The organism is Rhizobium croatiense (assembly GCF_019793465.1).
In the GTDB taxonomy this organism is placed as follows: domain Bacteria; phylum Pseudomonadota; class Alphaproteobacteria; order Rhizobiales; family Rhizobiaceae; genus Rhizobium; species Rhizobium croatiense.
This window is the reverse complement of sequence record NZ_JAILYJ010000013.1, coordinates 170590-213053: the sequence shown is the minus strand read 5'-3', so window position 1 is coordinate 213053 and position 42464 is coordinate 170590. Positions and strand designations below refer to the sequence as shown.

Annotated in this window: 37 protein-coding genes and 1 riboswitch (1 of these 38 running past the window's edge); of the genes, 26 read left to right on the top strand and 11 right to left on the bottom strand. The window is 61.6% G+C overall.

Going from position 1 to position 42464, the window contains the following annotated elements:
* Window positions 1-224 precede the first annotated feature (224 nt).
* Window positions 225-1988, bottom strand: a complete 1764-nt coding sequence (locus K6M89_RS21380) for a glucan ABC transporter ATP-binding protein/ permease (RefSeq protein WP_064683884.1) — start codon at window positions 1986-1988, stop codon at window positions 225-227.
* Window positions 1989-2372: 384 nt separating this feature from the next.
* Here K6M89_RS21380 and K6M89_RS21375 point away from each other — a divergent pair, with 384 nt between their 5' ends.
* The 3 genes from K6M89_RS21375 to K6M89_RS21365 all read left to right on the top strand — a co-directional run bounded on the left by K6M89_RS21375 (window position 2373) and on the right by K6M89_RS21365 (window position 7519).
* Window positions 2373-3122 (top strand): LuxR family transcriptional regulator, encoded by a 750-nt coding sequence (locus K6M89_RS21375; protein ID WP_222140871.1) that lies wholly within the window; start codon window positions 2373-2375, stop codon window positions 3120-3122.
* 173 nt (window positions 3123-3295) lie between these two features.
* Entirely contained in the window at window positions 3296-6760 is a 3465-nt protein-coding gene (pyc, locus tag K6M89_RS21370) for a pyruvate carboxylase (protein WP_222140870.1), read from the top strand.
* A gap of 186 nt (window positions 6761-6946) precedes the next feature.
* Window positions 6947-7519: an NADPH-dependent FMN reductase gene (locus K6M89_RS21365; RefSeq protein WP_097583231.1), complete on the top strand. Its 573-nt coding sequence runs from the start codon at window positions 6947-6949 to the stop codon at window positions 7517-7519.
* Window positions 7520-7560: 41 nt separating this feature from the next.
* On the opposite strand, the gene K6M89_RS21360 is transcribed toward K6M89_RS21365, so the two are convergent.
* From K6M89_RS21360 to K6M89_RS21350, 3 genes are all read right to left on the bottom strand, one after another.
* A complete protein-coding gene (locus K6M89_RS21360; protein WP_096762083.1) occupies window positions 7561-8322 on the bottom strand; it encodes an amino acid ABC transporter ATP-binding protein in 762 nt (253 codons plus the stop codon).
* The gene (locus K6M89_RS21355; protein WP_097583229.1) at window positions 8319-8999 is read right to left on the bottom strand and encodes an amino acid ABC transporter permease; all 681 of its coding nucleotides are present in this window, start codon (window positions 8997-8999) and stop codon (window positions 8319-8321) included. Before K6M89_RS21355 ends, K6M89_RS21360 begins: the two co-directional genes overlap by 4 nt.
* A gap of 212 nt (window positions 9000-9211) precedes the next feature.
* Entirely contained in the window at window positions 9212-9985 is a 774-nt protein-coding gene (locus K6M89_RS21350) for an amino acid ABC transporter substrate-binding protein (RefSeq protein ID WP_038691934.1), read from the bottom strand.
* A 279-nt stretch (window positions 9986-10264) separates the two neighbouring features.
* On the opposite strand from K6M89_RS21350, the gene K6M89_RS21345 reads away from it, so the two are divergent.
* From K6M89_RS21345 to hisC, 4 genes are all read left to right on the top strand, one after another.
* Entirely contained in the window at window positions 10265-11041 is a 777-nt protein-coding gene (locus tag K6M89_RS21345; RefSeq protein ID WP_222140869.1) for a DeoR/GlpR family DNA-binding transcription regulator, read from the top strand.
* 64 nt (window positions 11042-11105) lie between these two features.
* Complete coding sequence (locus K6M89_RS21340) at window positions 11106-12299, top strand: MFS transporter (protein ID WP_222140868.1); 1194 nt, start codon at window positions 11106-11108, stop codon at window positions 12297-12299.
* A 196-nt stretch (window positions 12300-12495) separates the two neighbouring features.
* Entirely contained in the window at window positions 12496-13746 is a 1251-nt protein-coding gene (ispG, locus tag K6M89_RS21335) for a flavodoxin-dependent (E)-4-hydroxy-3-methylbut-2-enyl-diphosphate synthase (RefSeq protein ID WP_222140867.1), read from the top strand.
* A gap of 16 nt (window positions 13747-13762) precedes the next feature.
* Window positions 13763-14824, top strand: coding sequence for a histidinol-phosphate transaminase (gene hisC, locus K6M89_RS21330; RefSeq protein ID WP_222140866.1), 1062 nt, complete (start codon window positions 13763-13765; stop codon window positions 14822-14824).
* Window position 14825: 1 nt separating this feature from the next.
* Here the strand turns inward: hisC and K6M89_RS21325 are convergent, their stop codons facing one another.
* Window positions 14826-15740 carry a polyprenyl synthetase family protein gene (locus K6M89_RS21325; RefSeq protein ID WP_222140865.1) on the bottom strand — a complete coding sequence of 305 codons (915 nt, stop codon included), beginning with the start codon at window positions 15738-15740 and terminating at the stop codon, window positions 14826-14828.
* Window positions 15741-15875: 135 nt separating this feature from the next.
* On the opposite strand from K6M89_RS21325, the gene mtgA reads away from it, so the two are divergent.
* From mtgA to K6M89_RS21300, 5 genes are all read left to right on the top strand, one after another.
* Window positions 15876-16613: a monofunctional biosynthetic peptidoglycan transglycosylase gene (gene mtgA, locus K6M89_RS21320; protein ID WP_097583217.1), complete on the top strand. Its 738-nt coding sequence runs from the start codon at window positions 15876-15878 to the stop codon at window positions 16611-16613.
* Between the two features lie 218 nt (window positions 16614-16831).
* Window positions 16832-17554: a DUF1868 domain-containing protein gene (locus tag K6M89_RS21315; protein ID WP_222140864.1), complete on the top strand. Its 723-nt coding sequence runs from the start codon at window positions 16832-16834 to the stop codon at window positions 17552-17554.
* A 13-nt stretch (window positions 17555-17567) separates the two neighbouring features.
* On the top strand, window positions 17568-18215 hold the full coding sequence (locus K6M89_RS21310) for a glutathione S-transferase family protein (protein WP_097583216.1): 648 nt from the start codon (window positions 17568-17570) through the stop codon (window positions 18213-18215).
* Between the two features lie 155 nt (window positions 18216-18370).
* A complete protein-coding gene (gene rpmF / locus K6M89_RS21305) occupies window positions 18371-18556 on the top strand; it encodes a 50S ribosomal protein L32 (RefSeq protein WP_003543812.1) in 186 nt (61 codons plus the stop codon).
* Window positions 18557-18703: 147 nt separating this feature from the next.
* The gene (locus K6M89_RS21300) at window positions 18704-19111 is read left to right on the top strand and encodes a hypothetical protein (protein ID WP_183840209.1); all 408 of its coding nucleotides are present in this window, start codon (window positions 18704-18706) and stop codon (window positions 19109-19111) included.
* Here K6M89_RS21300 and phaR read toward each other — a convergent pair.
* A complete protein-coding gene (gene phaR, locus K6M89_RS21295) occupies window positions 19106-19681 on the bottom strand; it encodes a polyhydroxyalkanoate synthesis repressor PhaR (protein WP_097583212.1) in 576 nt (191 codons plus the stop codon). The two genes, K6M89_RS21300 and phaR, sit on opposite strands and share 6 nt — an antisense overlap.
* 237 nt (window positions 19682-19918) lie before the next feature.
* Here phaR and K6M89_RS21290 point away from each other — a divergent pair, with 237 nt between their 5' ends.
* The gene (locus tag K6M89_RS21290) at window positions 19919-21100 is read left to right on the top strand and encodes an acetyl-CoA C-acetyltransferase (protein ID WP_222140863.1); all 1182 of its coding nucleotides are present in this window, start codon (window positions 19919-19921) and stop codon (window positions 21098-21100) included.
* Window positions 21101-21172: 72 nt separating this feature from the next.
* The gene (locus tag K6M89_RS21285) at window positions 21173-21898 is read left to right on the top strand and encodes a beta-ketoacyl-ACP reductase (RefSeq protein ID WP_038691952.1); all 726 of its coding nucleotides are present in this window, start codon (window positions 21173-21175) and stop codon (window positions 21896-21898) included.
* A gap of 167 nt (window positions 21899-22065) precedes the next feature.
* Here K6M89_RS21285 and K6M89_RS21280 read toward each other — a convergent pair whose 3' ends face one another.
* Window positions 22066-22326, bottom strand: coding sequence for a YMGG-like glycine zipper-containing protein (locus K6M89_RS21280; protein ID WP_010029962.1), 261 nt, complete (start codon window positions 22324-22326; stop codon window positions 22066-22068).
* A 26-nt stretch (window positions 22327-22352) separates the two neighbouring features.
* The gene (locus K6M89_RS21275) at window positions 22353-22508 is read right to left on the bottom strand and encodes a DUF3309 family protein (RefSeq protein ID WP_003543790.1); all 156 of its coding nucleotides are present in this window, start codon (window positions 22506-22508) and stop codon (window positions 22353-22355) included.
* Window positions 22509-23315: 807 nt separating this feature from the next.
* Here K6M89_RS21275 and K6M89_RS21270 point away from each other — a divergent pair.
* The 5 genes from K6M89_RS21270 to K6M89_RS21250 all read left to right on the top strand — a co-directional run bounded on the left by K6M89_RS21270 (window position 23316) and on the right by K6M89_RS21250 (window position 29668).
* Window positions 23316-26522: a helicase-related protein gene (locus K6M89_RS21270; RefSeq protein ID WP_222140862.1), complete on the top strand. Its 3207-nt coding sequence runs from the start codon at window positions 23316-23318 to the stop codon at window positions 26520-26522.
* Window positions 26523-26524: 2 nt separating this feature from the next.
* Window positions 26525-26929, top strand: a complete 405-nt coding sequence (locus K6M89_RS21265) for an Hsp15 family ribosome-associated heat shock protein (protein WP_222140861.1) — start codon at window positions 26525-26527, stop codon at window positions 26927-26929.
* A gap of 194 nt (window positions 26930-27123) precedes the next feature.
* The gene (gene fdxA / locus K6M89_RS21260) at window positions 27124-27462 is read left to right on the top strand and encodes a ferredoxin FdxA (protein WP_222140860.1); all 339 of its coding nucleotides are present in this window, start codon (window positions 27124-27126) and stop codon (window positions 27460-27462) included.
* A 392-nt stretch (window positions 27463-27854) separates the two neighbouring features.
* Entirely contained in the window at window positions 27855-28427 is a 573-nt protein-coding gene (locus tag K6M89_RS21255) for a CarD family transcriptional regulator (protein ID WP_011427211.1), read from the top strand.
* Between the two features lie 377 nt (window positions 28428-28804).
* Entirely contained in the window at window positions 28805-29668 is an 864-nt protein-coding gene (locus K6M89_RS21250) for an RNA polymerase factor sigma-32 (RefSeq protein WP_018244054.1), read from the top strand.
* Between the two features lie 104 nt (window positions 29669-29772).
* On the opposite strand, the gene K6M89_RS21245 is transcribed toward K6M89_RS21250, so the two are convergent.
* Entirely contained in the window at window positions 29773-31317 is a 1545-nt protein-coding gene (locus K6M89_RS21245) for a M48 family metalloprotease (protein WP_222140859.1), read from the bottom strand.
* Between the two features lie 389 nt (window positions 31318-31706).
* On the bottom strand, window positions 31707-33245 hold the full coding sequence (locus K6M89_RS21240; protein WP_222140858.1) for an MDR family MFS transporter: 1539 nt from the start codon (window positions 33243-33245) through the stop codon (window positions 31707-31709).
* 114 nt (window positions 33246-33359) lie between these two features.
* On the opposite strand from K6M89_RS21240, the gene K6M89_RS21235 reads away from it, so the two are divergent.
* From K6M89_RS21235 to K6M89_RS21225, 3 genes are read left to right on the top strand one after another with little or no spacing between them, the layout of a single operon-like run.
* On the top strand, window positions 33360-33887 hold the full coding sequence (locus tag K6M89_RS21235; RefSeq protein WP_222140857.1) for a MarR family winged helix-turn-helix transcriptional regulator: 528 nt from the start codon (window positions 33360-33362) through the stop codon (window positions 33885-33887).
* 56 nt (window positions 33888-33943) lie between these two features.
* Window positions 33944-34600, top strand: coding sequence for a thiamine diphosphokinase (locus tag K6M89_RS21230; RefSeq protein WP_222140856.1), 657 nt, complete (start codon window positions 33944-33946; stop codon window positions 34598-34600).
* A gap of 3 nt (window positions 34601-34603) precedes the next feature.
* Window positions 34604-36424, top strand: a complete 1821-nt coding sequence (locus K6M89_RS21225; protein ID WP_222140855.1) for an ABC-F family ATP-binding cassette domain-containing protein — start codon at window positions 34604-34606, stop codon at window positions 36422-36424.
* Window positions 36425-36484: 60 nt separating this feature from the next.
* Here the strand turns inward: K6M89_RS21225 and K6M89_RS21220 are convergent, their stop codons facing one another.
* Window positions 36485-38341, bottom strand: coding sequence for an ABC transporter ATP-binding protein/permease (locus K6M89_RS21220; RefSeq protein WP_222140854.1), 1857 nt, complete (start codon window positions 38339-38341; stop codon window positions 36485-36487).
* A gap of 155 nt (window positions 38342-38496) precedes the next feature.
* Window positions 38497-38574, top strand: a riboswitch (SAM riboswitch).
* A 49-nt stretch (window positions 38575-38623) separates the two neighbouring features.
* On the opposite strand from K6M89_RS21220, the gene metA reads away from it, so the two are divergent.
* From metA to K6M89_RS21200, 4 genes are all read left to right on the top strand, one after another.
* Complete coding sequence (metA, locus tag K6M89_RS21215; RefSeq protein ID WP_064683908.1) at window positions 38624-39547, top strand: homoserine O-acetyltransferase MetA; 924 nt, start codon at window positions 38624-38626, stop codon at window positions 39545-39547.
* A gap of 113 nt (window positions 39548-39660) precedes the next feature.
* On the top strand, window positions 39661-40683 hold the full coding sequence (locus K6M89_RS21210; RefSeq protein ID WP_222140853.1) for an aldose epimerase family protein: 1023 nt from the start codon (window positions 39661-39663) through the stop codon (window positions 40681-40683).
* A 133-nt stretch (window positions 40684-40816) separates the two neighbouring features.
* A complete protein-coding gene (locus K6M89_RS21205; protein ID WP_222140852.1) occupies window positions 40817-41590 on the top strand; it encodes a GntR family transcriptional regulator in 774 nt (257 codons plus the stop codon).
* A protein-coding gene (locus K6M89_RS21200; protein ID WP_222140851.1) for an SIS domain-containing protein crosses the window boundary here: on the top strand, window positions 41587-42464 show its 5' portion. The gene runs 154 nt beyond the window's last position; only the first 878 of its 1032 coding nucleotides appear in the window; the start codon lies at window positions 41587-41589; its stop codon lies beyond the right edge, outside the window. The genes K6M89_RS21205 and K6M89_RS21200 overlap by 4 nt, the downstream gene beginning before the upstream one ends.

Below are 42464 nucleotides of genomic sequence, written 5' to 3'. Positions count from 1 at the left end.
TCGATGGAACGACGGAGCCATCCCTTGCTCTGCCACGGGCTTTCAAACCCGAGGGGGTTGCGGGCTCAGCTCCGTCACCGCAAGCGCTAGCTAGGCTGCCGGCGGACGGCGTCAAGTTACAAGGGGGTGGCTCATGGTACACGGTTATTGTGTGTCGTAGGTCCCGCCAAACAAAAAGGCCGGAAGGCGTTACCCTTCCGGCCTTTGTTTTGAAACCCGACCGATCAGGCGGCTTCGGTGGCGTGGGCCTTGCGGACTTCGTCGTCCGTCAGGATACCGCTGGCGCGCAGCAGGGCGGCGAAGCGGCCGTTACTGTGGCTGAGCTCGTCGAAGCTGCCCTGCTCGGCGACGCGGCCGTTGTCCAGGAAGAGCACCATATCGGCTTCGCGGACCGTCGACAGACGGTGGGCGATGATGAAGGTGGTGCGGTTCTCACGCAGGTTGTCGATCGCGGCCTTGACGCGGGCTTCGGTCTCGACATCGAGCGCCGAGGTCGCCTCGTCGAGCACCAGGATCGGCGCGTCCTTGAGGATGGCGCGGGCGATCGCGATGCGCTGGCGCTCGCCGCCGGAGAGCTTGTTGCCGCGTTCGCCGACATGCGTATCGTAACGGTCCTTGCGGGTTTCGATGAAGTCGGCGGCGGCAGCGGCTTCGGCCGCACGGCGCATTTCCTCTTCGCTGGCACCCTCGCGGCCGAGGCGGATATTGTCGCTGATCGAACGGTTCAGCAGGCCGGCATCCTGGAAGACGGTGGCGATATGGCGACGCAGCGACTTGCGGGTTACCTTGGTGATATCGGTGCCGTCGACGAGGATCTGGCCACCCTGCGGGTCGTAAACGCGCTGCAGCAGGTTGACCAACGTCGTCTTGCCGGCGCCGGTCGGGCCGACGATGGCAACCGTCTGGCCGGCCTTCACCGAGAAGGAGACATTGTGCAGACCCTGCGAGCTGTTGCCGAAGCCGAAGGAGACGTCGCGGAATTCGACCGCACCCTTGACGCTCTTGATCTCGCCGTTGCCGGCCGGCTCTTCGCGTTCACGCACCGAATCTTCGAGCGTGTAGAAGTCCTGCAGCTTGGAACGGGCTTCGAAGATCTGCGTGGCGAATTGACGCATCAGGTCGAGGCGGGCAATCAGCAGGTTGGCAAAGCCGATGAAGGCAATGACGTCACCGACGCGCAGCTGGCCGGACTGAACGAGCATCGTGCCGATGATCAGAACAACCATCATCGCGATGGTCGAGGCCATGCGGTTCAGCGCACTGGCGATCGCCCACCAGTCGAGCACCGGATACTGGGCTTCGAGTAGCCGGTCGGCGAAGGATTTCAACGCCTTGGTTTCGGCCTCGATGCGGTTGTAGCTATGCAGAACGGACACGTTGCTGATCGAGTCGCTGACATGCGAGAAGACGGTATGGTAGTGGTTCTCGACCGAAGCCTGGCCATCCTTGGTGCGGCTCATGACCACACGACCGATCAGCCAGTAGGCAATGCCGAGCACGATGAGGACGGCCGACAGCCGCAGGTCCATCGATATTGCAGTCGGCACCAGCAGGGCAAGCGCGATGACCGTCGACAGATGGTTGCGCATGAATTCCAGCCAGAGGCCGAACAGCGTCTCGCAGGCGCGCAGCAGCGTATGCAGCGCGTTGGAGGTGCCGCGCTGGTGGTGCCAGGCGAGCGGCATGGATATGATCCGGCCGAAAGCCTCTGTCAGCAACGTGGCCCGCCGCCCATGGGCAAGCCGGTCGGCTTCGCGCGACACCAGGACAAAGGCGATGGTGTTGAACACGGCGAAGCCCGCCCACATGAACAGGATGGGCTTGACTTCGCCCTTGCCCGAGATCGCATCGATGATGCGACCGAACAGGATTGGTTCCGCAATGGTGATGGTCGCCAGAACAATATTGGCGATAACGACCAGGGATACGCGGAGCTTGTAGGCGCCAAGATAGCGCAGAGCTCTTGCATAGACCTTGAATAGCGACACGTCTAACCTCTTGTGCATCTGCGAAAAACGGGAATGGCGCGATGCTACGAAAGGCTACCTGAACCGGCGATTAACGGAGTATTCAGAGTTCATCCGAGGGTTAATCAACCTGGGCCGACGCGGCTTGCGGCTAATCCGAAGCGGCATCAACAGCATAGAGCAGTGGATCGGGTGACGAGCACTCACATTTTTCGTTGTCAGGGTCTGGCGCGGGAATTGCGGGCACCTTATATGCCGTAACAATTTGCGCTTGCATTTTAATAAATGTTTAGCACAGCATTAAATAGAGACTGCATTTTTTGAAGAAGACCGTTCCGCGACCAAGGTGAGAATGCCGCCAACGGCCTCGATGCGGACTTGGGGGTCCGGACAAAGGGCGTTTTTGTGAATATTAATTCGTTAGTTCAATTGCTTGTCATTTTGGAAGAATGCTCCGATCCGGATGCCGTCGTCGCCGAGCTCGAGCAGGTCCTCCACCTTTCCGGCTTCGAGTATTACGGTCTGCTGCGCCATTTGCAGCAAAGTCCGGCGCAGCAGGAACTGCGGGCCGCGCCGCTCGCCGGCCGCTGGCCGGAACAATGGCTGCAGATATATGCCGCGAAAAAATATGTCCGGATCGATCCGATGGTGCGCTATCTCACCCATGCACAACGGCCGTTCCGCTGGCGGGAGAGTATGGCGGCGTTCAACGGCGACGCGCATCGGCGCCGCATGGAGCAGATGATGGTCGATGCCTTCGGCCACGGATTGGAGGACGGCTATCTCTTTCCGATCCACGGGCGCAACGGCATTCTGGGCAGCCTCAGTCTCGGCGGCAGACCGATCGAATTGTCGCCGGTAGAGATCGCCTTGCTCGAGGCCGTGGCGCGCAAGACTTTCTGGCGTTTGCTCGAGCTGACAGGCGAGGCCGAGGCGCTGGAGACGGTGCTGCCGGCCGAGACGCCGCTGACGCGGCGCGAGATGGAAATCCTGCACTATCTCGCCGACGGCATGACGTCGATGGAGATCAGCAAGATGCTGAAGATCTCGAACCACACCGTCGATTGGTATATGAACGGCCTGCAGAACAAGCTGAAGGCGAAGAACAGGCAGCAGGCGGTGGCGCTTGCCTTCCGCCATGGCCTGATAAGCTGAGCTTTTCCTTATCCATTTCGTCCAAATCGCTGCAAACTGCCAGTCGACTGTCTTCGCATGGCGAGAAATTGCATTTCGCAGTCGCAAGAGAAATTGAACTTCTTCTGACAAGAAGTTAAGAATTTTCTTCGCGGGTGCAGCATGCCCGCGTCTGAACGACGGAGGAGACCGTTTTGCCCATTTCCAAGATACTCGTTGCCAATCGCTCTGAAATAGCCATCCGCGTGTTCCGCGCGGCCAACGAGCTTGGAATAAAAACCGTGGCGATCTGGGCAGAAGAGGACAAGCTGGCGCTGCATCGCTTTAAGGCGGATGAGAGCTATCAAGTCGGGCGCGGTCCGCATCTTCCCCGCGATCTCGGGCCGATCGAAAGCTATCTGTCGATCGACGAGGTGATCCGGGTCGCCAAGCTTTCAGGCGCCGACGCCATTCACCCCGGTTACGGTCTCTTGTCGGAAAGCCCGGAATTCGTCGATGCCTGCAACAAGGCCGGCATCATCTTCATCGGCCCGAAGGCCGATACGATGCGCCAGCTCGGCAACAAGGTTGCGGCGCGCAATCTGGCGATCTCGGTCGGCGTGCCCGTCGTGCCGGCAACCGAACCGTTGCCGGACGATATGGCCGAAGTGGCGAGGATGGCCGAAGAGATCGGTTATCCCGTCATGCTGAAGGCTTCCTGGGGCGGCGGCGGGCGCGGCATGCGCGCGATCCGCGATCCGAAGGATCTCGCCCGCGAAGTGACGGAGGCCAAGCGCGAGGCGATGGCGGCCTTCGGCAAGGACGAGGTCTATCTGGAAAAGCTGGTCGAGCGCGCCCGCCATGTCGAGAGCCAGGTCCTCGGCGATACGCATGGCAATGTCGTGCATCTCTTCGAGCGCGACTGCTCGATCCAGCGCCGCAACCAGAAGGTCGTCGAGCGTGCACCGGCACCCTATCTTTCCGAGGCGCAGCGCCAGGAGCTCGCCGCCTATTCGTTGAAGATCGCAGCGGCGACCAATTATATCGGCGCCGGCACCGTCGAATATCTGATGGATGCCGATACTGGCAAATTCTATTTCATCGAGGTCAATCCGCGTATCCAGGTCGAGCATACGGTGACCGAAGTGGTCACCGGCATCGATATCGTCAAGGCGCAGATCCATATCCTTGACGGGGCTGCGATCGGCACCCCGGAATCGGGCGTTCCCGCCCAGGCCGACATCCGTCTCAACGGCCACGCGCTGCAGTGCCGCATCACCACCGAAGATCCGGAGCACAACTTCATTCCGGATTATGGCCGCATCACCGCCTATCGCTCCGCTTCCGGCTTCGGCATCCGCCTTGACGGCGGCACCTCCTATTCCGGCGCCATCATCACCCGCTATTACGATCCGCTGCTCGTCAAGGTGACGGCCTGGGCGCCGAACCCTTCCGAAGCGATCAGCCGCATGGACCGGGCGCTGCGCGAATTCCGCATCCGCGGTGTCGCCACCAACCTGACCTTCCTCGAAGCGATCATCGGCCACCCGAAGTTCCGCGACAACAGCTATACCACCCGCTTCATCGACACGACGCCGGAGCTCTTCCAGCAGGTCAAGCGCCAGGATCGCGCGACGAAGCTCTTGACCTATCTCGCCGACGTCACCGTCAACGGCCATCCCGAGGCCAAGGACCGGCCGAAGCCGCTTGTGAACGCCGCCAAGCCGGTGGTGCCCTATGCCAACGGCAACGGTGTCAAGGACGGCACCAAGCAGCTGCTCGACACGCTCGGCCCGAAGAAGTTCGGCGAATGGATGCGCAACGAGAAGCGCGTGCTTCTGACCGATACGACGATGCGCGACGGCCACCAGTCGCTGCTCGCCACCCGCATGCGCACCTATGACATCGCCCGCATCGCCGGCACCTATGCGCATGCGCTGCCGAACCTCTTGTCGCTCGAATGCTGGGGCGGCGCGACCTTCGACGTCTCGATGCGCTTCCTCACTGAAGATCCGTGGGAGCGGCTGGCGCTGATCCGCGAGGGCGCGCCGAACCTGCTCCTGCAGATGCTGCTGCGCGGCGCCAATGGCGTCGGCTACACCAACTATCCCGACAATGTCGTCAAATATTTCGTCCGCCAGGCGGCCCGGGGCGGCATCGACCTCTTCCGCGTCTTCGACTGCCTGAACTGGGTCGAGAATATGCGGGTATCGATGGATGCGATCGCCGAGGAGAACAAACTCTGCGAGGCGGCGATCTGCTACACCGGCGATATCCTGAATTCCGCCCGCCCGAAATACGACCTGAAATACTATACCGACCTTGCCGTCGAACTCGAAAAGGCCGGCGCCCATATCATCGCAGTCAAGGATATGGCGGGTCTCTTGAAGCCGGCCGCGGCGAAGGTGCTGTTTAAGGCGCTGCGCGAGGCGACCGGCCTGCCCATCCACTTCCACACGCACGACACGTCGGGCATTGCGGCCGCGACTGTTCTTGCCGCCGTCGAAGCCGGTGTCGATGCCGTTGATGCGGCGATGGATGCGCTCTCCGGCAACACCTCGCAGCCCTGTCTCGGCTCGATCGTCGAGGCGCTTTCCGGCTCCGAGCGCGATCCCGGCCTCGATCCGGAATGGATCCGCCGCATCTCCTTCTATTGGGAAGCGGTGCGCAACCAGTATGCCGCCTTCGAAAGCGACCTCAAGGGGCCGGCTTCGGAAGTCTATCTGCATGAAATGCCGGGCGGCCAGTTTACCAACCTCAAGGAGCAGGCCCGCTCGCTGGGGCTGGAAACCCGCTGGCACCAGGTGGCGCAGGCCTATGCCGACGCCAACCAGATGTTCGGCGATATCGTCAAGGTGACGCCCTCCTCCAAGGTCGTGGGCGACATGGCGCTGATGATGGTCAGCCAGGACCTGACGGTCGCCGACGTCGTCAGCCCCGAGCGCGAAGTCTCCTTCCCGGAATCGGTGGTCTCGATGCTGAAGGGCGATCTCGGCCAGCCGCCGTCGGGATGGCCGGCAGCGCTGCAGAAGAAGGCGCTGAAGGGCGAAAAGCCCTATACGGTGCGTCCTGGCTCGCTGCTGAAGGAAGCCGATCTCGATGCCGAGCGCAAGGTCATCGAGACCAAGCTGGAGCGCCAGGTCAGCGATTTCGAGTTCGCCTCCTACCTGATGTATCCGAAGGTGTTTATCGACTTTGCGCTCGCCTCCGATACCTATGGCCCGGTCTCGGTGCTGCCCACGCCGTCTTATTTCTACGGGCTGGCCGATGGCGACGAGCTGTTTGCCGATATCGAAAAGGGCAAGACGCTCGTCATCGTCAATCAGGCGATGAGCGCCACCGACAGCCAGGGCATGGTCACGGTCTTCTTCGAGCTCAACGGTCAGCCGCGCCGCATCAAGGTGCCGGACCGGGCGCATGGGGCGACGGGTGCGGCCGTGCGCCGCAAGGCCGAACCCGGCAATGGCGCCCATGTCGGTGCCCCGATGCCCGGCGTCATCAGCCGCGTCTTCGCCTCATCCGGCCAGGCCGTCAGCGCCGGTGACGTGCTCGTCTCCATCGAGGCGATGAAGATGGAAACGGCGATCCATGCGGAAAAGGATGGAACCATTGCAGAAATCCTCGTCAAGGCCGGCGACCAGATCGATGCCAAGGACCTGCTTGTCGTCTATGCCGGTTAAGCCTTGCCGAGAGGCTTGTTCAGTTTGCCGGCCGCTTCGGCCAATCACCCGATTGTGTGTGATCGGGCTGTCGGAAAGCTGATTTTTCGAAGCGTTTACGGCCTCCTCGCCTTGCCCGGCGAGGAGGCTTTCTCATAGACTTGAGGTCGTATTATCCGCCCCAAGACCAACCAGGAAATCCTCTCCATGAACAAGTTGAAGATTGCCGTCATCGTCGGCAGCACGCGTATTGGCCGTTTCGCCGAACATCCGGCCAAGTGGATCGCCGGGCTCGTCGGCCAGCGCTCCGATCTCGAATGTGAAGTTCTCGATCTCCTCGATTATCCCATGCATTTCTTCGGCGAAGAGCGCGCAACGACGGCGGAAAGCGAAGCCGCCGAGCGCTGGAAGAAGAAGCTGCGCGAATTCGACGGCTTCATTTTCACCGTCGCCGAGTACAATCATGCGCCGACGGCGGTTCTGAAAAATGCCATCGATCTCGGCGAGTTCATCCAGAAGCCGGTCGGCTTCGTCGGCTATGGCGGCGTTGGCGGGGCGCGGGCCGTCGAGCAGCTTCGCCTGATCTTCGTCGAAATGAGCGCAGCTTCGGTCAAGACCGGTGTTCACATTGCCTTCAGCGAATATCTTGCCGTTCTCAAGGAGGGCAAGCAGCTTGGGGACTACGCCCATCTCAACGAAGCCGCCAAGAACATGCTCGACCAGCTGACCTGGTGGGGCAACGCCTTGAAGGCCGCGCGCGCCGTCGTCACGGCTGCTTGATCGAAATGCCGGCGGTGCCGGGGCGATAAGCCCGGCACCGTTTAAATATCGTAGGTATGCGCCGCGTTGATCGTCGAGATGAATCGCTTGGTGCGTTCGCGCTCCGGCGCGGTGAAGATCGCTCTGGCGCTGCCCGTTTCCACCACACTGCCGGCTTCCAGGAAGACGACGTCATTGGCGATCTTGGAGGCGAGGCGCAGATCATGGGTCGCCATCACCATGGTCGTGCCTTCCCGGGCCAGCTGGCCCAGCACATCGACCACTTCCGCCGAGAGTTCCGGATCGAGCGCCGAGGTCGGCTCGTCACAAAGAAGCACGCGCGGCGACGGCGCCAGCGCCCGGGCGATCGCCACGCGCTGTTGCTGGCCGCCCGATAATGTCGAGGGCCAGGCATCGGCCTTGTGCGCCATTCCCACCTTGGTCAAGAGTTCCGTGGCGCGTTCGCGGGCTTTCTCCTTCGGCCATTTCAGCACCGTGACCAAACCTTCCATGACATTTTCAATAGCGGTTTGATGCGGGAAGAGCTGGAAGTTCTGGAAGACCATGCCGGTCTGGCGGCGGATTTTCTGAATCGCCTGCCAGCCGACGCGTTTGCCGGGCGCGAAGGAAAGCTCTGCCTCGCCGAGGCGGATTGCACCTGATGTTGGGATTTCGAGCAGGTTGATACAGCGCAGCAGCGTGCTTTTGCCGCCGCCTGAGGGTCCGACCAGCGCGGTGACGCTGCCCTCGGGGATGCGAATGCTGATATCCTTCAGGATGATGGCGTCGCCGAAGCGCTTTTCGATGTTGGAAAGCTCGATCATGCATTTGCCTCCAGCATACCGCCATAACGCGCGAAGCGGCGTTCCAGCCGCACCTGCAGCTGCGAGAGGATGGAGCTCAGGACAAGATAGATCAGCGCCGCCTCGATATAGAGAATCAGCGGCTCATAGGTGGTGGCGACGATGCGCTGCGCGGCCTGGAAGAGCTCCGGCACGGTGATGGCGGCGGCAAGCGACGTGTCCTTCACCAGCGAGATGAAGGTATTCGACAGTGGTGGCACGGCGACGCGGCCGGCCTGCGGCAGGATGGTGCGGCTCATCGCCTGACGCCAGCTCATGCCGATCGAATAGGCCGCTTCCCACTGGCCCTTGGGCACGGAGGAGATGACGGCGCGGATGATCTCGGAGCTGTAAGCGCCGATATTCAGGGTAAAGCCGATGAGGGCGGCGGGAAAGGCATCGAGCAGGATGCCGATGCTCGGCAGGCCGTAGAAGATAACGAAGAGCTGCACGAGCAGCGGTGTGCCGCGGATGACCCAGACATAGAAACGGGCGACGATCGCGACCGGTGCGGGACCGAAGAGACGGGCGATCGCGGTGATCAGGCCGAGGATCAGGCCGAAGCTGAAGGACAGCAGCGTGAGGGGGATGGTGAAGATCAGCCCCGCCCAGAGGAGCGAGGGGAGCGATTCCGCCATCAATTGGAGCCAGTGCTGCAAGGAAGGTTCCCTCTCGTCGGTTGGATGGTGATATCTCGAATACCCCTCCCCAACCCCTCCCCACAAGGGGGAGGGGCTTGGATGCCGCTCCCGACGCTTTCCACTTCATCGTTTCATCCGCAGGAAGGCTGCAGTTTTCTGCAAGCGGATGCTGCGAGTTTGCCCCTCCCCCTTGTGGAGAGGGGTTGGGGAGGGGACTTTTTCCCCCGAGCTTACTTCGATACGTCCTGGCCGAAATATTTGTCGGCGATCTTCTTGTACGTACCGTCCGCCTTGATGTCGGCGAGCGCCTTGTTGATTTCGGCGAGCAGTTCCGGCTCGCCCTTGCGGATGATGATGCCGGAGTAATCGGCATTTTCCTGCTCTGCGGCAATCTTCACAGGCGCGTCCGGCTTATGCTTCTTGAAATCGAGGAAGGAGAGGCTGTCGTTGATCGTCGCATCGGCGCGCTTGGTCAGCACGAGCTGGATCGATTGGTCGAAACCGTCGGTGCCGACGAGTTCTGCGCCGGCTTCGGTCGCGAGCTTGCCGAAATTGCTGGTCAGCGACTGGGCGGATTTCTTCCCCTTCAGGTCCGCGAAGGTCTTGATGCTGTCGTCGCCGTCGCGGACGATCAACACCGCCTTGGAAGCGATATAGGGTTCGGAGAAATCATACTTCTGCTTGCGGGCTTCGGTGATACCGACCTGGTTGATGACGGTGTCGTACCGCTTGGCGTCGAGGCCGGCGATCAGGCCATCCCACTTGCCTTCGACGAATTCGGCCTTGACGCCGAGCTTTGCGGCGATCGCTTCGCCGATCTCGACGTCGAAGCCGACGAGCTTGCCGCTTTCGTCATGATAGGTGAAGGGCGCATAGGTGCCCTCGGTGCCGATCTTGAAGACGCCGGCCGATTTGATGGCGGCAAGGTTTTCGCCGGCATGGGCGGGCAGGAGGGCAGCAGCCTGAATGAGGGCAGCGGCGGCGACGGTTTTCAACCAGTTCATTGTTTTATCCATCCTTGGGAGGTTGTGATCGGATGCGGCATAGTTCGCAGAAAACTAGGGCGTCGGAAGCGAAGAAAACTGCGAATAAAGGCAGCAAGTGCAAATATTTTTCTCAAGCGGCCGACCGGGCCTCGAATTGCCTGGAACCAGGCCATTTTGTCCTTCATTGGTAGGGCTTTATTTCAACAGGTCAGAAAACGTGTGACCGTGCATGTTGCATGCACGGTCGTAAGCGTTTATGCACGTTTCACACCATTCAACTTTCGATCTGGTAGAATCATGCAGGATTTTCTGTTGCGAGAGCGCCAAGGTGTGATTTCCGAGAGGCTGCGGCTGAACGGCCGCGTGCTGGCGGCGGAACTTGCGCTCGAATTCGGCGTCTCCGAAGATACGGTGCGGCGCGACCTTCGCGAGATGGCGGCGGCGGGGCTCTGCGAGCGGGTCTATGGCGGCGCCTTGCCGGTCGCGCCGGCCTATGGAAGCCTGACGCAGCGCATCGGCCTTGCCGCCGACCGGAAGCAGGCACTGGCGCGGGCCGCGGCAAAGCAGATCGCGGCCGGTTTGACGGTGTTCTTCGATGCCGGCAGCACCAATCTGGCGATTGCCAACGCCTTGCCGGCCGAACTCGAACTGACGGCTGCGACCAATGCGCCGGCGATCGCCGCGGTGCTGATCGACAAGCCCGCCGTCAACGTCATCCTGATCGGCGGCATGGTGGATCGGCAGACCGGCGGGGCGCTCGGCGCCAAGGCGCTGCGGGATATGGAACAAATATCGCCGGATCTCTGCATTCTCGGCGCCTGCGGCGTCGATCTCGAGGCCGGCATCACCGCGTTCGGCTTCGAGGATGCGGAGTTCAAACGGTTTGCCACGTCGAAAAGCAGAAAAGTTCTGGTGGCCGTGACCTCGGAGAAATTCGGCACCGCCGCGCCCCACAGCATCCTGCCGATGGCGCATTGCGAATGCCTGGTTGTCGAGCACGATGCTAACCCAGCCGTCCTTGCCGGCTACCACGCGCGCGGCTGCAGGACCGTCATCGCCGAGCAAACGAACTGAGACCGCTGTCATTGAGTTTAGGGAAACCGGGCGCGCAAACCCGGCAACGAGGAAAGACCGAGAGATGGACAGTCATGTGAGTGCACCGCGGGGAGCCAGGAGCAGCTTCATTACCAGAAACAGGGCAGCGGTTTCCCTGCTCTTTCTCATGAATGGCTTCGTCGTCGGCTGCTGGGCGCCGAAGATCCCGGATTTTGCCGAGCGTCTTGGGCTGAGCAAGTTCGAGCTCGGGCTTATGATCATCGTCTTCGGTGTCGGCTCGCTGGTCATGATGCCGATCGCCGGCGCGCAGATCGCCAAACATGGCTCACGTGTCGTCGTTCGGGCAACCGCCGTTTGCGTGCTGCCGCTGCTCCTGGCTTTGACGCTCGCCCCGAACGTGATCACCGCGGCTATCTCGCTCTTCCTGTTCGGCGGCTTCATCGGCGCCATGGACGTGGCGATGAATGCCAACGCGGTCTCTGTCGAAAAATCCATGCGCCGCGCCATCATGTCGTCCTGCCATGCCTTCTGGAGCCTCGGCGGGTTGATCGGCTCGGGTCTCGGCGGCATTGTCATCGCCAAGCTCGGCATTCTCGGCCATGCCCAACTGGCGACCGTGCTGGCGGCGATCTTCGTTGCCGTCGCCTGGCCGATGATCCTTGCGGATCCGCCCCATCCCGATGCCAAGAAGGCGAAGACGAGACTGCCGATGGTACCGCTGCCGTGGCTGCTCGGCTTGATGGCGCTCTTCTCCATGGTGCCGGAAGGCGCGGTTCTGGATTGGGGCGCGCTTTACCTCCGGCAGGAAATGAATGCGTCGGTCGCCCTTTCGGGTCTCGGTTTCGCAGCCTTTTCGGCGACCATGGCGACCATGCGCTTTGCCGGCGATCTGGTGCGCGATCGCCTCGGAGGCGTCAAGACACTACGCATCTGCACACTCTTTGCCATCGTCGGCATGTTGCTTGCTGGCCTAGCGCCGGACGCCGAGATCGCCATCCTGGGTTTTGCCCTTTGCGGCATCGGCATTTCCAACATGGTGCCGATCGCTTTCTCGGCGGCAGGCAATATTCCCGGCCTCAAACCCGGCATCGGCATCTCCGTCGTCACGACGATGGGCTATTCCGGCATGCTCGTCGCGCCGTCGCTGATTGGTTTCGTTGCTGAACATATCGGCTTTGCCGTGGTCTTTATGGCGCTGCCGGTGCTGCTGCTGTTCGTTCTCGCGTTTTCGAAGCTGGCCCATTATGCCGACGGAGTTTCCGGAGGCGGCCATTGAGCCGCCTCCAAACAAAAGTGATATAGGGGGCGGTTGACAAGAAAGCGGTCATGATCCACCTGAAAGACACCATTTCTAAAGCGCGGCGCAATCTTTTCAGATTCGCTTGCCGCGCTTTAGATCTTTGTTTTACGCATGTCGTTATCGCAAAACCGCTGCGCACTGCGCGACATGCTTAGGGGTGCAAGAGCTTTCAATGTTGTCAGCCGCCGATTTTGATCCGAAACCGCGCCGCGCTTCCGTTGCCGTCGACGTCGGCGGCGTCATCGTCGGCGGCGGCGCACCGATCGTCGTGCAATCCATGACGAACACCGATACGGCCGATATCGACTCGACCGTCGCCCAGGTCGCGGCGCTCCACCGGGCAGGCTCGGAGCTGGTCCGCATCACCGTCGACCGCGACGAGAGTGCGGCTGCCGTGCCGAAGATCCGCGAGCGGCTGCTGCGGCTCGGCATGGACGTGCCGCTGATCGGCGACTTCCATTATATCGGTCACAAGCTGCTCGCCGATCACCCGGCCTGCGCCGAGGCGCTGGCGAAATACCGCATCAATCCCGGCAATGTCGGTTTCAAGGATAAGAAGGACAAGCAGTTCGCCGAGATCATCGAGATGGCGATCCGCTACGACAAGCCGGTGCGCATCGGCGTCAACTGGGGCTCGCTCGATCAGGATCTGTTGACGGCGCTGATGGACCAGAATGCTGAAGCCGGTTCGCCGCTTTCCGCCCGGCAGGTGACGCGCGAGGCGATCGTGCAGTCAGCGCTGCTTTCAGCAGCGCTTGCCGAGGAAATCGGTCTGCCGCGCAACCGCATCATCCTCTCGGCTAAGGTCAGCCAGGTGCAGGATCTGATCGCCGTCAATTCCATGCTCGCCGAGCGCTCCAACCATGCGCTGCATCTCGGCCTCACCGAAGCCGGCATGGGCAGCAAGGGTATCGTCGCCTCGTCGGCGGCGATGGGCTTCGTGCTGCAGCATGGCATCGGCGATACGATCCGCGTGTCGCTGACGCCCGAGCCGAACGGCGATCGCACCCGCGAAGTCCAGGTGGCGCAGGAAATCCTGCAGGTCATGGGCTTCCGCCAGTTCGTGCCCGTCGTTGCCGCCTGTCCGGGCTGCGGACGCACGACGTCGACTGTGTTTCAGGAACTGGCCCAGAACATCCAGAACGATATCCGCAAGAACATGCCGGTCTGGCGCGAGAAATATCCCGGCGTCGAGGCGCTGAATGTCGCCGTCATGGGCTGTATCGTCAACGGGCCGGGCGAAAGCAAACACGCCGATATCGGCATTTCGCTTCCCGGCACCGGCGAGACGCCTGCGGCACCCGTTTTCATCGACGGCAAGAAGGCGCTGACGCTGCGCGGCCCCAATATCGCCGCTGATTTCGAAGCACTGGTCGTCGATTATATCGAGAAGCGCTTCGGCCAGCGGACGGCGGCGGAATGAAGACCGGCGAGTTTAGATGAGCCGGTACTGGTCGCCCATCGTCAGCAAGCTTCGGCCCTATGTCGCAGGCGAGCAGCCCCGCATTTCCGGCCTGATCAAGCTTAACACCAACGAGAACCCCTACGGGCCGTCTCCCAGGGCGATCGACGCGATCGGGCAAGCGACGGACGATCGTCTGCGGCTCTATCCCGATCCGACTGCGACGGAATTGCGCGAGACGATCGCGGCCCGTTTCGGTCTGGCAGCAGATGAAGTGTTCGTCGGCAACGGCTCGGACGAGGTGCTCGCTCATACGTTTCAGGCGCTGCTGAAACACGAGTTGCCGCTTCTCTATCCGGATGTCAGCTATCCTTTCTATCCAGCCTATAGCCTGCTATACGACGTCGAAACGATCGAGGTGCCTGTCGACGACAGGTTCCGGATCCGGCCGGCGGATTACGACAGGCCGTGCGGCGCGATCCTTATCCCCAATCCGAATGCGCCGACCGGCATCGGCCTGCCGCTTGCCGACATAGAGGCGCTTGTCGCCGCCCATCCGGATGCGGTCGTGGCGATCGACGAGGCCTATGTCGATTTCGGCGGTGAAAGCGCCGTCCCGCTCATTTCCAAATATCCCAATCTGCTTGTCATTCAGACCTTGTCGAAATCCCGCTCGCTTGCGGGTCTGCGCGTCGGCTTTGCGCTGGGGCAGCGGGAGCTGATCGAGGCGCTGGTGCGCGTCAAGGACAGCTTCAACTCCTATCCGCTCGATCGTCTCGCGCAGGTCGCCGCGACGGCGGCGATCAAGGACGAGGCGTGGTTCGAGACGTGCCGGAAGAAGCTCATCGCCAGCCGGGACAGTCTTGTCCGGGAACTCGAAGCGCTGGATTTCGAGGTACTGCCGTCTCAGGCCAATTTCGTTTTCGCAAGGCACGAAAGTCGATCGGGTGCCGCGCTTCAAGCGGCGCTGCGCGAGCGCGGCGTCCTCGTCCGGCATTTCGCCAAGCCGCGCATTTCGGAATTCCTGCGTATCAGCATCGGCACAGACGAGGAATGCGCCTGTCTGGTGTCCGCTCTCAAGGAAATATTGGCGGCCTGATCTAACTCTTCCGGTCGGCGATGAAATGCGCCGCGGCGATGAGGGTCGATGCACGGGCGCCGTAGGGAGCCAGCAGCGCCTCGGCGTCGGCGACATGCCGGCGGAGCTCGGTCTCGGCCCATTCCATGCCATGCAGCGCCACGAGCGTTCCCTTGCCGCGGGCCGCATCCTTGCCGGTCGCCTTGCCCATGGTTGCGGCATCCGAGGTCAGGTCGAGAATGTCGTCGGCGAGCTGGAAGGCAAGGCCGATCTTTTCGCCGAAGGCGCGCAGGCGGCGGCGATCGTCCTGCGGGCTTCCCGCGATGATGGCGCCGGCCTCGCAGGCAAAGCGGATCAGCGCGCCCGTTTTCATCGCCTGCAGGCGGATAATGCCGGCCTCGTCTGGAGCCTGTTTTTCCGCCGCCAGATCGAGCGCCTGACCGCCGGCCATGCCGCCCAGACCGGCGGCGCGCGCAAGAGCCAGCACCAGCGATGCCTTGCTGGCATCGGGAAGCGCCGTTTCCGGTGCTGCGACAATGTCGAAGGCGTAGGTCAGCAGGCTGTCGCCGGCGAGGATCGCCGTTGCTTCATCGAACTTGATGTGCACCGTCGGTTTGCCGCGGCGCATGTCGTCATCGTCCATGGCCGGCAGATCGTCATGCACGAGGGAATAACAGTGCACGCATTCGAGCGCGGCGCCGATACGAAGGGCGGCCTGCGCATCGCCGCCGAGAAGAGCGGCACTTTCGACGACCAGGAAGGGACGCAGCCGCTTGCCGCCGTTCAACACGGCATAGTGCATGGCGCTGCGCAGGGTCTCGGGCCTGGCGATTTCGTCGGAGAGGGCGTTCGGCGACAGCAATGCGACGAGCAGCGCCTCGATCTCGCGGGCGTTGTTCTTCAGCCTCGTCTCGAAAGTGTCCCGGTTCGCGTCCATCGGCGCTGTTTGGCATGGGGCAAGGGGGCTTGCAACGGAATTGTCGATGGCCACCGCAAGATTTCCCATGTGCTCTGGCATAAGCGCCTCGCAGGCGTTATGAGAACGACAGGGGAGCGAAGGACTGGGGACATTTTGGATATAGCGCCGGAGACAGAGGATATCGCCGACATGCCGGCCCGTCGGCGATGGTTCGAAAATCGGCCTGTGCTGAAGCGCATCGTTCTTGCCGTGCTGGCGCTGGTCGTCCTCCCCTACGTGCTGATCTTTTTCTATCTGCTGCCCTTCATCCACCCGGTCTCGACGCTGATGCTGCGCGATCTCGTGCTGTTGCGCGGTTATGACCGCAGATGGGTGTCGCTGGACGAGATCTCTCCGGTCCTGGTGCAGTCGGTGATGATGTCCGAGGACGGGCAATATTGTTTCCATGGCGGCGTCGACTGGGCCGAGATGCGCATGCTGGTCGTGGATACGATGAAGGGTCAGGCAACGCGCGGCGGCAGCACCATCCCGATGCAGACGGCCAAGAATCTCTTTCTCTGGAACAGCCGCTCCTTCGTGCGCAAAGCGATGGAGCTTCCGCTCGCCGTCTCCACGGATTTCGTCCTGTCGAAACGGCGGCTGATGGAAATCTATCTCAACATCGCCGAATGGGGTCCCGGTATCTATGGCGTCGAGGCGGCAGCTCAGCATCATTTCAAGGTGCCGGCCTCGAAGCTGACGCGGCGGCAGGCATCGCTGCTTGCCGTCTCGCTGCCGAACCCGATCGACCGCAATGCCGGCAAACCCGGACGCGGCCTTCGTCGGCTGGCCGGCGTGATCGAGAGGCGTGCGCAGGGTTCCGGCGATTACGTCAAATGCATCTATGATTGAGATCAGAGCTTATCGTTAGAGCGGTTCGGCCTTCATGGCAGCGCGGAACCTTCTAACTTTTTGTTTTAACGCATTTCCCGGCGAAAGCGCTTCGCGCTTGCCTGGGAAAACCGATTCACATTTTTTGCTGGAATTACGGTAGAAGCCGCAAGCGTCATCTGACATTCTTGGTTCTGCCATATGGGCGATGCAGTCCAATCGGAGTCCCTCAGTCGCCCATGACCGCCACGATCTTTTCTTCCGAACTGCTCCTCTATTCGAAGACGCACAATCCGAACCCGCCCGCCCATCTCGGCAGCCGTTATCGCAGGGTCGGCGGCTTTCTGCCCGAGCCCGGCAGTACCATCGTCTGTCATGTCGAGAAGGCGTCGCGGACGCAGACGGTGCTGATCGAAGCGCGCGAGAAATTTCTGGCAATGCCCGAGGCCGAACAGTTCCTCTTCACGCCGATCTCCAGCCTTCACATGACGCTTTTCGAAGGTATCATCGAGACCAGACGCCGGCAGGATTACTGGCCGCGTGATCTCCCTCTCGATACGCCGATCGGCGACATGACAGAGCTGCTGGCGGCACGGCTCGAACGTTTTTCAATGGCCGAGCCTTTCAAGATCGCCGTCGTCGAAGCCCGGCCGTCAGGACTGCTCGTCGATGGGGCAACCGAGAAGGACCGCAAGATCATGCGCGCCTGGCGCGACGCATTTGCCGATCTTCTCGGCTATCGCCAACCGAACCATATGGACTACAAGTTCCATATCACCTTCGCCTATCCGATCGAACGGCTGGAGGACGAAGCCTTGCCGCGCTGGCAGGCAATGCTTGACGGCGTGGCCGAGGATATCCGCCGCAAGGCTGCTGTTTTCGAGATGACGCCGCCGGCATTCTGCGTGTTCGAGGACATGAACCATTTCCACGAACTGCTGATCTTCGAATTCGACGCCTGAATGGGAGAGGCCCATGGACAGACCCACGCTCTACATCGCCAACAAGAATTATTCCTCCTGGTCGTTCCGGCCATGGATGGCGCTGACCGGCGCCGGTGTCGATTTCGAGGAAGTCCTGATCCCCTTCGACTATCCCGGCGGCAATCCCGACATCAAGGCCATCTCGCCAAGCGGCAATGTGCCGGTCCTGCAGCACGGCGCATTGAAGATCTGGGAATCGCTGGCGATCATCGAATATGCCGCCGAGCTTTATCCCGAAGCCGGCCTTCTGCCGAGGGATCGCGCTGCGCGGGCGCTCGCCCGTTCGGTTTCGATGGAGATGCTGTCGAGCTTCCGGGCCTTGCGCGGCGCCTGCCCGATGAATATCCGCCGGCCAAAGGCAAGGATCGTCTTGCCGGATGGTGTCGCCGCCGATATCAGCCGTATCGAGACGATCTGGCGCGACCTTCTGCAGAAATCCGGCGGACCGTTTCTCTTCGGTGCCTTCAGCGGTGCGGATGCGATGTTTGCGCCTGTCGTCAACCGGTTCGATATTTATGACCTCGTCGATCGGGACGACACGCTCGCCTATATGACGACGATGAAGGCGCATCCGGCCTGGCGCAAATGGGAAGAGGCGGCCCGCGCCGAGCGTTGGATCGTGGCGGAAGACGAAGTCTAAGGCAGGAATAGTCTCCTCGCAAAAAATATTCATGGGGACTGGTCAAGGCCGCCCCTTGCATGTATAAGCGCGCAAAATTTCCGAAATCGCGACATGTCCGTTTCGGCCGCCAGTCTGGCCGTGGGAATGTTTTGCCCGCAAGTGGAGTAAGAGAAATGGCTGTACCGAAGAGAAAAACGAGCCCGTCCAAGCGCGGCATGCGCCGTTCGGCTGATGCGCTGAAGGCTCCGACCTATGTCGAAGACAAGAATTCCGGCGAACTGCGCCGCCCGCATCACATCGACCTGAAGACCGGCATGTATCGTGGCCGCCAGGTTCTGACGCCGAAGGAAAGCGCATAATTTTCCGATCCGGCTTGTCCGATCGAAAGTTTCAGAGGCCGGCGTCAAGCCGGCCTTTTGCATTTCGGCGATATAATATTTGCAATGACTTGCGGTGGGGCAACGGTTTACGGCAGTATTCTTCCGGTCGCCAAGGAGAGATTGCCGATGATAGCCGCCATGCCGCTGATGATTATCCCGTTTATTCTCTACAATCTGGCGATGCTCGGCCTGATGGGCGACGGCGGCATTGCAGCGCTGCAGCACGACATCATTGTGCTGTCCATGCTCTCGGGCGCGATCTGGAGCATGGCGCTCGGCGATCTCTTCATCGTCATAGCGCTCGTCGTGCTCTTCTTCGAAATCCTGAAGGCAACCAGAACCGGCCCCGGCAACCTCATCAACCACATCTTGTCGATGCTGGTGTTCATCGCCTTCCTGGTCGAGTTTCTGCTCGTCCAGGACGCTGCGACGCAGGTATTCTTCATACTGATGACGATCGCTCTGATCGATGTGATCGGCGGTTTTGCCGTTTCGATCCGAAGCGCCGGGCGGGATGTCTCGATCGGCTTATAGGTTATCGAGCTTGTTCTGAAGGGCGCGGAGCTGTTCCTTCAGCTCGTCGATATCCTTGGCCTCGGCCTTGCGGCTTTCCTTGGCCGCCGGCGGGTTCATGAAAGGCGAAAACATCTGCATCGCCTGCTGAAACAGCTCCGTATTGCGGCGAACCTGGTCCTCGACCATCTGCATCGGCAATTGCAGGTTCTTGCCGAGCGGCGTTTCGCCAAAGGCGCGGTTCACCTGCTCGCGCATCTGGGCCTGCTGTTCGCTAAAGGCGCGCATCGAATGTTCGAGAAAGCTCGGCACGACCATCTGCATCTGGTCGCCGTAATAGGTGATGAGCTGGCGCAGGAAGGAGATCGGGAGCAGTGTGTTGCCGGTCTTCGATTCCTGTTCGAAGATGATCTGGGTCAGCACCGAATGGGTGATGTCATCTCCGCTTTTTGCATCCTGGACGGTAAAATCCTCGCCCCTCTTCACCATCTCCGCCAGATCTTCCAGCGTCACGTAGGTGCTGGTGCCTGTATTGTACAGGCGGCGATTGGCGTATTTCTTGATGACTATCTGACCCTCGTTCTTCGCCATATCAGTCTCCTGAACCCCGTCTGATTTATGGATGTTCCTCCACTTCAGACTGTAAACGCAAAAGAAGGCCGGTGACAATCTCTTTGTGCGATGCGGCAAACCTTTAGCAGATCATACGAATCGGCTTTACGGGCCGCCGCCGAAAAATACCGCCGGCCGGTCTTCGCGTTTGACTTGTGCTCAAAGCTTTGCCAGTTTCCCCTTATGTAAGTGGGACGAAAAACGAGGAGCCTCCCCATGAGCAATTCATCCGTCGTCATCGCCAGCGCAGGTCGAACCGCAGTCGGTTCGTTCAACGGCGCTTTCGCAACGGTCCCCGCCCATGAACTCGGTGCGGCCGTCATCAAGGGTGCGCTCGTGCGCGCCGGCGTCGACGCCGGCGAAGTCGACGAGGTGATCCTCGGCCAGGTGCTGGCCGCCGGCGAGGGCCAGAACCCGGCCCGCCAGGCAGCGATCAAGGCCGGTATTCCCAAGGAAGCGACGGCCTGGGGCGTCAACCAGCTCTGCGGCTCCGGCCTGCGCGCCGTCGCGCTCGGCATGCAGCAAATCGCCACCGGCGATGCCAGGATCATCGTTGCCGGCGGCCAGGAATCCATGTCGATGGCGCCGCATGCCGTGCATTTGCGCGGCGGCGTCAAGATGGGCGACGCGAAGATGGTCGACACGATGATCAAGGACGGCCTGACCGATGCCTTCCATGGTTATCACATGGGCATCACCGCCGAGAATATTGCGCGCCAATGGCAGCTTTCGCGCGATGAGCAGGATCAGTTCGCCGTCGCTTCGCAGAACAAGGCGGAGGCCGCCCAGAAAGCCGGCCGCTTTACCGATGAGATCATCCCCTATGTCATTCAGACGCGTAAGGGCGACGTGACCATCGATGCCGACGAATATATCCGTCACGGCGCCACGCTGGAGGCGATGGGCAAGCTGCGTCCGGCCTTCGACAAGGACGGCACGGTTACGGCTGCGAATGCCTCCGGCCTCAACGACGGCGCCGCCGCCGCGGTGCTGATGAGCGAAGCCGAAGCGGTCCGCCGCGGCATCCAGCCGCTCGCCCGCATCGTTTCCTGGGCAACGGCGGGCGTCGATCCTTCGATCATGGGCACCGGCCCGATCCCGGCGTCCCGCAAGGCGCTGGAAAAGGCCGGCTGGTCGGTCGGCGATCTCGATCTCGTCGAAGCCAACGAGGCTTTTGCGGCGCAAGCCTGCGCCGTCACCAAGGATCTCGGATGGGATCCGGCCAACGTCAACGTCAATGGCGGGGCGATTGCGATCGGCCATCCGATCGGCGCTTCCGGCGCGCGTGTTCTCAACACGCTGTTGTTCGAAATGAAGCGCCGCGGCGCGAAGAAGGGCTTGGCCACGCTTTGCATCGGCGGCGGCATGGGCGTCGCCATGTGCTTCGAGGCATTTTAATAGCATACGATACGATCCGTCATTGATTGAAATCCCGCCAAGCGCGGGCGAAAACACAAAGGGGAGCGGAACATGAGCAGAGTGGCTCTGGTCACCGGAGGTACACGCGGCATCGGCGCAGCCATATCCATGGCGCTGAAAAACGCCGGATACAGGGTTGCGGCGACTTATGCCGGCAATGACGAGAAGGCCAGAGCCTTCCACGAGGTCACCGGCGTTGCCGTATTCAAGTGGGACGTTTCGGACTACGCCGCCTGCGGTGAAGGGATCGCCACGGTTGAAAGCGAGATCGGACCGGTCGAGATTCTCGTCAACAATGCCGGCATCACCCGCGATGCAATGTTCCACAAGATGACGCCGCAGCAGTGGCACGAGGTGATCAATACCAACCTCACCGGCTTGTTCAACATGACCCATCAGGTCTGGACAGGCATGCGCGACCGCAGCTTCGGGCGCATCGTCAACATCTCATCGATCAATGGCCAGAAGGGCCAGATGGGCCAGGCGAACTATTCGGCCGCCAAGGCCGGCGATCTCGGTTTCACCAAGGCGCTTGCCCAGGAAGGGGCAGCGAAAAACATCACGGTCAACGCCATCTGCCCCGGTTACATCGGAACGGAAATGGTGCTCGCCGTGCCGGAGAAAGTGCTGAACGAACGCATCATTCCCCAGATTCCCGTCGGCCGTCTCGGCGAGCCGGAAGAGATCGCCCGTTGCGTCACCTTCCTCGTCTCCGACGATGCCGGCTTCATTACCGGCTCGACGCTGACGGCCAATGGCGGACAGTTCTTCGTCTAGCTCATTCTGCGAGCATCGGAATCGATTTCGAAATGATCGCGTAGACTGAAAAAGGAGCGCATCCGACTGGATGCGCTCCTTTTTCTGTCCGGCATGCCACCGTTGGCGGCCGCAAAGAAAAACGGGCGCCGAAGCGCCCGTTGGGAAGTCCGATATGAGCTTGCCGGTCAGTAGCGGCAGCGGGCCTCGTAGCGGCGGCCGTAGCGGTCGCGATAGATGCAGTAGCCGCGGCGTTCGACCGACTGGCCGATCAGAGCGCCGGTCAGACCGCCGGCCACGGCGCCGACAGCGGCACCACCCCAGCTGTTGGTGACGGCGCCGCCGATGACCGCACCGGTGCCGGCGCCGATTGCCGTGCCCTGCTCGGTCGCCGTGCAGGATGCGAGAGCGCCTACAAGCGCGCCAACGAGAACTATCTTCTTCATCATGTCGTAACTCCCCAGGTTGTCGGGCTTTAGATGCGGCCCATTAGTACAAGGATAATGATAATGACGAGAACTAGCCCCAAACCGCCGGAAGGTCCATAGCCCCAGCCACGGCTATAACCCCAATTCGGCAGGGCTCCGATCAAGAGCAGAATGAGGATAACGAGAAGTATCGTGCCAAGCATGGTGTGTTTCCTTCATTTCATCCGCAATCTGAATGGACAAGAAACACGCATTGGCGATTTTTGTTCCCGGTTGAGCGCGCGAATTGTGATGCGACGCGATTCATGGTTTGCGATCCGTCTTCCCCGGTAAATTGTCGATATGGTTAAAAAGACGTTTAAATACAATATGTTGCGGTGAACAAAGCGGGAAGATCGCAATGTCGCCGATTCGTCGGTGATTCGTTCCGTTTTTGATCGATCCGATCGCGCAAGCGGTTCCCGGATTAGGACTGTGTGAATTTCGTCGTCAAAAGGTTAACGCCCGCCCGAACGGTGAGACATGAGGATCTGTCGCCCTGCCTGCATCTAGCGGCTGCATAGGGCGGCGGCACCAGATCTTGCCGTGAACGAAAGGTGAAAGCGGTTCGGTCGGCGATTCGTCTCCGATTCGTTCCGGATTTGGTCGAGGGGTTAATTTGGGTAGAATTTTCGCTCGGCAAAAAGCGCGCGGCAGTCCGCCGGCAAGGCGACCGAAATGCGAACGGACAGAGTCTCGCGATTCAGCATCTAGTGGGAAAAAGTGATTCAAAATCAATACTTAGCCGTGAACAAAAGCTGAATCAGCGGGAGTCAGCGATTCGTCGCTGATTCGTTCTCACGCTGTTCCGAATCGGAAATGCAGGCGTTCCCGATGACTCGCAAAGGTCGTAATCGCGGAAGCATTTTAAAATCTGCCCTTGCGTTTGCAGCGGCAGCTGTCCATGTGTTCTATGCCTCTGTCGCGAGGCGACAGTTTTCCTGGGGCCGCCCGCCTCATTTGCATGGACCATGACTCTGACTTCGCAGCCGATGATTCTGAGCGGGCGCGGTGTGACCGCGATGCTCGGACCAACCAATACCGGTAAGACCCATTATGCCATCGAGCGCATGGTTGCGCACGGGACCGGCGTGATCGGCCTGCCGCTCCGGCTGCTGGCGCGCGAGGTCTATACGCGGGTGGTGGAGAAGGTTGGCGTGCAGAACGTGGCGCTGGTCACCGGTGAGGAAAAGATTTCGCCGGCCAACGCACGTTTTTCCGTCTGTACCGTCGAAGCGATGCCGCGCGACACCAAGGCCGCCTTCGTCGCAATCGACGAGGTGCAGCTCGCCGGCGATCTCGAGCGCGGCCATATCTTCACCGACCGCATCCTGCACCTTCGCGGCCGCGAGGAGACGCTGCTGCTCGGCGCGGCAACGATGCGGCCGATCCTGCAGCAGCTCCTGCCCGGTATCACCATCGTCGAGCGGCCGCGGCTTTCGCATCTTTTCTATGCCGGGCAGAAGAAGATCACCCGGCTGCCGCAGCGCTCCGCCATCGTCGCTTTTTCGGCCGACGAGGTCTATGCCATCGCCGAGCTCATCCGCCGGCAGCGCGGCGGTGCGGCGGTCGTGCTGGGCGCGCTCAGCCCGCGCACCCGCAACGCGCAGGTCGCGCTTTATCAGGCCGGCGACGTCGAATATCTGGTGGCGACCGATGCGATCGGCATGGGCCTCAATCTCGATGTCGATCACGTCGCCTTCGCCCAGGACAGAAAATTCGACGGCTACCAGTTCCGCAACCTCAATCCGGGTGAACTCGGCCAGATCGCCGGCCGCGCCGGGCGGCACGTCCGCGACGGAACCTTCGGCGTCACCGGCCAGGTCTCGCCCTTCGAAGAAGAGCTGGTGCAACGCATCGAGGGCCACGAATTCGACAACGTCAAGGTTTTGCAATGGCGCACGACCGAGATGGACTTCTCCTCGATCCAGTCGCTGCGCGCCAGCCTCGAGGCGGGACCGCGCGTGGCGGGGCTGACGCGAGCACTGCCCGCGGTCGACCAACAGGCGCTCGAACAGCTTTCGCGCTATCCCGAGGTCATCGATCTCGCCGATCGGCCGGCACGCGTCGAAAAACTCTGGGAGGCTTGCGCACTTCCCGACTACCGGCGTATCACTCCGGCACAACATGCCGATCTTATCTCGACCCTCTTTTCCGATCTCGTCCGCTATGGCACGGTGAACGAGCAGTTTCTGGCGGAGCAGGTTCATCGCTCCGATCGGACAGACGGGGAAATTGACACGCTTTCGGCGCGAATCGCGCAGATAAGGACCTGGACCTATGTTTCGAATCGGCCCGGCTGGCTGGCTGATCCGACACATTGGCAGGAAAAGACGCGGGAAATCGAAGATCGATTGTCCGATGCGTTACATGAAAGGTTGACGAAACGCTTTGTTGATCGCAGGACATCTGTGCTCATGAAGCGCCTGAGAGAGAATGCGATGCTGGAAGCTGAAATCAGTGTGAATGGCGATGTCTTCGTTGAAGGACATCATGTAGGGCAGTTAAGCGGATTCCGTTTCACGCCGGTGGCGGGAACGGACGGACCGGATGCCAAGGCGGTTCAGGCTGCGTCACAGAAGGCGCTCGCGCTCGAATTCGAAGCAAGAGCGGCGCGGATGCATGCCGCCGGCAATAGCGATCTGGCGATCGGCTCGGACGGGTTGATCCGCTGGCTCGGCGACCCGGTGGCGCGGCTTTCGGGCAGCGATCACGTCATGCGCCCGCGGGTGATCCTGCTGGCCGACGAACAGTTGACGAGCAATGCCCGCGATCACGTCGCCGCCCGCATCGAGCGCTTCGTCAATCATCATATCAGCACGGTGCTGAAGCCGCTCGACGATCTGTCGCGCGCCGAGGACCTGCAGGGGCTGGCCAAGGGGCTGGCCTTCCAGCTCGTCGAAAATCTCGGCGTGCTCTTCCGTCGTGACGTGACCGAGGAGGTGAAGTCGCTGGATCAGGAGGCCCGCGCCTCCATGCGTCGCTACGGCGTGCGTTTCGGTGCCTACCATATCTTCGTTCCGGCACTGCTGAAGCCGGCGCCGGCCGAACTGATCACGCTGCTCTGGGCGTTGAAGAACGACGGTCTCGACAAGCCGGGTTACGGTGACCTCATTCCCGTGCTGGCCGCCGGCCGAACCTCCGTCGTGACCGATCCGAGCTACGAGCGGATGTTCTACAAGCTCGCCGGCTTCCGTTTCCTCGGCAAGCGTGCGGTGCGAATCGACATTCTCGAGCGGCTTGCCGATATCATCCGTCCGCTGCTGCAGTGGAAACCCGGTCAGAACAACCGTCCGGAGGGCGCCTATGACGGCCGCCGCTTCACGACGACGACGGCGATGCTGTCGATCCTCGGCGCGACGCTCGAGGACATGGAAGAAATCCTCAAGGGTCTCGGCTATCGCGCCGATGCCGTGAAGGCGGAAGAGGCCTCGGCTCATCTTGCCGCGCAGGACGCCGCTACGGCGCCTGCCGCCCCTGCGGAAACCTCCGCGGAAGAGACGGTGGAAAAAGCCGATCATGACGACGCCGACGCGACGGCGGAAGAGACTGCTTCCGAGCCATCCCCAGCCGAGGCGGCCTTGGCCACAGCCGACGCGCCCGCGGCAGAAGCACTCCAAAGCAACCCTGCGGCCGAAGCGGTCGAAACATCCGCCTCGGCGGAGGCTTCGGCTGCCGGCGACGCGGCCGCTGCTTCCGGCGAGGCTGGCGAACCGGCGGAACCGAAGCCGGTTCTTCTGTGGCGCCTCGGCGGCCGTAACGATAATCATCGCCAGGCGCGTGGTCATGGCGAACGCCGCGGCGGCCAGGGCCACGATCGCGGCCAGAACCAGGACCGCGAGCGCAATCGCCGTCCGGGCGGCGGTGAAGGCGGCGAGGGCAATCGCGGCGGCGACGGACGCGACAACAACCGCAACAACCGCGGCAAGGACGGCGGTCGCGATGGCCGGTCGCAGCAGGCAAGGGGCGGCGAGCGCAAGGACCAGCCGCGCGGCGACCGGCAGGACCGTGGCGATCGCAAGGATCGTGACGATCGCAATGACCGTAACGATCGCAACAACAATCGCGGCGCACAGCCGCTGCGCTTCGAGGCCAAGCCGCCACGCAAGGAGAAGCCGATCGATCCGGATTCGCCCTTCGCCAAGCTCGCCGCTCTCAAGGAACAGATGAAGAAGTAGTCATGGGCGGGGAGACACAGCCGGCAAGCGGTTCGCGCCAGCGCATCGACAAGTGGCTGTTCTTCACGCGCATGGTGAAGTCGCGTTCGCTGGCGCAGAGCCATGTCCAGTCCGGACACGTGCGCATTAACGGCGAGCGCTGCAGCCATCCGAGCCAGATGGTCAAGCCGGGCGACCGCATCGAGTTGGCGCTGGAACGGCGTGACGTCGTTCTCATCGTACGCCTCGCCGGGGAGCGGCGTGGTCCCTATGAGGAGGCCCGCCTCCTCTATGATGACCAATCCCCGCCGCCGGATGAGGCAAAACGCCTCACCCCCTACGAGCAGGCGATCCGGGCGACCGGGACCGGCCGTCCGACCAAAAAGGAAAGACGCGCAATCGACAGGCTGATGTCGGACGAGGATTAGAAAACTCTGTCTGCGGCGGGGGCTTTTGCAGATCGTTTATCCTTGAAATCCGGCGATAAAGCCGATACGTCACTGACAACCTGCCGGAAGCGTGCTTGCCTCCCAAGCCTGTCCACGCTTTTCGTCCGGCACGGGGATAGGCGCGACGTTCCAGGTTGCCCGGCCCCATCCGCATGGAAATCCTGGAGTTCTTCATGACCTATGTCGTGACCGACAATTGCATCAAGTGCAAATACACCGATTGCGTAGAAGTCTGCCCCGTCGACTGCTTCTATGAAGGCGAGAATTTCCTCGTCATCCATCCCGACGAATGCATCGATTGCGGCGTCTGCGAGCCCGAATGTCCCGCCGAGGCGATCAAGCCGGATACCGAGCCGGGCCTCGACAAGTGGCTGAAGATCAACACCGAGTATGCCAGCATCTGGCCGAATATCACGGTCAAGAAGGAGCCGCTGCCGGAGGCCAAGGAGATGGACGGCCAGACCGGAAAATTCGAGAAGTACTTCTCCGAACAACCCGGTTCCGGCGATTAACGCGGCCGCCCGATCGACCGCCGGATTTGGGCGTTTCCGCGATGAAACGTTTTAAATCCTGCGTGTCTGATATGGGTGATCTGTGTTGCCCGCATGACTCAGGCGAACCAAATTATTGATTTCCTCATATTTTTATGATAGGTTTCGCCTACTGTTCCATTTGTGGCATGGCGCATGCCCAAAACCATCACGAAAGCAAAACCAATCCGTACGCGGTTTCCGTGACATATCAACGCTTTGAGCGCCGGGTCCCCCAGATCGCGCGCAAGAAGTCCTTGCTTTTGCCTGATGGGACCAGAGTGAAGTCACCCGACGGATGCACCGTCTCAACCGGGCCTGACTGACCCGGCTCCGGCCGCCGCCGGAAGCGTAACAGGGAGTTTTTGGATAGAATGACGACTCAGCAGAAAAAACCTTCTACAGCACGTCACGGCTTCAAGACCGGTGAATCGATCGTCTACCCCGCTCACGGCGTCGGTACCATCACCGCTATTGAAGAGCAAGAAGTTGCCGGCATGAAGCTCGAACTTTTCGTTATCGATTTCGAGAAGGACAAGATGCGCCTGAAGGTTCCGGTCGCGAAAGCGATGAGCATCGGCATGCGCAAGCTGTCGGAAACGGATTTCGTCGATCGTGCCTTGAAGGTTGTGCAGGGCAAGGCGCGCGTCAAGCGCACCATGTGGTCCCGCCGTGCCCAGGAATATGATGCCAAGATCAATTCCGGCGATCTGATTTCCATCGCTGAAGTCGTGCGTGATCTTTATCGTGCGGAGAACCAGCCCGAGCAGTCCTATTCCGAGCGCCAGCTCTACGAGGCTGCGCTCGACCGCATGGCGCGCGAAATCGCCGCTGTCAACAAGATGTCGGAAACCGAGGCTGTCCGCCTCGTCGAGACCAACCTCAACAAGGGTCCGAAGCGCGGCAAGGCCATCGAGGAAGACGATTCGCAGGACGAAGCCGCATAAGGCGACCCTGTTTTCCTTATGAAAAAACCCGGCCTTCGTGCCGGGTTTTTTATTGGAACTTTTTCCCGGCTGCCGCGTTTACCACACGTAATTGCGGACTGCTCGTCGGGCGCTGGCTCGTCGGGCGAACTGCCATTCCGTCAATGTTCGGTGAGGAGCGGATCATGCCTTTTCATTATCGCCCATCCGGCAACGTGAAGAAACAGGTCCGGCCCGGCCGTCTTAGCGGCACATGATGAGAATTAGGGCCTCCCCCTGAAAAGTCCAGGGGTGAGGCCTTCATGCACTCGCAACCCCATTCAGTCCGGACAGCGATGTTCCGGAAGGTGAGTTTTATTGTTCATTTTGAGGGCGAAGGCCTGTTTTGGGAGATCGAAATGAAGAACATGTCTGCAGATCGGCGCATGATCAAAATCGCGATGGCCGCCCCCTATCTCGCCCGCCAGGAAGAGCACGACCTCGCCACCCGCTGGAAAGATCACGACGATCGCGGCGCGCGCAACCAAATCGCCATGGCGCATATGCGCCTGGTGATCTCCATGGCCGGCAAGTTCCGCAATTTCGGTCTGCCGATGAGCGACCTCGTGCAGGAGGGCTATGTCGGACTGCTGGAGGCCGCCGCGCGTTTCGAACCGGAACGTGATGTGCGCTTTTCGACCTATGCCAGCTGGTGGATCCGGGCTTCGATCCAGGACTATATCCTGCGCAACTGGTCGATCGTGCGCGGCGGCACGAGTTCGGCGCAGAAGGCGCTGTTCTTCAATCTGCGTCGCCTGCGCGCCAAGCTCGCCAAGGGCGACACGCAACTGACGCTGCAATCCATTCATCAGGAAATCGCCGCCGCCCTCGGCGTCAGCCTTGCCGACGTTCAGACCATGGATGCCAGACTTTCCGGCAACGACGCTTCGCTGCAGGCGCCCTCGGTCTCCGGTGATGCCGAGAGCGCGGAGAAGATGGATTTCCTCGTCAGCGACGACCCGTTGCCGGACGAACAGGTTTCCAACATGATCGACGGCGAGCGCCGCCGCGTCTGGCTCGCCTCGGCGCTGAAACATCTCAACGAACGCGAGATGAAGATCATCAGCGCTCGGCGACTGGCCGAAGATGGCGCCACGCTCGAAGAACTCGGCGCCGATCTCGGCATTTCCAAGGAGCGCGTGCGTCAGATCGAAAGCCGGGCGATGGAAAAGCTTCGCAGCGCGCTGGTCAGCGCCGACCCGCATATGGCGGCCTACGCGTAGTCCGACAGTGCTTACAGCGTCCTTTGCGCGTCTGAAAAGACGCGCGCCGTAAACCTCATTCCCCTCCAGCAGCACAGACTGGCCCGGCGCAAGCCGGGCTTTTTTTACTCGGCAATGATCTTGACGCGATCGCCGGGTGAAACGGCTGCGCCCATGGGCAGGGCGTTGATGAGCTTGAAGAGATCGAGCTTGCGGTCGGTGCCCATCATGCGGGCGGCGAGCGTCGAGATGTTCTCGCCCGGCCGCACCGTTACGACACGGATGCGCAGCGGCTTCAGCGAGGCCGCTTCCGCCGGCGTCATGCGCCGGAAACTCGCCCGCAGAACATTGGCCGTTGGTTCCAGGGCCGCGCTGCCTTTCGGCACCGCGGTGAGGAAACGGAAGATCTGCGCATTGTTGCGGATCACGGTGACATCGAAATCCCAGCGATCAGCGCTGGCGCGTGCGGTGGCAGCTTCCATGCCGTTGACGGTGATCTGCTGGATGGTCGACGGATCGAGACCGGTCACCCAGCCGCTGGAGATATAATTGGTGAGGCTCTGGTTCTGGTTGTCGGCGACGCCATCGAAACGGACGGCGATATCGCTCGGGCCGGTGGCCATCACCGCCTCGACCTTGTTATCGATGTGAAAGTCCGGCGGCACGTCAAAGCGGATGCCGAGACCGCCGTGCAGGAAGGTCTGGCCGCGCACAAAGCCTTCTTCCGGGCTGTCGCCGTAGAGCAGGCCGTCTATGCCGTCGAGATAATAATCGCGGCCCTTGTCGCCGACCGAACCTTCCTGGCCGAAGGCCCGCGCATGCGTGCGGGCAAGCTCGATGCGCTGGGCGGAATTCGGGTGGCTCGACAGGAAGTCGAGGCTCTGGTCGGCTTCCGGGTCGACCGACATGAAGCGGCTGTAGGCCGCCATGGAATCGAGGAAGCGGGCGGCAGCATAGGGATCGTAGCCGGCTTCGCCAAGCATGCGCACGCCGATGACATCGGCCTGCAGCTCCTGCTGGCGGGAGAAGGCGGCGAGCCGCAGCTTGCCGCGGGCCAGCGCCTGTTTGCCGGCGATATCGCTGGAAAGGACTTCGGCGACGACGCGGCTGGCGATGACCTCAGCCTCTTCGCGCTTCTGCCGCTCGATGCCGTGGTTCGCTGTCACATGGCCCATCTCATGCGAGAGCACGGCCGCGACCTCCGAGGCGTCATTGGCAAGGGCGAGCAGGCCGCGGGTAACGTACAGGTAACCGCCCGGCAGCGCAAAGGCGTTGATAGCAGGCGAGTTCAAGATGGTGATGCGGTAGGACTGGCTCGGATTTTCCGACACCGCCGTCAGCGCACCGGCGATGCGGGCGACGAGACGCTCGGTCTTGGCATCCTTATATTCGCCGCCGTAGCTTGCCACGATGCGCGGATGTTCGCGGGCGCCCATCGCCGCGCGCGGGTCGTTCTTCTGAACCTCGTCGACGATCTGCGGATTGGAAGACGGCGAGATGCTCGGCTGATAGGATTGTTCGATCAGCGATTGACACCCGTTCAGCGCCATTGCGATGGCTGAAAGCAACATCAGGCGACGCGCGAAACAGCGCGGCGCGGAGATGGCATCACTGGAAAGCGCGGGTGATTTCCACGTCGTCAAGCTGTCCAGTCTGGTTCTCCGCATCATGTCGCTGCTTTGCCGGTTTGCCGCAAATCTGGACCGGCCTTGGCAAGGGGAACTCAACAGGTGCGCACCCCTGATCTCGCGCTGCACAATAGGCCGATACAAGTCATTGCTGTAGCTGATTTACGCATCGGTTGCATAGCGAGACTCTGTTTAATTGTGGCGCCGTTGCATTTTGGCAATGCCTCAGCCGTGAGGCCTCCCTTCGCTCGGATGAAATTATGGCGAAAGTTCCGTCATGCGGCGCAGATTTGTCGGCGCCACGGAAAAAGAACGGGGTGATTGAGGCAATCGCCGTGGAAACAGCAACAGGGTCGCGAAATTCACAACTCTTGATCATGATTTAGAGGAAGGGAAAGCCTGCTGTGAGGCATTCCGGTTTTGCCTTTGGGCTATTCCGCCGCTTCCGCCGTTGCCGATTGCAGCTGCTTCGTCTCGCCGGCGCGCGGCAGCTGCACGGGCTTCAGCATCACGGCGGCGGCAAGGCCGATCAGGGCAATGGCGCAGGAGGTCATGAACAGCGGCGAGAAGGCGGCGGCATAGAGATCGGCGACGGCCTGGCGGCTAGCTTCGGGAAGGGCGGCCATCATCTTCGGAGTCAGCTGTTCGATATCGGCAACACCGGCAATGGGAACGCCGGCCTTGCCGAGACCGGAGGCGATGACGGCGCCGTAGATGGAAATGGCGATCGAGGCGCCGCCCATGCGCGAGAGCGTCACCGAGCCGGTCGCGGCGCCGACGTCGCGGTCTGGCGCGGCATTCTGCACGCCGATAACGGGAACCTGCTGGGCAAGGCCGATGCCGATTCCGTGCAGCAGCATAATCGTCCCGATGAAGGCGATCGGCGTTCCGGCCTGCATCTGCGACATCAGCGCGAAGGCGACGGCGCTACAGGTGAAGCTGGCAATGGCGAAGGGTTTGTAGCGCCCCGTCCTGGAAATGATCCGGCCTGCCGATAGCGAACCGCACACCAGACCGCCCGTGAGAAGAATGAACAGAAGGCCGGCGGCGGAGGGCGAAAGACCGGTCGTCGTCTGCAGGAAGAGAGCGAAGTAATTGACCATCCCGATGGCAATGGCGCCGCCCATGATCGAGATGATCAGCAACAGGCTGAAGGTCGAATTGCGAAAGAGCTGCAGCGGCACGATCGGCTCCAATGCGCGGCGCTCGACGAAAACCCAGGCGACGGCGCAAACGACGCCGAAGGCGACGACGCCAATACTCTCAGGCGAGATCAATGCGCCGAACAGTTCGCTGCTATCGGTGGCGAGCACGATGCTCGTGGCCGTCAGCGCAAGCAGCAGCGCACCGGCATAGTCGATCTTGGGGCGGCGATGCGGTTTGCGGTAAGGCAGCATGAAGGCAAGGCCGGTCAGCGCGATGACGCCGATCGGTACGTTGACGAGGAAGATCGAGCGCCAGCCGAAGAGGTCGCTCATCGTGCCGCCGAGCACTGGACCGATCGCGCCCGACGCCATCAGCACCAAGCTGGAATAGCTCTGATAGCGCGCCCGCTCGCGCGGCTCGAACAGATCGGCGTTGACGGCAAAGATCGATACCATAATGCCGCCGCCACCGAGGCCCTGCAGCACGCGGGCGGCGATCAGCGTATCCATCGAGACGGCGAGGCCGCAGACCGCGGAGCCGACGGTGAAGATTGCGATCGCCGTCATCATCACATATTTGCGGCCGAAGAGATCGCCGAGCTTGCCATAGAGCGGCATGACGGCGCTGAGCGCCAGAAGATAGGCCGAGCCGATCCAGCCGAAACGTTCGAGATGGCCGAATTCGCCGACGATCGTCGGCAGTGCCGTGGAAACGATCTGATTATCCAGCGTCGCCATGAACATGGCGGTCATCAGGAAGAAGAAGAGGATAAGCCGGCGACGAGGATCCGTCACCAGCGGCGCAGGCGCGAGTTGCATGTCCATGGGGCGTCGTTCCGATTGGTCGGTTTTTTATGTGCTGTTAGCATATAATTGTCAATAGCACATTATTGACGTCGGCATATTCAGTTTCCGCTTGCGCTCTGTTATGGTGCCATCATGAATGAAACTCCGACCAGCATCCTGTCCAACAGCCCGGCCGAGCCGGAGGACGACAACGTGCCTCTCATCGGCCGGAGCATGGCGCGCATGCGGCTGATGACAGGGCGGCGGCTGATCGGCCGGTTGGCGATCCAGAGCGCCGCACCGGGCCTTGAGCTTTCGCATCTCGATGTGCTCGATGCCGTGCGCAGGGCGCAGCCTGCCGGCGAAGTCACGGTCGGCCTGATCGCGGAGATGCTGCGCATCGATCCCTCACGGGCAAGCCGGGTGGTCGCCGAGATGGTCGGACGCAACGTGCTGCGCCGCGAGGCGTCGCAGGCCGATGCGCGGCGGATCGTCGTCGTCATGACGGCGGCGGGCGAGGCCCTGCTTGCTGAGATCCGCGCGCAGAAATTCGCAATCATCTCTCAGATCGTCTCCGATTGGCCTGAAGAGGATGTCGAACGTTTCGCGACGCTGTTCGATCGCTTTATCGGCGGTTACGAGGCGATCTTCCTGTCGCGTGACAAGGATACGCCGGGTTGAGGTGATCCGCCGATCCTTCGGCCCTTCCCCTCGACCCCCCGTTTGCGCTAAGGGCAATGCCCATGAGCCAATCCACCTTCACCATTCTGCTCGGCGGCGAACTCAGCCTGACGGAGCGTCTGCGCCGTGCGATCGGCGGCAGCCGCTTCATCGCAGCCGATGGCGGCATGCGGCATGCGGCCGCACTCGGCGTGACGCCGGAGCTCTGGGTCGGCGATTTCGATTCGACGCCGGCCGATCTCGAAGGGGCGTTTCCGGATGTGCCGAAACAGCCCTATCCCGTAGCGAAGGCGGCAACGGATGGCGAAATCGCGGTATCGGAAGCGATCGCCCGCGGTGCACGGCGGCTGATCCTCGCCGGCGCGCTCGGCGGCGAACGCTCCGATCATGCCCTTCAGCACCTGTTGTCGGCCGTCAGCCTGGCGGAAGAGGGTTTCGACATGCTGCTGACCTCGGGCAAGGAAGAGGCCGTGCCGCTGGTTGCAGGCGCGATCGAACTCGACCTTCCCAAGGGCAGTCTGTTTTCGGTGCTCGGATTCAGCGCGCTCACCGGGCTTTCGATCGAGAATGCGCATTATCCGCTCAGCGATTTCCATCTGCCTTTCGGCTCGTCGCGTCCCATTTCCAACGTCGCGCAAGGCGCAGTTCGCTTTTCGCTCGGCAGCGGCCGGGCGATCGTGCTCGCCCGGCCCTATGATCTTTCCGGAGTCTGACTTTTGGCCCCTCCCATTCTGAAACTCGACGATATCTTCCTGAGCTTCGGCGGCGCACCGCTTCTGGCGGGCGCTTCGCTGCAGGTCGAGCCCGGCGACAAGATCTGTCTCGTCGGCCGCAACGGCTCGGGAAAATCGACGCTGCTGAAGATTGCCGCCGGCCTGGTCGAGGCGCAGTCCGGCGAGGTCTTCCGCCATCCCTCTTCGACGGTGCGTTATCTCGAACAAGCCCCGGATTTTGCCGGCTTCAGCACGGTGCAGGCCTATGCGGAAGCCGGGCTCGGGCCGGGCGACGACCCCTATCGCGTCACCTATCTGCTGTCGCATCTCGGACTGACCGGCGAGGAAGATCCGAACACCCTTTCCGGCGGCGAATCCCGTCGTGCCGCCCTTGCCCGCGTCCTGGCGCCGGAACCTGACATTCTCCTGCTTGACGAGCCGACCAACCACCTCGATCTGCCGACGATCGAATGGCTGGAAGGCGAACTGCAGAAGACGCGCAGCGCGTTGGTTCTGATTTCGCACGACCGGCGGTTCCTCGAAAAGGTTTCGACCGCAACCGTCTGGCTCGACCGCGGCAGCTCGCGCCGGCTCGACAGAGGGTTTGCGCATTTCGAAGCCTGGCGCGACCAGGTGCTGGAGGCCGAGGAACTCGAGCAGCACAAACTCGGCAAGGCGATCGAGCGCGAGGAACACTGGCTGCGCTACGGCGTCACGGCGCGGCGCAAGCGCAACATGCGCCGCCTCGGCGAACTGCAGACGATGCGTTCGCAGTATCGTGGCCATAAGGGACCGCAGGGCACGGTGCAGGCGACGGTTTCCGACGCCCAGGAATCCGGCAAGCTGGTGATCGAGGCCGACAAGATCACCAAGGCTTTCGGCGACCGGGCCATCGTCACGCCCTTCTCCATCCGCGTGCATCGCGGCGATTGCATTGGTTTGGTCGGGCCGAACGGCGCCGGCAAGACGACATTGCTGAAAATGCTGACCGGGCAGCTTTCCCCGGATAGCGGCACGATAAAGCTCGGCACCAATCTGGAGATTGCGACGCTTGACCAGAAGCGCGAGGATCTCGATCCCGAGGATACGCTGGCAAACTACCTGACGGACGGGCGCGGCGAAAACCTGATCGTCAACGGCGAGCAGCGGCATGTCACTGGTTACATGAAGGAGTTCCTGTTTCAGCCGGAACAGGCGCGGACGCCGATCAGGAGCCTCTCCGGCGGCGAGCGCGCCCGGCTGATGCTGGCCCGCATCCTGTCACGCCCGGCAAATCTCCTGATCCTCGACGAACCGACCAACGATCTCGATATCGAGACGCTTGACCTCCTGCAGGAAATCGTCGCCGGCTTTCCCGGCACCGTCATTCTCGTCAGCCACGACCGCGATTTCCTCGACCGCACCGTGACCTCGACGATCGCGCCCGCCGTGCCGGATGCGCCAGACGGCCGCTGGATCGAATATGCCGGCGGCTATTCGGACATGCTTGCCCAGCGCAAGGGCGCGCTTGAAGAGCGCAGGAAGGCCGAGAAGGCGGCGGAGAGGCCGAAAACCCAGGAGACGGCGCCCGCCGCTGCAGGCGCGAAGGGCAAGCTCTCCTTCAAGCAGAAATTCGCGCTGGAAACCCTGCCGAAGGAGATGGCCAAAGCCGAAGCCGAGATTGCCAAGCGCGAAGTTGTGATGGCCGATCCCAATCTCTTCACGCGCGATCCCGCTGCCTTCAACCGGCTTGCTGTCGAGATGGAGAAACTGCGCGCCAGCCTCACGAAGATGGAAGAGGAGTGGCTGGAGCTCGAAATGCTGCGGGAAGAGCTGGAAGGCTGACCTTCACAACTCAACCGCTCGCGTCATCCATGTAACCGGACGGACGGCGCAGCGCTCTAATTAAAGCGCCGAGGCGGGGACGACAGCGGCGCCGGCACTGGCGCTGGCGCCCGTCTGGGCGACCTGCGGCTGCGGCTCTTCGGATTTTGATGGCAGCGCCTGCAGATGCAGGACGCGCGGCTGCAGCACCTCGAGATAGGCTTCGGAGCGGCCGATATAGATCATGCCGGTTTCGGGCATGGAGGTCAGCAGCTTCGCCATCGTTGCCTGCCACTCCGGCTCCATACCTTCCAGCACTTCGTCGAAGACGATCCAGCGCGGGCGCACGAGCAGCAGGCGGGCGAAGCCGATCGCCTTCTGTTCGTCGCTGTCGAGCAGCTTGTCCCAGCGGGCGCGGGTATCGAGCCTTGTGATCAGCGAATGCAGGCCGGCCTTGTCGAGGGCGGCCTCGATGGCGGCTTTCTCGTAAGCATTGGGGCTTTCTGGGAAGGCCAGCGCCTCGCGCAGCGTGCCGCCGGGAACATAGGCGATCTGCGGAACGAACAGCATATCGTCGACCGGCGGCAGACCCATCGTGCCGCTGCCGCATGGCCAGAGGCCGGCCATGGCCTGGAACAGCAGCTTGCGGTTGACGCTGTGATCGCCGTTGATCATGATTTTCTCGCCGGCCTTGATCACGACATCGGTTTCGCGCAGGCGGAAACCGCCGCATTCGTCGATATCTTCGCCGATCTTGGCGTTGATCACTACATCCTTCAGCGTCAGCGTGTCGGGCGCGGTGTTTTCATAGACGATGCTGTCCTTCAGGTCGTAGTCCTCGTCCATGTCGAGCAGCGCCTGGCGGAAATCGGTGACGCGCATCAGTGTGGCGCGCCATTCGGCGATCGGGCCGAAATTGGCGACGTACCAGCGCAGCGCCGTATTGACCTGGTTGAAGGCGCCGACCGACATCATCAGCTGGCCGAGGGTGAGGCCGCCGGAGAAGTAGGCGGGGGCCGCGACGATGATCGGGATAACGATCACCAGCCAGCCGTAGCCGGCCGAAACCCAGGTGAGATTGGTATTGGCCATGGCGAGCCGCTTGACGACCCGCAGCACCGAGCTGATGTCGGTGTTGATGCGCCGGCGCTCGTTCTCCTCGCCGCGCGCTACGGTGATCGCCGGCATGTTCTCATTGGCATGCATCAGCGTGAAACGAAGCTCGGCCTCTTTCGAGAAGCGGTCGGCATTGAGCTTGACCAGCTTGCGGCCGACGACCTGGCTCAGCACCGAGGCGGAGGCGGCGTAAAAGATTGCGGCCCAGACCATGTAGCCCGGAATAGAGAAGCTGTGGCCGCTGATGTGGAAGATGAAGCCGCTGGAAAGCTGCCAAAGCACGCCGATGAAGCTGACCAGAAGAATAGTCGATTGCAGCAGGCCGAGAACGAGCCCCGTCGTGCTTTCGGCGAGATTGCGAGAATCCTCGTGCAGCCGCTGGTCCGGATTGACGCCGATCAGGCCGCTGGAGGCGAGCCGCAGCGCCCGCTTGCGCTTCAGCCACTGGTCGACGAGATCGCGCGACAGGCCCTCGCGCATATAAAGCGCGGTCATCTGATTGAGCCAAGCCTGCAGCACGTTGAGCAGCAGCAGCGTGCCGGCGATCATCGCGAAGATTTCGAGCTGGTGGAAAAATTCGCCGAGGTCTCGGCGCTCGAGCGAATCGTAGAAGGGGGCGTTCCATTCATTGAGAATGACCTGGCCATAGGAGGTCGCCAGGATGACGAGGATCAGCACGGTCGCCAGAAACAGCACCTTGCCACGCACTTCAGAATTCCAGAATGCTGAGAACATCACCCCGAGGCGATAAGTCAGGCTGAAATCATACCCTACTCCATCCTGCCTCCGGATCCCCGGCCTCCCCTTGGTCTTATCTGCCATCACGCTTTTCCAACACCGCCCATACTGTCATTATTAGCATGGTGGCGTTATCGGTCTATCAACAGATTCTATCAGTCATTAAACTGTGATGAGGCTTGCCTGAGTCGCTGCTGCATGCATTCGGCAGTTGATTCGTCGCGCAACTGGGACTAATTAAGGCATTCCGTGGTGATTTGGCCGGCCGGCTTGCAGCCACGTTAAAAAATTCGCTAAAGGGCCGCGTGCGGACCGGTAGCGATTTTTTGTCGCCGCCGGTTTTTTATTTTTGATCGAGTGACCGCAATGCCCATCAAGATCCCCGATACGCTGCCCGCTTTCGAAACCCTCGTCCAGGAGGGTGTACGGGTAATGACCGAGACGATGGCGATCCGTCAGGATATCCGCCCGTTGCAGATCGGGCTGCTCAATCTCATGCCGAACAAGATCAAGACCGAACTGCAGATGGCCCGCCTGGTCGGCGCCTCGCCGCTGCAGGTGGAGCTATCGCTGATCCGCATCGGCGGCCACAAGGCGAAGAACACCTCCGAAGATCACCTGCTTGCCTTCTACCAGACCTGGGAAGAGGTAAAGCAGCGCAAATTCGACGGCTTCATCATCACCGGTGCGCCGATCGAACTCCTGCCCTATGAAGACGTCACCTATTGGAAAGAGATGCAGGAGATTCTCGACTGGACGGAAACCAACGTCCATTCGACGATGAACGTCTGCTGGGGCGCGATGGCGGCGATCTATCATTTCCACGGCGTTCCGAAATACGAGCTGAAGGAGAAGGCCTTCGGCGTCTACCGCCACCGGAACCTGAAGCCTTCCTCGATCTATCTCAACGGCTTTTCCGATAATTTCGAAGTGCCGGTGTCGCGCTGGACGGAGGTGCGGCGCGCCGACATCGAGAAATCCGAAAGCCTGGAAATTCTGATGGAATCGAGCGAGATGGGCGTCTGCCTCGTGCATGAGAAAAGGGGCCGGCGGCTCTACATGTTCAATCATGTCGAATATGATTCTACCTCGCTCTCGGACGAGTATTTCCGTGATGTCGACGCCGGCGTGCCGATCAAGATGCCGCACAATTACTTCCCGCATAACGATCCGGCGCTTGCGCCGCAGAACCGCTGGCGCAGCCACGCGCATCTCCTGTTCGGCAATTGGATCAACGAAATCTACCAGACGACGCCCTATGACGTCGAAGAGATCGGCATGGACCTCTGAGCGGATGAGCGGATGCCGCGGCATTTCTTTCTGATCCGAGCGGTTGCGGATTGAAGCAAATGCAGGCAGGTTCCGGTCCTGAACCCAAGGATAGAACGGAACGGATGTCGATCATGTCGGAGAAGTTGGAACGGGAAGTTTTCGGGCAGACGAAGGCGGGCGAGACCGTCTATCGCGTCGTCATCAAGGGCGGCGGGCTGACGGCCAAGATCATCAGCTGGGGCGCGGTCATCCAGGATCTGCGCCTTGAGGGACATGACGCGCCGCTCTCGCTCGGCTTTGAGGATTTCGACAGCTATCCGCTCTATTCCGATTATTTCGGCGCGACGCCAGGCCGCTGCGCCAACCGCATCGGCGGCGGTAAATTCACGCTCGACGGCAAGGACTATCAGCTCGAGCCGAACGAAAACGGCGTCACGCATCTGCATGGCGGCAGCGACAATATCGCCAAACGCAACTGGACGATCGTCGAGCATGCCGTCGACCGCGTGGTGCTGAAAATCGTCGATCCCGATGGCCGCGCCGGCTATCCCGGCAATTGCACCATCCAGGCAACCTTCTGGGTGCACGGCAACGGCGAACTGTCGGTGACCTATGAATCGACCAGCGATCAGCCGACGCTCGCCAATGTCTGCCAGCACGCCTATTTCAATCTCGACGGCCGCGAGGATGCGCTTGGCCACGACATCATGATCGCCGCCGATCACTATCTGCCGACCGATGAGAGGCAGGTGCCGACCGGCGAGATTCGGTCCGTTGCCGGCACGGAATTCGACCTCCGCGAAATGGCGCCGATGAAGCGTTTCGTCGGCAGCGAGCAGGTGCTGTACGACCATAATTTCTGCCTGTCAGCCGAACGCACCGCCAAGCGCAGCGTCGCGCTCGCCCGCAGCCTTTATTCCGGTGTGTCGCTTGAGGTGCGCAGCACCGAGCCGGGCGTGCAGTTCTATGCCGGTTTCAAGCTGAACACCGGGGCTCCCGGCCTCGGTGGGCGCAAATACGGCCCCTTCGCCGGCTTCTGCCTGGAAACGCAGGTCTGGCCGGATGCCATCAATCACCAAGGTTTCCCGAATGCTGTGCTGCGCCCTGGCGAAGTGCTGCGCCAGGAGACGGATTATATCTTTACCAAGAGCTGAGCGTCCGCCGGACGAACGCCTGTCAAATTCGAGCGTTATGAAACCCTCTCCGGACGCTCGCCGGGGAGGGTTTTTCTATCGGCAGTCGATTGCGTCTTGCCGATTGGTTCTAAATAGGTTCTATTGCCTGCCCATGGATAGAACCAGTCTGATAGCGGAGCTGAATAGCCGCGGTCTGCGTGACGCGGGCCTGACCGGACCGCTCTACAAGCGGCTGGCGCAGGCGCTGACCGGCCTTGTGCAGGAAGGCCTGCTGAAGCCCGGCACAGCGCTGCCGGGCGAGCGCGACCTTGCCGAGGCCATGAAGCTAGGCCGCGTCACCGTGCGCACCGCCTATCGCGATCTGATGGCGTCGGGCGTACTGGAATCGCGCCACGGAAGCGGTACTTTCGTATCGAGCAGAGTGGAGCGCATGGAACAGTCGCTCTGGCGGCTTTCCTCCTTCTCCGCCGACATGCGCTCGCGCGGGCGGCTGCCGGCCGCACGGATCTTGTCACGGTCGGTCAACACGCCGTCGCCGGAGGAATCCTTCCTGCTCGGCCTCGGTGGCGACGAGCCGGTTCTGCGGCTCGACCGCCTGCGTCTTGCCGACGGCCTGCCGCTGGCGATTGAGCGCGCCGTGGTGCCGATCAAGTTCCTGGGCGACGATGCCGGCGACGAAGGATCGCTTTACGATGCGCTGGCGGCCAACGGCCACAGGCCGGTGCGGGCGCTGCAGCGGCTGACCGCGGTCACCCTCGACCCGTCCTCGGCCGCCATCCTGAACGTCAAATCAGGCGCGCCGGCGCTTCTGATCGAGCGCGTCTCGCGCCTGGAAGACCAGCGCGTCGTCGAATACACCCGCTCGCACTATCGCGGCGATGCCTATGATTTCGTTGCCGAATTGAGAATCGGAGATGACCTATGAGTGAGAACCAGTCGCTGATGCTGCAGGAAGCCGGCCAGTCGCCGGAGGTGGTGGCCACACTTCTCGAAAAGGAAAAGCCGGTCTTTGCCGAGATCGCCCGGCTGTTTTCGTCCGCCCGGCCGAGCGTCGTGACGACGGCGGCGCGCGGCTCTTCGGATCACGCCGCCACCTTCTTCAAATATCTCTTCGAGATCACCTGCGGCGTTCCGGTTGCGTCCGTCGGTCCGTCGATCGCTTCCGTCTACGGCGCCGCGCTCCAACTGAAGGGCGGCGTGCATTTCACTGTCTCGCAATCGGGTGCCAGCCCCGATATCGTGGCCCTGCAGGAGGCGGCCAGGAAGGGCGGGGCGACGACGATCGCCGTCGTCAACGTCACCGACAGCCCGCTGGCGAAACAGGCCGATATCGTTCTCGGTCTTAATGCCGGCGCCGAAAAGAGCGTTGCGGCAACGAAGTCCTTCATCGCTTCCGTTGCCGCTCTTGCCGGCGTCACGTCTGCGATCGGCGGCGCGTTCGACCTGCAGACAGCGCTCGCCAAGCTGCCGGAGGCACTTTCGGCGACCGCCGGGATCGATACGGCGGCAGCCGAAGACGTGCTCTTCCACGCGACCTCGCTCTATACGGGCGGCCGTGGCCCGGCTTTCGCGATCGCGCTTGAAGCGGCGCTGAAGGCCAAGGAAACCGCTGGCCTGCATGCCGAAGCTTTCTCGCTGGCGGAACTGATGCACGGTCCGATGCGCCTGGTGCAGCCGGGTTTCCCGATCGTCGCCTTTGCGCCTGACGACGCGGCCTTCGCCAATAACGGCCAGGCGCTGGAGCGCCTGCAGAAGCTCGGCGCCACCACTGTCGGTTTCTCCACGCAGCCGCTCTCTGG

Coding starts and splice junctions, on each gene's coding strand:
- K6M89_RS21365 (WP_097583231.1), top strand. CDS start 6,947: ATGAACAAGTTGAAGATTGCCGTCATCGTCGGCAGCACGCGTATTGGC.
- K6M89_RS21360 (WP_096762083.1), bottom strand. CDS start 8,322: ATGATCGAGCTTTCCAACATCGAAAAGCGCTTCGGCGACGCCATCATC.
- K6M89_RS21350 (WP_038691934.1), bottom strand. CDS start 9,985: ATGAACTGGTTGAAAACCGTCGCCGCCGCTGCCCTCATTCAGGCTGCT.
- K6M89_RS21345 (WP_222140869.1), top strand. CDS start 10,265: ATGCAGGATTTTCTGTTGCGAGAGCGCCAAGGTGTGATTTCCGAGAGG.
- K6M89_RS21340 (WP_222140868.1), top strand. CDS start 11,106: ATGGACAGTCATGTGAGTGCACCGCGGGGAGCCAGGAGCAGCTTCATT.
- ispG (WP_222140867.1), top strand. CDS start 12,496: ATGTTGTCAGCCGCCGATTTTGATCCGAAACCGCGCCGCGCTTCCGTT.
- hisC (WP_222140866.1), top strand. CDS start 13,763: ATGAGCCGGTACTGGTCGCCCATCGTCAGCAAGCTTCGGCCCTATGTC.
- K6M89_RS21325 (WP_222140865.1), bottom strand. CDS start 15,740: ATGGACGCGAACCGGGACACTTTCGAGACGAGGCTGAAGAACAACGCC.
- K6M89_RS21315 (WP_222140864.1), top strand. CDS start 16,832: ATGACCGCCACGATCTTTTCTTCCGAACTGCTCCTCTATTCGAAGACG.
- K6M89_RS21310 (WP_097583216.1), top strand. CDS start 17,568: ATGGACAGACCCACGCTCTACATCGCCAACAAGAATTATTCCTCCTGG.
- rpmF (WP_003543812.1), top strand. CDS start 18,371: ATGGCTGTACCGAAGAGAAAAACGAGCCCGTCCAAGCGCGGCATGCGC.
- K6M89_RS21300 (WP_183840209.1), top strand. CDS start 18,704: ATGATAGCCGCCATGCCGCTGATGATTATCCCGTTTATTCTCTACAAT.
- phaR (WP_097583212.1), bottom strand. CDS start 19,681: ATGGCGAAGAACGAGGGTCAGATAGTCATCAAGAAATACGCCAATCGC.
- K6M89_RS21290 (WP_222140863.1), top strand. CDS start 19,919: ATGAGCAATTCATCCGTCGTCATCGCCAGCGCAGGTCGAACCGCAGTC.
- K6M89_RS21285 (WP_038691952.1), top strand. CDS start 21,173: ATGAGCAGAGTGGCTCTGGTCACCGGAGGTACACGCGGCATCGGCGCA.
- K6M89_RS21280 (WP_010029962.1), bottom strand. CDS start 22,326: ATGATGAAGAAGATAGTTCTCGTTGGCGCGCTTGTAGGCGCTCTCGCA.
- K6M89_RS21275 (WP_003543790.1), bottom strand. CDS start 22,508: ATGCTTGGCACGATACTTCTCGTTATCCTCATTCTGCTCTTGATCGGA.
- K6M89_RS21270 (WP_222140862.1), top strand. CDS start 23,316: ATGACTCTGACTTCGCAGCCGATGATTCTGAGCGGGCGCGGTGTGACC.
- K6M89_RS21265 (WP_222140861.1), top strand. CDS start 26,525: ATGGGCGGGGAGACACAGCCGGCAAGCGGTTCGCGCCAGCGCATCGAC.
- fdxA (WP_222140860.1), top strand. CDS start 27,124: ATGACCTATGTCGTGACCGACAATTGCATCAAGTGCAAATACACCGAT.
- K6M89_RS21255 (WP_011427211.1), top strand. CDS start 27,855: ATGACGACTCAGCAGAAAAAACCTTCTACAGCACGTCACGGCTTCAAG.
- K6M89_RS21250 (WP_018244054.1), top strand. CDS start 28,805: ATGAAGAACATGTCTGCAGATCGGCGCATGATCAAAATCGCGATGGCC.
- K6M89_RS21245 (WP_222140859.1), bottom strand. CDS start 31,317: ATGATGCGGAGAACCAGACTGGACAGCTTGACGACGTGGAAATCACCC.
- K6M89_RS21240 (WP_222140858.1), bottom strand. CDS start 33,245: ATGGACATGCAACTCGCGCCTGCGCCGCTGGTGACGGATCCTCGTCGC.
- K6M89_RS21235 (WP_222140857.1), top strand. CDS start 33,360: ATGAATGAAACTCCGACCAGCATCCTGTCCAACAGCCCGGCCGAGCCG.
- K6M89_RS21230 (WP_222140856.1), top strand. CDS start 33,944: ATGCCCATGAGCCAATCCACCTTCACCATTCTGCTCGGCGGCGAACTC.
- K6M89_RS21220 (WP_222140854.1), bottom strand. CDS start 38,341: ATGGCAGATAAGACCAAGGGGAGGCCGGGGATCCGGAGGCAGGATGGA.
- metA (WP_064683908.1), top strand. CDS start 38,624: ATGCCCATCAAGATCCCCGATACGCTGCCCGCTTTCGAAACCCTCGTC.
- K6M89_RS21210 (WP_222140853.1), top strand. CDS start 39,661: ATGTCGGAGAAGTTGGAACGGGAAGTTTTCGGGCAGACGAAGGCGGGC.
- K6M89_RS21205 (WP_222140852.1), top strand. CDS start 40,817: ATGGATAGAACCAGTCTGATAGCGGAGCTGAATAGCCGCGGTCTGCGT.